Below are 57,671 nucleotides of genomic sequence, written 5' to 3' on the forward strand. Positions count from 1 at the left end.
TATTTACAAGCCGCCTAAAAACATTTTTTGGCAGTTTATGAGTCTTAGAATACACAAAGAAAGTGCACTTTGACTAAATGCAAATTCGTAAAGCGCAAAGGAAACGAAGAGGTCAGCAATAAATATCTTCGTTTTCTTTGCGCATAGCTTTGAGGCCTTTGCGGTTAAAAACTTCTTAGTGCAACTTAGTGTACTTAGTGCCTTAGTGGTAAGTATTTGAGTGTTTAAATTTTGAACAAAAAAGTTAGAAATGAGATTGTTGATACGTGCCTTTGTATTTGGATCGCTGGTGTTGAACATGTCAATGCTTTCACAAGCACAAAAGGTTGCGGTGAAAAGCGGTGTGGCACAGGCAAACATTACACCACCGGTCGGTTGCAGGCTGGCAGGGCATTTTTATGAAATCATTTCTACGGGCATTCACGATTCATTGTGGGCCAAGGCGATTGTGTTGCAACAGGGAAATGAAAAATACGCTTTTGTGTTTTGCGATCTTATTGGCATTACTACAGATATTTCGTCAAAGGCCCGTACCATGGCTAGTGAGCGGACACGCATCCCGATAAGTCACATTATAGTGGCTGCCACGCATAGCCATACGGGTCCTCTTTTTTACGGATTTCAACGAAATTATTTTCATGATAAGGCGCTCCAAAAAGGCGGGGACCCACACGAGAAAAACGACTACCCAGCATTTCTCGAAGAGCAAATTGCGAGTGCAGTTACAAACGCAAACGCAAGCATGACAACAGTGAAGCTGGAAGTGCTCATCGGTACAGAAAACTTTTCTCACAACAGGCGCTACCACATGAAAGATGGCACCGTGATGTTCAACCCCGGCCCTTTGAATCCCAATATTGTATCTCCCGCAGGCCCCGTTGATCCTGACGTTGAGATGCTCATGGTTCGCGATGCGAAATCTAACAATGCCTTGTCGGGCCTTACTGTTTTTGGCATGCATGCCGATTGTGTTGGCGGCACCGATATTGGCGCAGATTATCCTTACTACCTGGAACAATCATTGAAAGCATATTTTGGTAAAAACTATTTTTCGGCCTTCGGGCTTGGTCCTTGTGGCGATGTTAATCATATTGATGTAACGAAGGACCTGCCGATCTATGATTCTGTTTATCCTCAACAATTTGGCAAAGCCCTTGCCTCCACAGTGATTGGGAATGTTTCCAAAATGAAAACGGTAAAAGCTCCTGCATTGGCGATGTTGTCGCAAAAGGTTTTACTGCCCTTGCAAGTGCCGACGCAGCAACAGGTAGACTCTGCAAGAATCATCATCAATGGATTGTATGAAGCAAAAGAAACAGGTGCGTATGTAAAGAATGCAGGTGGTGAAGCAGGCGATTTTCTGAAACGTGTGGAAATGAGTAAATACCTCAATTTGGCCCAGCGCAGGCAAACGATAGAAGAAGAGGTACAAGTATTGCGCATTGACAATGAGACCGCCATCGTTGGCCTGCCCGGAGAAATATTTGCAGAGCTTGGGCTTTCCATTAAACGGGCATCTCCGTTCAAAAATACCATCGTTATTACTGTGTGTAACAACAGAACAAGCTATATTCCCACACGCAAGGCATTTGCAGAAGGCAGTTACGAAGTAACCAACTCTATTGTAATGCCAGGTTCCGGCGAAATGCTTGTAGATACTGCGATTGCGCTACTGCGTAAATTGAAGCCGGCGCATTAGGGAGCAAGTCAAAAGTAAAAAGTAAAAATTCAAAATGGACGCTGCAAGATTATTAACCTTATCGGTCGATTTGAAGATTTTTGACTTTTGACTTTTTACTTAAATCGCCAGTGTCTTTCTGTACTCACTCGGCGTCATGTTTTTTATCTTCTTGAATTGGCGGTTGAAATTTGCCAGCGAGTTGTAACCGCAATCATAAGCTATTGAAACCACGTTGTTATCTTTTTCTCCGAGCAATTTGCAGGCATGGCCAACTCTTACAACATTCAGGTATTCGGTGAAAGTCATTTTGTGATGCTGCTTAAAAAAATTGCAGAAAGCAGTAATGCTCATGTTGCCAACTGCAGCAATTTCATGCAATGCAATATCGCTGCTAAAGTTGCGCATGATGTGATCAGTAATTTTACTGAACCTGTCGGAGCAATTTGCTGCCTGTACCTGTTGTTCGTAATTAGGATTTGCCAGCAGTTCATATTCCCTGCAACTTGAAAGAATATCGAAGATGGCGAAGAGTGACGATAATCTTTGCAAACCGTTTTGGTGCAGCATTTTTTTCATCAGGCTGTTTATCTGGTCGCGTGCTTTTCCATTGATTGCCATGCCGCGTTTGGATCGTTGCAGCATTTTTTTAAGCGGTTCCAGTTCCGGAATATTCAGAAAGAAGTCGCCAAGAAATCCTTCTACAAATTGTATCACAATCGCTTCTGCTTCTGTTTCACCGTTGCCGCTCGCATATTTTTCATCGCTCACCCACACGTGCGGTAGAGCAGGTCCCATGAAAACAAGATCTTCTTCATCAAAATAACCAATGTGGTCGCCCACCATTCTTCTGCCCGTACTTTTGGTAATAAGCACCAGCTCATATTCGGGATGGTAATGCCAGGGATAAGGAAAGTAAGTTCCTCGTTCCTGGAATACAATAAATGATTTGTCAATTTCCTGCGGTAAGCGACATTCAATAGCTTTCATGGCACAACAATCTTATTAAGTGGAAAATACTGGATATACGTGGAATTTCAGCGTTTTTTTTGTTGAAAGGCGGAATATTTGTGTGGCCGTTTTTTTACATACATGGTAATGATCGATCTTGCTAGTCGGAGTTTTAAAAATCAAGATTGTTTTCTAGAATATTTTTTGCAAATTGAATATTGAAGTGCGTTTTATTTGTTGCTGTTATGGGCTCCTGAATTAAGCGAAAAATGAATAGTTGCTAGAAATGCAAAATGAGACGACATCAAAAGATTAATTATGCTTGGATTATACTTTGCCATTTGGAACGACCTAATTACCAGACTAAAAATGGTTCGTCCCGAAGCAAATTGGAAAGTTTCGGGTACTGTGTTTATGACACTGTCAATGTCGGCAAATTTAGCCGTGTTAATAGTTTCACTGACTAGATATTTTCCGATAGTAAGGACCTATGAATTAAAACTTCCTTTTCTTGATGGCTATTTTAAAGAAGTCGTCAGTTTTTTGATAACGATTGTTTTACCTTGTTTTTTACTGAATTATTTTTTAGTGTTAAAAAATCCAAGGTTCAATAAAATCCAAGAAAAAATTAGATTCTATGGCGGCAAACTTTTTGCGGCGTATTTCGCTTTTTCAATTTTGTTTCCGTTTGTTCTAGCTGTAATCTATGGAATAAGAAATGGTTTTAAATAGAATAGTCTAACGGGCAGAAAATTGCGTGCCGTTGTTGGTATGTAGCGAAGGTATCGAGCGCGCAGGTTACCGACAGCTAAGCTGGATTTTTTAGTATATTTTTTGCAAATTGATTATTAGATTTCAGTTGTTGGCATTTGTTGTAGACACTAAAAATTGAAAAGTATCATATGCATTTTCAAAAATGGTTTTTATTCCTCGTGTGTATAATTTCTTCGTTATTTGTTCGTTCTCAGGAGTTGCCATCTCTTGATAGTGTTGTTTCTTATTCGTCAAACTTGGGACGTGTATATTATACGCCTGCTGTCTTGGTTGACAACATAAGTTTTTCAGCCATAAAATTTAGAAACGGGCAGCCGGGAATTTGGTTGAGACTGATGGTGGAAAAAGTAGTAACGGAAAAGGGAAGAAGAAATATAGACGTGAATCCGGATAGCATCAGTTTGAAATTAAACAATGAAGTGATTGCTTTTGGAAAAAGTTATAGAGACAGTATTTATTTTTCCAATAAGGGAGATCTATTGGTTAATACGTTCTATCTTTTAAACCCAACTGAAATTGAATTTTTAAAAGAAAAGAATGTAACCGACATTATAGTTACAGTTAACAATAAACCGGTAGTCCTGCATATTTCAAAGCGATCGCAAAAGATGATTAAAGAAATGGCTAATAATAGTTATTGAAATTGTAAGCATTTCGTAGGGGCGAATTGCATTCCCCTTCGTCCCTGTTTTGCCAGATCAAGCAGTTTTTACGTCTTTTTTAAAATCTCTTTAAAGTTTTTTACTTTAGAGAGGTTTTTTGCAATGAAAACAAATCACCCAAAACTTGAAAAACAAGCAGAAAGTAGCGGTATTACTGGATGTAGCTAGAGCTTATGACAGGGATATACTTGCTGGAATTACCACCTTCAACAAAATTCACGATAAGTTCATTTTCTTTTTCTTTTCGCCAAAATACGTACATAGTGGCTCGCAAGCGAACGCAATCAACCGGGTAATTGACTGGAAGCCGGACGGCATTTTAACCCGGGAGATCGATGAGTTTGAATTGCTGCTGGATTTGGATATTCCACTTATTATATTTCCCCACACAAATTTGTACAAAGACAAAATAAACTCATGGGGCAATAACAAAGGAGTAGGCAAAACAGCGGCGGATTATTTTATTGCAAAAGGGTACAAGCACTATGCCTTCCTGGGGTTTAAAGATTTTCAATGGTCCATCGAAAGGCAGGAGGGGTACATTGAAGAAGTGGGCAACGCTGGTTATACAGTCAGTACATTCATTTTTGACAATACGCAACTGTTATGGGAGCGTCTTCCTGCAAGGTTAACGGAGTGGGTGGAGACGCTGCAAAGACCGTGTGCAATTTTCGCCGTTACAGATGAGTTGAATATGCACTTGTTGAACGCAATAAATCAAACCGAATCAAGGGTGCCCGACGATTTTTCGATTTTGGGAGTTGATAACGACGAGATGCTTTGCGATATGGCAAGCCCTACGCTATCAAGCATTGACCAAAATGCAAAAGAGACCGGCTTTGAAGCAGCCTCAGCTTTGAGCAGATGGATAGAACATGGTGAAAAACCTGTAGGCGATATTGTTTCGGAGCCGGGAACTGTTATTACCCGTGGCTCCACAAGTGCATTGGCTATTGATGACGAACAGGTGCGTGCTGCGTTGCATTATATTACCAATGCTGCTCCTTCAAAGGATATTTCTGTTGATGATGTTGTGAATGTCACCACATTGTCTCGCCGCATTCTCGAAAAAAGATTTCAATCGCTCATTAAAAGTTCTGTGCTTGAAGAAATAAAGAAAGTAAGGATTCAGAGAATTAAGTTCCTGCTAGAAAATTCTGAACTTACTATTCAACAAATTGCTGATGAATTAAACTTCAGAAATTTCGACAATATCACCCGGTATTTTAAACAGTACGCCGGAATGAATCCTAAAGATTATCGTAATAAATTTAAATAGCCGGAGACGATCAGGAATTAGGAGTTAGAAATTAGGAATTAGGAGTTAGGGATTCTTTAGGGGCAATACAACACCAGACCCGGAACCTTCAACGGGTGGCCCATCTCTCTTCGCAAAATGACTGTTTTTTGTCGTAAACTGACATAACTTAAGGCCCTGACCTATGTTAACTTGCTCTTGAGGTCAGAAAAATGACCTGGATCAATAAAAAAACTATTAAAAAAAGAAGGAACTTACCGAAACGATTGACTTGAGTCAGTTCACTTTTTAACACTTGCTATATGGAGAATTCTACAACAGGAATAAATGCCGCTGCTGAGATATTGGAATTTACGGCGGAAGAAAGCGCTGCTGCCTTTATCAATAAAAAATTCATCATTCTTGTCAGCGGAGTGGCTGCATTGGGCGGCTTGCTATTTGGTTTTGACACCGCAATTATTTCGGGAGCCATTCCCTACATTACCTCCTATTTTTCACTTAACGAATATTGGATCGGATGGGCCGTTGGCTCTATACTGATCGGTTGTGGAGTAGGCGCAATGCTGGCCGGTAAGCTTGCCGACAAGTACGGCCGACGCTACATGTTGATCATCTGTGCAATTTTGTTTGCCGCATCAGGAATTGGTGCAGGACTCTCAACCAATCTTACAGAGTTCATCATTTTTCGTTTGATTGGCGGATTGGGCGTTGGTGCCGCTGCAATGGTATCGCCGATGTACATTGCAGAAATAGCACCCGCAAAATGGCGCGGAAGGCTGGTAGCCTGTTATCAGCTTGCCATTGTATCCGGAATTCTGATCGCTTATTTTGCCAATTTTATTTTTGATGGAACCGGTGTAAATAACTGGCGATGGATGTTTGCCTCCCAGGCCGCGCCTTCCTTGTTATTCTTTTTATTGTTACTCCTCGTTCCCGAAACGCCCCGTTGGCTCATCATGAAGCAAAGAAATGCAGAAGCAGAAAAAATTCTGAAGAAAGTTTTAGGCAATTCGCCAGTTGAAGCAGAGATGAGGATAATAAAGGACAGCTTTCATAATGCGAAAAGCGTTTCATTAAAACAATTATTCAGCAAGACTTATAGACCCGTTTTGTATCTCGGTATCACAGTCGCGATATTCCAGCAGGTAACCGGCATCAACTCGATCATTTATTACGCACCGGAGATCTTCAGAGAAACAGGGCTCGACAGCTCCTCCTCACTTATGCAAACCATTGGCATTGGGGTTATCAATATTCTATCCACTATTGGGGCAATTGCACTGGTAGACAGGATAGGCCGCAAAAAACTTTTGTTGATCGGAACCGTAATGATGGGTATTTCACTTGTAGCAGTGGGCCTTTGTTTTGAGTACCATTATTACGACCATTATCTTGTACTCATTTTCATGTTGCTGTACGTGGCATCTTTTGGTTGCACACTCGGCGCCGTAGTGTGGGTGTATCTTGCAGAAATTTTTCCTAACCTTATCCGCAGTCTCGCACTTTCTGTTGCCACGCTTGCCTTGTGGTTGGCCGATTTCGCAGTTACCTTAACCTTCCCTGTGATGAGAACGCATTTAGGCACATCCTATACAATGTTTTGCTATGCAGCATTGTGTGTTGTGGCGTTTGTGTATATGCTGTTTAAAGTAAAAGAAACAAAGGGACAGTCGCTGGAGGATATTGAAACATTGTTTATTCATTAAGTAATTAGGAATTAAAAATTCTCTATGTGTTGCATAGGTTAAACACTTTTGACTTTTTAATTTTTCCTTTTGACTTCATAATAAAAGTGTCGGCGAAACATTGAAAAGCCGACCGGCAATTTAAGTTGAAAATTTTCAGAAGATATGAACAGTCATGTGGTGATAGGTGCAGATGTTGGCGGCTCGCATATAACGGCTGCGGCAGTGGAACTCCAATCAGGGAAAATAATAGCAGGCTCTACTTACAAACAAAAAGTGAATGCGGCAGCGGCACCAGAAGAGATTATTACTTGCTGGGCCAAAGCAATTAAAGCATCAATGAATGCAAGCGAAGAAGTAATTGAAGCCATTGGTATTGCTATGCCGGGGCCGTTTGACTACGCCAATGGAATTTCGTACATACGCGGATTGGCAAAATATGAGTCCCTATATGGTCTCAACGTTAAAGAACTGCTCAAAGAAGAACTAAAATTTCCGGGCGAAATATATTTTGAAAACGATGCCTCCTGCTTTGGTATTGGTGAAAGTTGGCTTGGAGAAGGCGCGGGCTGTAAACGCGTTGTAGCAGTTACTTTAGGCACAGGACTTGGCAGCGCATTTGTTAGCGACTGCGAAGTGCAAAAAACCGGAAACGAGATTCCTGAAGACGGCTACCTATATAAACTGCCATACAAACAGGGTATCGCAGAAGATTATATTTCTTCCCGCTGGCTCATCAAAACATTCAATGATGAAACAGGAAGTAAAATAACAGAAGTAAAAGAAATCAATGAACTCGCTTTAAGTGGAAATATATCTGCACAACAATTATTCTGTCAAATGGGAACGATGCTCGGAGAGGTACTCACACCGTGGCTCACCAGGTTCAATGCTCAACGCTTGGTTATTGGAGGCAATGTCAGGAACGCGCATTCATTTTTTTTACCCTCATTGAAAAAAGTGCTTGAAACAAATCAAGTAAACACCGGCGTTTACATTTCAACCAAAGGTGAAGAATCTGCCATTGCCGGCGCTGCTTATTTATGCAGCCAATTTTTTGTTTCGAAAACATCAACCGCTAAATAACTATTCTAAAAACATCGACAAGAGGCAACAGATGTGGAAACGCTTGATAAAACCAGTTAATCAGCGTCGCCTTGGGTGCCACCAAATAAAAAGATATGATGACTTGCAGAAAAACAACACAGTCTTTAATGCCGGCAGTTACAAAAGATGTGAAACAACTAAATGCCGGCAAGTATGACATTTATCCATTTGCCAGCCTTGGCGAGGGCAAAATCAACAATGGCTATAGAAGTCTTGCTCAATGGATAAAGAACCAAAGCGCTGTCGCAATCGACGGATACATTGGAAATGACTGGAATGGAGTTCGCAGCGAACTCGATGAAATATTATCTAAGGAGGGCCTGGCAATTAACTGGATCAGGACTACTGATTTGCTAAAAACAGAAAGCGAAATAGAGCAGCTTGTAAAACCATTCATTGGAGAAAAAGGAGAAGTGTGGGGAAGAAGAGCGAGTATATCACTGGAGGATTTTTTTGACAGCGAAAAATTGTCAAAGAATCACTTGAAGCAAAATGCCATCAACATTTCAATAGGAGTAGGAGCATCACTGGTTAACAAGGATGTGCCTGTTATTTACATTGATTTGCCGAAAAATGAATTGCAATATCGCATGCGTGCAGAGAAGGCAAATAATTTAGGTAAACAACATCGTGATGATAACCAGGAAACCTACAAGCGATTTTATTTTGTGGATTGGGTGGTATTGAATGAATATAAAAGTAAAATTCTTCCATCAATTGACATTATTGTTGATGGGCAATGGACCGAAAATATTTCATGGGCATTCTTTAGAAACATTCGGGAAGGCTTGCATTACCTTTCACAAAATGCTTTTCGCGTAAGGCCATGGTTTGAAGCCGGTGCATGGGGTGGGCAATGGATGAAAGAAAATATAAACGGCCTCAATAAAGACGAAATCAACTACGCATGGTCATTTGAAATGATAGTACCCGAGAATGGCCTGGTGTTTGAAAGCAGCGGCAACTTACTCGAAATTGCATTTGACTGGTTAATGATGCTGCAGGCCAAAGAAGTTCTTGGCGCCGATGAAAGCCGTTTTGGCATTGAATTTCCCATTCGCTTTGATTTCCTTGACACCTTCGAGGGCGGTAATCTTTCCATACAATGTCATCCGCGATTGAAATACATACAGGACAATTTCGGTGAAACGATCACGCAGGATGAAACCTATTACATACTTGATTGCAAAAGCGATGCGAAAGTATATCTCGGCTTTCAGGAAACGATTGATCCCGCAACTTTTAGAAAAGCATTGGAGGAAAGTGTAGAAAAAAATGAAGCGATTGACATTGAAAAATACGTGCAAAAACATGATGCACACAAACATGATCTTTTCCTGATTCCAAATGGCACCATACATAGTTCAGGAAAAAATAACCTCGTACTGGAGATCAGTGCAACGCCGTATATTTTCACTTTTAAAATGTACGATTGGGTGCGGCTGGATCTGAATGGCAAGCCCCGTCCGATCAACATCGAACATGCATTCAAGAATCTTGACTTTTCCCGCAAAGGAAAAAAGGTACAGGAAGAATTGATTTCAAAAGAAGCGGTAATTGAAAAAGGAGATGACTGGCAAATCGTACATCAGCCTACACACTCAGAACATTTTTACGATGTACACAGATTAGAATTTTCCGGTAGCATGGAAGTGGAAACAAATGATAAATGTCACATATTGATGCTGGTAGAAGGAAGCTCAATAATTGTAGAGACAAAGAATGGTTTTAAAACCCGTTACAACTACGCCGAAACATTTGCTGTACCTGCGGCGGCGGGTTCTTATAAAATAACGAATGAAAGCGGTGATAAAGCAAAAGTTGTAAAGGCTTTTGTAAAGTAGATGTTAGGAAGAAAAGAGATAAATTTTGCATTTTTCAAATACTTCCGTCCAAATTTAAAGCCCGTACAATTGCGGGCTTTTTTTCAGATGAATCGTTCTGGATTTTTGGTTTCAATTGTTTTTATTTTGAATGAACAATAATTTCAAAGTAGTTTTTGTTACGACCTGATGAGTGCTCCCTTGTCATGAAAACAGTTTGTTTATTTTCAAAAACGACATAACTTTTATCCTCAATAACTTCTATGCCTTTAAGCCTGTATTTACTTTTCTTCAAATTTGAGATGAATTCTTTATAGTTGAATGGATTATAAAGAAAGAAAACCGTCTTTGCCTGTTTATTGCTGTCGATAGATTTAATTACACATGAACTTACTTCTTCGCCAGAATAAGTGAAAGGCTGGAAATACCATCTTGACTCCGTTTGGCCCGTTGAGTATTGTTTAAATCCCTTTTCCAAAAGGTTTCGGGTTATCGCTGCGAAGTCTGGGTTGTTGTGTATCTGCTTAAGCTCTTTTGGGGTTAAATTCTGTCCTGTCGCAAGAGCTTCAAAAACAAAAACGAAAGAAATAAATAAAATTAGTCGGGAGAGATGTTTGCTCATAGAAATAGTTTCATATGAGATGCTTCAGTTGTGAAATTTCATACGGAGTAACAAAATTTTTCTTCTCTCGCCGTTAACTATTCAATCATTCTTTTTCAGAATTCCTTTCTCGACACTTTCATTGATCAGGTTCTCTGCATACTCCCAAATGGAAGTTGACCCTTCTTTAATGGCTTTTTTCTTCTCATATACTTTTTCATACGGCACATTGAATTCTGCCCACGTGCCACCGTTGTTGGAAGTATTTTGAAGCAATGGTTCCAGTCTGTCCATTGACTTTGCAAATTTTGCGTCATCTGTAACACCATCTTCAAACTCCTGCCAGATTGCAATAAAGTCGTCAGCTTGTTCTTTTGGCAACAATCCAAAAATGCGCCTTGCTGCAATCAGTTCCTGCTCGGTGTTGGTGTGGCTTTTTGTTGTTTCATATAAAAATGTATCGCCAGCATCAATTTCAACAATATCGTGGATCAATACCATTTTCAAAACTTTCAGAATGTTTATCGGCTTGTTGGAATGTTCTGCCAGTATAATCGTCATCATTGCTAAATGCCAACTGTGTTCCGCGTCATTTTCATTACGGTCGCTGTTAAACAATTTAGTTTTACGCAGAATGTATTTTAGTTTATCAATTTCCTTTATGAAGCTTATTTGTTTTAGTAAATTATCAGTCTGCATGGTTAATTAAATTTTTTACATGATCGAGATGAGATCATAATTGTTTAAGAGTGAATAAAATTACAAAGTTTTTTCGCCTTTCACAGGGCAGATAGACTTTGTAAAACTCGTAACACACAACTATCTGCAACGTATCATACTATAGTTAAATAAGATTTTCTTAATTGTCCTTTTTCGTAATAATCAAGCCTTTATTCGAATGTCAAATATGAAGATATACACATGTTATGTAATATTTGCGCATTCGGCTATACCTTCGTATTCGATTACATACCTGATAATATAGATCTCAAGAAATCTTCTTAATAATTCCTGTCTACTGGAAATATTTACAATTAGAATTAACAATTCTTATTGGTTTATCAACAGCAGTCAATCATGCTTGTTCATGATTGCTATTAAATCCATTATACAATGAAAACGTATGTAATTCTTCTTACCCTGTTGCTGCACGTTCTTGCAGTAAACGCAACCCAACTCTACTGGGTTGGAACTTCTTCAAGTGATTGGAACGATAAAAACAACTGGTCATCAGTTTCCGGTGGCGCAGGTGGGACTGGCGTTCCTGGCGTTTCAGATAACGCGTATTTTGATAGAGCCAGCACCTCTTACAATTGTGTGTTGAACAATGCGGCGGTTATTAATTCGATTTCGATTTCCGGCGGTGCAGTTTCGCTTGGCTCTTCAGGCGATTTAACGGTTCAGGGGACTTTTACCATTGCGTCGGGGAGTTTCAATGCAGGAACAGGTAAGCTCAGTATAATTTCTGATCAGTCAAGCACAATAAGCGGAGGTATTTTTAATGCCAACCAGGGTTCAATATTTTTGAATGCAAACTTAAGTGTGACAAGCCTTTCCACGTTTCAGCCGGGTACCAGCACTGTTACTATGAACAGCGGTTCTTACACAATTACAATCAATGATAATGCCGGTGGCTCTTTTAGATTTTATAACCTCGTTATCAATAAGCAACAAGACTATGAGACAGCAAGTTTTAACGCGAATGTTGCAACAGACTCTTTCCAGGTAGACAACCTCTTAACGCTTACGAACGGAAAGCTCGTTGGCGATGGCTTCATGAAAATAGAAAAGGATTTAAATGAAGCGTCAACTTTTGATGGAACTTCGGTTTCCATTGGCTGTACAGGCGCTAACGCAAGTAACCTTACACTTAATGGCCCTTTGGCGGCTGGCGGCCATAATTCATTTGTGGGTATTGTGAAGAGTACCAGTGCATCGGTGGTGAATGTTTATAGAGGACACGAAGCGGGCATTGATGATACCATAAGGATAGGCAATGGGGGCAACTTTACTGTTCGTCGTGGCATTATACAATTTCCCGACAATTCACCAATTATCAGTTTTTTTGACAAGCTGGTTATAGAGCCGGGTGGAACATTTAAGTCCACATCAAATTATTTTTATAACAAGGGGGGACACGTAAACTACGGCGGTCAGTTTTTACACAATAACGGCACATATGTGTTTGTAAATGCCAATGCCAATTACACCGAGTTTACGAACCATGTTGAGAATTTTTACAACCTTAATTTGGCTAACAGTAGCATAAAGCCCCAGTCGAAAGATACGCTCGTTATTAATGGCAACTTGACACTGGTTACAGGCGTTATTGCTCCTGCCGCCACAGATGCAACTGTTGTTTTAAAAGGCGATCTTAATGCGACTGCAGCGGTGCCTGCGCAATATTTGCAAAGCATAAATATTCTGATTAATGGCACAGCTGATCAGCACTTCTTCAATGCACATCCGAGTAATATTGACTTTTTCAATTGCCCCATAACGATCGATAAGCCATCTGGACAGATCATACTGGACGCGCCTTTTATCGTATCTGGCTGGGGATCTCAGGCCCTTAACTTTAAAAACGGAATTATTAAGTCTGCAACTGATGCTAACTATCTTCAAATGGACAACGGCAAGATTACAGGTGCAAATAATAAGAGTTATTTAGACGGCCCGTTTAGATATCAAAGCGGTTGGGATCCTGTAGAATATCCGGTAGGTAACGGTGGATATTATGCGCCCGTACGCATTACGGAACAATGGAACAATGCAGCTCCAGATGCATATTTCACTGTAAGATATTTCAGGAAAAGCCCGGCACCGCTGTATGATATTTCAAAGACAGATGATCCGCTTAACCTGAAAAGTGTAAGCAACTGCGAGTATTGGACAATAGACAGGGAAGTGGGAAAAACTACTTCTGCTTATATCTGGCTTTCTTACGACAGTAAGAGGAGCTGTGGTATTACGGATCCAAGCAGGCTTCGCGTGGCAAGATGGGATGGTAGTCTATGGACAAATGGAGGTGGTTCTACGTCTGGGCAGTATGTTATGTCTGGAACTTATTACAGTGGCTTTGGTCCCTACACGCTTGCAAGTGCTGACTTGGCATTGCAGGGAGGCGGCGCACTGCCGGTTACCTTCCTTAGCTTTAAAGTAACTGATGATAATGGCAAGGCATACGTGCAGTGGAGTACTACCAATGAAATACAAAATGATCACTTTGAAGTTGAAAGTTGCAGTAATGGTCGCGAGTTTCAAACAATAGCTAAGATTTATCCGAAAGAGGGCAATGCGGCAGCGATGAAAAATTACAGTTTTGTTGATCAAAAGGTGAGCAATGCAACAACATATTATCGCATTAAGCAGGTTGACATAGACGGGAAGTTCGTTTATTCATCTGTTGCAACATATAGGGGGAATGATGATAGATCTGACTGGAACGTTTCTTACAACAAAAGTTCAAAAATGTGCACAGTGTTTTTTGATCTTCCTTCGGGCCAGTGCGCTGACGCAAGTATTTACAGCATTAACGGACAGTTGATCCTCAAACGTTCATTTGTTACGGATGGTGCCGACCGCAGGCAGTATGTGATAAACGTTGCGCCGGGTGTTTATTTTGTAAAAATTGCTACTCAAAATAATGTTTGGGTGAAGCAGTTTATGGTTCAGTAATTACTGAGAACTCATAAATATAAAAGGACAGACTTGTTGTAGTTTGTCCTTTTTGCGTTTAATGAGATGTTGCCGGGCAAATAAACATTGCTGCAATATGGCGCAAAAAAGAAGCGAGTCACGTAGTAACTCGCTCTTTGTATACGGCTTGTTCTTCATAGAAAGTGGATTCCTTTCTTCGCTGTTGAAACAACGTACATGCCGTGGTCTTTCATAGCGCTATTGAACGCTGGTTTTTCTTTTGCTTAGTTATTCATTAGTTCTGAAAACATCGCATTTGAAATAATTGGATGAAGCAAAGGTATTGCCGGTAAACCACTGGAGCTTACAAAAAACGGCAATTGCTTTACATGATCCGGCAGTATTGAAAAAAGGTTGGGCCGAGGAAGATGGGGCTTGTAAAGTGTTGTAGCAGAGATGTTTTGAAGGGAAGTGATGAAAGAGCGGACAAGTATTTGTTAACGTTATTTTCGCCGATTTTTGAAAGCCTATTGCCAGAATCAGAAAGAGAAAAAATGATTGGCGTCGTAATATTGCATTATCAATTACGACAGCAATAAACGTTTTATCAGTATAGGGTTATTATCATAGTTTTCTTAGTAAGGTATGTATCCGGTTATGTCTATAACCGGATTTTTTTTGTTCCTGCCTGGCAGGAAACGTGTGCGCTTTTAAACAGAACTTTTTGCTTTATTGCTTGTTAATCAAGCCAACACTTTTTCTATGAGAGAATTTCGCGTCAATCTGAGTGTTGATAAATCTAACTTCGTAAAATTGTATGAACAGCTTTCAAAGTCATACCAAACCGGTGTAGCAATGGTTGGTGATTCGATTTCTCTCGACAATGAAAAGGCAAAAGGCAAAATTGAGTTTTTCTCCATTACGCCACACATTTCTTTACTCAGGCTTAATGTTTTGTTTGGGGAGGAAGTGATCATCAGAAGAATTGCGGTAAGAAAGCCTGTTTTTTATTCCTGCCTTTTCTCACTGAAGGAAAGCATCGACCTGCACGCATTCAACAACGTGGATGAGGAAATGAATCGTATAGGTCTTGCGGCAAAGCATTCCGCCATTTTTTTCTCCGCAGATGTACAAACGCTGTTTAAGGTAATTCCCAATGAAACCTCTAAAGCGATTATCCTTATTTTTTCGAAGAACGCACTAGCTGGTTTGTGGGACAAAACTGACGGTGAAACCTTTAATGTATTTAACGGTGATACGGTAAAAGGATATGCAGCCATGACTTCCCTAATGATAGACGAGGTAAACAAGGTCTTTGATTATACCTGGGCGGAAGATGCGCAGAAACTTTTCTTCCTGGCATCAGTGTACAATCTGCTGGCATCTTTGATACAAGAAATACATGTTGAAAGCAATAAGCTGCAGGAAGAAACGGGCATATTGGAAGCCTCGAGGATGATTCAAATAAGGAACGTGCTGGTGAGTGACCTTTCGGGCAATTGTCCCAGCATTGAAGAAATGGCCCACAAAGTACACATGAGCCTTACGAAGTTTAAAGTATTATTCAAACGCATGTTCAAATTATCTTACTATCAATATTATCAGCATTATCGTTTGCTTGCGGCAAAACATAACCTGGTCATAGGAAAATCTCCAACGGAAACAGCATACGAATTTGGTTTTTCAAATCCGGCGCATTTCAGTTACACTTTTAAAAAGAAATTCAACGTTTCTCCAACGGAAATTTGATAAGTGTTTTATTGGTGAATAATGAAATTATCACTATCACTTACGACTAAACGAATTTCCTTTCCCCCAATCCTCCCCAAAAGCAAAAAAAGCATCTCCTGATTTAACCGTTAAATGTCAAAAACACAGGAAAATCACGCTTTTACGAGGTAACTTGTATGTGTCCTGCGAACCGTTTTTACAATACAGTTGTTTTGTAAAATACCAGGGGATATTTTTTCGGCTAACCCCCTCATACGCTTATGAAATTAGCCTCGCCTGCCGATGGCGTGTGGGGCGAATTCCCCGTCCGACCGGTCATCCGGGCGGGCATCTGGACAAAATAAAATAAAAAATAGACAGATGAAAAAGCTTGGTATTTTCCTGACTCTGATAACCACTTTACTTTCAATCTCGTTTACCTATGGACAATACACAACCGATAAAGTGGTGGGAAAGAAGAAGACTGATTTAAAAGATAGTCTCATTCGGTCCGAATATCCGTATATGCTACCGATCTGGGGTAAAAAGGTGGTGGCGAAAGGTTATAATCTTCCATATTCCGCGGGGCTGAGTATGCAATACCTCTGGCAACAGTCGGACATTCTTATCAACAATTTACAAGTGGGATTCAATAACGGACCTAAATATAATCTTGACCAGATAGTTCGGTTCGACAAGGCAACATCGACCTCCAATGGAATTAATATCAGACCAGATTTTTGGTTGTTCCCTTTCTTAAATGTGTATGCAATTTTTGCCAAATCGCATTTATCCACTGCTATAAATGCAGGCGTATATATTCCGGACAGCAGCGGCACATGGAACAAAATATTGCCTATTAACACAAAGGCAGATTTCGATGCCACCACATACGGATTTGGCCTTACACCCACATTTGGTATCGGCGGGGCATTTTTGGCGCTGGATATGAACTTTACATGGACAGATATACCGGAACTTGAAAAGCCTGCATATGCATTTGTATTCGGCCCAAGGCTGGGTAAGAACTTTACTTTGCCGAATAAAAAAAGCAACATCGCTGTGTGGGTCGGAGGCTTTCGTGTGAAACTGAATAGCGGAACAAGCGGTTCCTTAAATGCAACGGATCTTTTTCCAATAGACCAATGGCAAAGCAAACTTGATACAGGGTACATGAAAGTAAACAATGCTCAACAAAATGTGGACGCATGGTGGAACGGGCTAACAGATGCGGAGCAAAGAAATCCGGTGAATAAGGCAAAATATAACACCGCCAATAACGCACTCGAAAGAGCGGGAGGTTTTCTTGATCAGGCGTCGCAAGTGGTTGAGGGCGCAGGAAATGCAAGCGTGCAATATTCACTTGATAAAAGGCCAAAGAACATGTGGAACTTTATTGTGGGAACGCAATATCAAATTAATAAAAGTTGGATGATACGTGCAGAATATGGTTTTCTTGGATCGCGGCAACAATTCATTGGAGGGTTGCAGTATAGGTTTGGATTGTAAAATCGGTTATACATGGTGTTAGAAGAGTTGAGATAGATGTTGGTTGCTGGTTGTTAGGAGTAGTCGTGTGTGAAGACTAACAACTATCAACCTGCGCAAAGATAATTTTAGGAAAAAGTAAACATTTCCTGTTTACAACATGTTGTACCATTGTGTTCCTGTACTAGCCCCAACACAAGCTGTTTAATCACAACATTATATAAAGACTCTGGTTCATTGTAAATAGACATTTATGAAGCCCTGTCAAGCAATACCGTTCCTTTTTCTTTTCTTCGCCTTTGCAGCGTGCAAAGACAAGAATGAGCAAGCCAAGCAACCCGTACCGGAAGTGCAGGTTGTAAAAGTTGGTCAGCGAGATTTGCCAGTATATATGGAATATGTTGGACAGACCTTTGGTCAATCCGATGTAGAAATTCAGCCACGTGTAAATGGTTGGGTGCAAAACATTGCGTTCAAGGAAGGTTCATCAGTTAAAAAAGGACAGCTCCTGTACATTATTCAGGATGATGAACTGAAAGATCGTGAGCAGGCTGCAAGTGCAGAACTTTCTCAGGCGAACATCATGCTTGTAAAAGCAAAATCTGATCTCGACAGAGTAAAACCACTCGCAGACATGAACGCCTTGAGTAAACGTGATCTTGATGCTGCGCAGGCTACGTACGACGCACAAAAAGAAGCAGTACGTTCCGCACAAGCTTCGCTAAGCAATGCCCGTTTGCAATTAAGCTATTCAAGAATTACTTCTCCCATAAATGGCGTCATCGGCATATCGAAAGTGCAGGTAGGTGACTACGTGAAAAACATTGGCCAGACACCAATAAACACAGTGTCAACATTAGGTGCGCTTCGTGTGCGCTTCCCCATTACTGAAAAAGACTACCTGATGTTTAAACAGAAATTAACTCCGGACCAACTTAGAAGTCTTGATGTAGAATTCGTTTTAAATGACGGCACCATTTTTCCCGAAAAAGGAAGGCTTGATTTCGCTAACCGTGAAGTGGATCCCACTACAGGGTCATTGCTGGTACAAGCGGTTGTTGAAAATAAATCAAATCTGCTGCGTCCCGGTCAATATGTGAAAGTTAGATTCAAAGCATACGAATTTCCTAACGCTATAATGGTTCCGCAAGAGGCGATCAATCAAATGCAGAATGTGTACATGGCATACCTGGTGAATGATAGTAATAGAATCAATCCACGTCCGGTAAAAGTAGGAGAAAGATCGGGTAGCAACTGGGTTGTGACAGATGGCCTGAAGCCAGGCGATAATGTAGCGCTTGTAGGAAATGCCTTTATCAAGGCAGGCATGGAAATAAAGCCTGTGCCCAAAGCCTATTCCTACGACTCAACATCAACAAAGCAATAAGTCCGGTTACTTATTTATAAAACTTTATTACACCGTCCATGAGCGAGTTTTTTATCAGGCGCCCGATATTTGCGATGGTACTGTCCATTCTGATGGTAGTACTTGGAATATTGGTTTTAAAAGGTATTCCCATATCGCAATACCCAGAGATCACACCACCAATGGTACAGGTGAACGCTACATACAATGGCGCCAACTCTGTAAACATGGAGCAAACTGTAGCAACGCCTATCGAGCAGCAGGTAAACGGTGTGGAAAGAATGTTGTACATGCGTTCCGTAAATGCGAACGATGGTACAATGAGATTGGAAGTATCTTTCGAAGTAGGAACCAATCTCGATAACGCCAACATGCTTACGCAAAATCGTGTGGCATTGGCAAATCCTTTCCTGCCTCCGGAAGTTACCTCAATGGGTGTATCAGTAAAGAAGTCACTTACGTTCCCTCTCATGCTGGTATCACTCTCTTCTCCCAAAAATACTTACGATTCAAAATTCTTAAACAACTATGGGTTTATCAACGTCGTTGATGAATTAAAACGTATCAACGGAGTAGGTGACGTATCTGTATTTGGCGGATCGGAATATGCGATGCGTATATGGATAAGACCAGACGATCTTTCCCGATACAAACTCACAGTGCAGGATGTAATCAACAAACTCAAAGAACAAAACCTTATCAAACCCGGTGGTAGTTTTGGTGCAGAGCCTGCGCCAAAAGGTGTGCAAAACACCTACACCGCCATGTTGCAATCACGTCTTGTAACAGAAGACGAGTTTGGCAAAATCATTTTAAAATCAAATGAGAACGGCGCACTGGTACGCATGTCAGATGTAGCAAGAATAGAACTGGGAACAGAGAACTACACCATGACGAGCCGTATTAACAGCAGCTCCGCTTCTACAATCGCTGTATATCAAATTCCAGGTTCAAACGCGCTGGCTGTTGCAGAGGCAGTGAAAAAAAGAATGCACGAACTGGAAGACAGATTTCCGGTTGACATGAAGATGGATGTTTCTCTTGATACAACGCTCGCTGTAACAGAAGGTATTAATGAGATCATGCATACTTTGTTTGAAGCTGTTGTACTGGTAATCCTTGTGGTGTTCATCTTCCTGCAGGACTGGCGAGCAACATTGATTCCGTTGCTTACGGTGCCTGTATCGTTGATCGGTACGTTCATCGTTTTCCCGCTACTTGGTTTTTCTATCAATACACTTTCGTTGTTAGGTTTGGTGCTTGCCATCGGCCTTGTGGTGGATGATGCCATTGTGGTAGTGGAGGCGGTAATGCACCATATAGAACATGGTAAGTCACCCAAGGAAGCAACGAGTATAGCCATGAAAGAAGTGGGCGGGCCCGTTATCGCCATTGCCGTTATTCTTGCTGCAGTGTTTGTGCCGGTTGCGTTTACCGGAGGTATTACGGGAAGATTGTATCAACAGTTTGCGATCACCATTGCGATATCGGTTTTGTTCTCGGCCTTCAACGCGTTGACCCTGAGCCCGGCGCTTGCAGCATTGTTGTTAAAACCTCAAACGCAAAAGAAAGGGTTGCTGGCAAAATTCTTTGCTGCGTTCAACCGCTTCTTTGATAAGTTCACCAACGGATATGTGGGCGTTGCAAAATTCTTTGCGAGAAAACTGGTTATCACCATGATCGTTCTCATAGGCATCGTAGTAGGTACAGTGGCACTAGGTAAAGCCATACCCACAGGATTTGTGCCGGAAGAAGATCAGGGCTGGTTCCTGATAAGTACTATGCTGCCCGATGCAGCTTCACTGCAACGTACCGATGAGGTAACGAAAAAAGTAGAATCTATTTTAAAGCAGATACCTGAAATAGAGTTGTACACTACTGTAAATGGTAACAACCTTTTGAACAATACGGTGTCGCCGAATTCTGCGACATTCTTTATAACGTTGAAGCCGTGGCACGACCGTCATAAAACTGCGCTTGACCTGGTACAGGAAATTAATGCCATTTGCATGAAAGAAGTGTCTCAGGCAACAGTGCTGGCTGTTGGACCGCCACCGATCATTGGTTTGGGTAACGGTAATGGATTCTCAATGATGTTGCAGGACCGTGCAGGTAACTCTCCACAATACCTCGCTGCAAACGCACAGCGCTTTATTGCAGAAGCCAGCAAGCGTAAAGAAATAGGAAAAGTGTATACACTCTTCCGTGCGAACGTTCCTCAAAAAAATATTGCAGTAGACAAAGAAAAAGTCGACAAGCTCGGTTTACAGTTAAATGATGTTAATACCACAATATCATCCATGATGGGAGGTACGTTTGTAAACAACTTCAACCAGTTTGGACGGCAGTACAAAACTTACGTAATGGCGGATCAGAGCTACCGCATGACGCCACAAGATCTGCAACAGTTCTACGTAAAGAATATGACCGGAGAAATGGTTCCCGTGGGAACAGTGGCCACGGTGCGTGATACGACTGGTCCTCAATACACCAATCACTTCAACATTTATCGTGCAGCAGAAATAGGTGGTGTGCCGGCACGCGGATATAGTTCGGCACAGGCATTGACAGCCCTGGAAGAAGTAGCCAAACAGGTATTGCCGCAGGATATGGGTTATCAGTGGAGCAACATTTCATACCAGGAAAAACAAGCAGAAGGTTCATCCGGCTCTGCATTCCTGATGGCGCTTGGCTTCGTGTTCCTCATCCTTGCCGCCCAATACGAGAGCTGGAAACTCCCTGTGAGCGTGCTTTTGGGAACACCGTGGGCAGTGCTGGGTGCGTTCCTTGGATTGTTCATTGCAGGTATAACATCATTGAGTTATGTAAACAACATATTTGCACAAATTGGCTTAGTAATGCTGATCGGTTTGAATGCAAAGAATGCGATCCTGATCGTTGAGTTTGCGAAAATGAAACATGAAGCGGGCGATCACGTGATGGATGCAGCGATTGATGGAGCCAAGCTTCGCTTCCGCCCAATCCTCATGACATCACTTGCGTTCATACTCGGCGTAATTCCGCTGCTGACAGCAAGTGGCGCGGGCGCTGAAGGAAGAAAGGTAATGGGTATGGCCGTGTTCTCAGGAATGATTGCGGCTACCGTGATGAGCGTACTGCTGGTGCCTGCATTCTTTGTATTGATTGAAAGAAAGAAGAAAAAGGCTGCGGCAGCTTCGGGCACTGGTGAATCGAATCCACCTGATCAATCGCATCCACCGAGCCATTGATTAATTTGAGAATTTGAAGATTTGAAAATTTGAAAATGGGATGGAATTGAAAATTGAAAGTTGAAAATTGAAAATGATGTAGGGGCGAATCGCATTCGCCCGATAAATATCGCGTCAAATGAATTCTTAATTCCTAATTCCTAATTCTTAATTGTCAAACGACGATTTTGTAATAGACCATGAAAATAAAACATGCATATCTTTTTCTCGCCGTCATACTGCTCTCCGTGAGTTGTATGGTGGGTAAGAAATATCAAAAGCCGACAGCGCCTGCTAACATTTCTTATAGAGATTCATTAGCAACGGACACAATGCCGTTGGCGAAATGGTTTGATGTTTATAAGGACTCTGCTCTTGCGGCGATGATCAAAACTACGCTCGACAGCAACCGCGATCTGCTTACAGCCGCAGCGCGGGTTGAAGAAGCACGTACACAAACTGCTGTTGTAAAAGCAAACGCCTTGCCTCAGTTTGGCTACTCTGCACAAGCCGGTGGCGGTCATGCAGGTTCCTCGGCGAAAGAAATTGCCGCGGGTATTGAAGGCGGCCTGATCAATGCTTTTGGTGTCCTGAACTGGGAGCTTGACATATGGGGCAAACTAAGGCACAACACGAGATCATTCCAGGCACAGTTTCTAGCATCTGTAAACAATAGAAATGCGTTGCAGGTGAGTCTTGTATCCGAAGTAGCAACAGATTATTTTTTACTCCGCGATCTTGATAACAGATTGTACATAGCGCAGCAAACACTTGAAAATAGAAAAGAGCGCACAAACATTATATCACAGAGATTTGATAAAGGCTATGTGCCCGAGCTTGATAAATTGCAGGCACAGCAGCAGGAAGCAATTGCTGCAGCAACCATTCCCAGCATTCAGCGTGCAATTGTGCAAACGGAAAATGCCATCCGTCTTTTAATGGGGCAAGGGCCGGGCAGAGTTTCAAGAGGCTACAGCAATTTTGATCAAACACTTTCCCCGGATATTCCCGTAGGGTTACCTTCTCAATTGCTGGAAAGAAGGCCGGATATTATTGCCGCAGAAAAAAATCTGGAGGCGCAGTTTGAACAAATTGGCGTGGCACAGGCAAACCGTTTTCCAACAATTAGTTTAACAGGGATATTGGGATTTGCGAGCCCGCAGCTAAGTTCATTCATTGATGCAAAAGGTTTTGTAGCGAATGGCTTTGGAAATATTACAGGCCCCATTTTTCAATTCAATCAAAGGAAAAATTTAGTGGAAGTTGAAAAGAGACGTGCGGAGCAAGCTTCTTATCAATATCAACAAACGGTGCTTGCTGCCTTCGGTGATGTTGACAATGCGCTTAATAATTATAAAACTTTTAGTGAGGAATACGAACAAAGAAGATTCCAGGTTGAAGTGGCGAGCAAGGCGCTGACTTTGTCTAAGGCAAGATATGACTTCGGTTATACCTCCTATGTTGAAGTAATACTGATGGAGAATAATCTTTTCGACGCGCAACTGGATGCGTCACAAGCATTGCAAGGCAAACTTAATTCGATCGTGCTGTTGTATAAGTCACTTGGTGGCGGATGGTAGGAGTATAATATTTGAAAGGAGTTTACAAAGACAATAACAAATAACACAAAATAGTAGAGACGCATAACAATGCGTCTCTTTTAATTTTGCAGGTTTGTGGAAATGCAACTACCATGATAATGTAAAAAGAGACGCATTGTTATGCGCCTCTACAGGCCACCTCAAAACGCTTCTGCAAAATTGATATAGAACCCGCTGATCCCTCCCGGACCAAAGCCCATATCAAAACGCATATTGGTATCGTGTTTTGAATCTACCCTGATGCGAACACCACCACCATAAGAAAGTTTAAACCCGTTAATAGCAAGGTTGCTGTATTTATCTGCCACGCGGCCCGTGCCTATCCAGGTGGTTATACCAAAGATGTTCCATATAGGCAAACGATATTCAACCTGTGCATCCACCAATATCTTGTCGCGGAACGCACCTTGATAGTAGCCACGCATTTGATTATCGCCACCAAGCAGTGCCAATTCATAAAACGGCACATCGCCCGAACAGTACGTGGTAGTAGCCTGCACTGCTATTACATGTCTTAACCACGGTGTAAAATATTTCCTGGCATCTAACGTGAATTTGCCAAATTGATATGCGCTCATAAAATCAGGATGATAAAGATAGACCGCCAAAATGTATGCGCCTTTGCGTGGATTATAACGATTGTCCCTGCTGTCATACGCCGCATCTAAACCAAGTCCTGCACAAAATCCGCCCTGGACGCCTGTTACACTGTCTTTGATCAAAAAACTGGCACTATCCGGACGTATATTAAAGTAGCTTGCTACATTGAATGGGATGCCGACATAAAAATCTTTAGCAATCCTCCTAAGGGTCGTCGCAGAAAATTTAAATCTTTCATACTGCACCTGCTCCATCGTTTCTTTTGTGACGTCGTTGCCGATGCCGAAAATATACTCAGGCTGTTTCTTGTAGTTTACGTACGCTATAATGATGTATTTGTTTTCCTTAAACACAAGTTCAGTAGCAACAGATATATTGATCCTTCCTTTTGTGGAGAATGTCATTACCTCCGACAATTTTGAAGGCTTTGAAATAGTGTCTTTCTTCGATAGATTTAATACATTGAATTTTGCCAGACCGAAAACATTGCCGGCATCACTGGAGTAAGAAAAGATGGGCACAGGAATAATCTTGAAAAGTTTTTCTGCTTTCGCATTGAACTTGTCAAATTTGCTGCTGTCCTTTTTTACTATGGAGCTATCCTTTTTTACGAGAGTGCTATCCTGTGCAAACAAATTAAAGACGCCCAATAGTAATGAAGCGCTTACTATAAATCGAATATAGTTCCTGGATTTATTCATACGGTGGAACTTTTTTTATTTAAACACTTTCTTTGGCTATATGTTTATTTGTCGTTTTTCGAATAGCTGGCAATCCATGTAGATTAGTTACCTGTTCGAATGAAATAAAGAATGCGTGCGATCCGAAGGAAGGAGTCGCATATTATACGAGATTTTAAACTTTAGCCTGAACGCTCGACTTTCAATTCTCAACTCCTGAACTTGTTGTCGATATTGGCGCTGTAACCGTACTATCATTCTGATGAGCTTTTTCCCAGGCTCGTACCGATACACGGGCAGCATCAAACAAACGAGCGTAGTTTCCCTTTAATAATTTGTATTTAGCCCCGGCGCTTAATTGTGCAAACAATGGCTGGTAGCTGCGGTACACTGCCTGGTATTTTTCAGCATCAGGCGGGGCCACTTCATCTGTGCCAAACAAAAAGCGATCAGGATATTTATTAATAAGAGTAGCAGTTGCTTTAATGGTTTCAGGAGTTCTTACAATATACTTTGCCACTTCGCTCCAGGAAATATCAAAACAAACATGACTGAGTGTTGGGTCCGCCAAAAAATTATCCAGGAAAGAAATCTGTTCTTCAACAGGGCGTACAATCCTTCCCAATCCACAATGCGCCCAAATGATCTTTGTGTTTTTGTGCCTGCGAAACAGCTCTACAATCTGTTTGATGAGGTAGGGATCCTGGCCGGATTTTGGGAAAGGCATGTCAATATCATTGTGAAGAATGGAGAGTAAACCAGATTCTGCACAAAAGTCGAGAATGCGATCCAATGCCGGATTAGTGAGCGATGCCACTTCGCCCGCAATTTTTGATGAAACAAATTCTTTGTGAATGGAGAATTCTCCAATGCCGCTGAATACGCCGGGAAACAATAGCAACACACGTTTGATGTGATCAGCTGCATACATGTCTGCAGGATTGAACCCTGTAATCATTGGGTCAAAACGTTTTTGATCATTGGCAGATAATGAGCGATAGGTCATGGCAATGTATGCATCAGTAAACGAATAGTAATACAGTGGTGCATCGCTGGCGAGATAGTATGTTGGAGCAAAATCGCCGGTGTTTGAATACGACCATTGTTGTTGCAATGGAATGCCAAAGAGTGTGGACCTGCCCGTAGTTGTTCCCATGATTGAAAGGAACTTTTTTATGCTGATGCCTTCCTGCACATAATTCGTTAAATGAAAGTGTGAATCAAAAAACAAAGCAGTGTCAGCCGCATTTTGTTTTTTCGACTGTGAATAGATGTTTGTAGTAGTCAACGAAAACAACAAAAACATCGCGCAGAAGTGTATGTTTTTTAGATAGAAGGAGTGTGCAAATTTCATAAAGTAGTTTTGAGTGAAATGGGTTCTTAATTTTCATCAACTTGTCACCGCCGTCATTGCGAGGCCTGCGGAGCTGGTTGTATGAACTATCTGGAAACTGCTTGAAATTCTAAAGCGGCCGAAGCAGTCTGCCTGGCGCTTGAGATTGCTTCGGCCAATTGTTTTCTGTTCGTCTTTCTATAATCGGTTCAGTTATTCAATTCTCCGCAGGCCTCGCAATGACGATGCAAGTCACAACTGTACTTATCAGCCTGTGGTTGTTCATTACAAAAGAATATCACTGCCAAACGTAATGGTGGTGCCCGTTTGCCCTGCTGTATACAAGCCAAACGTGCCACCAGCAGCGGTTTTATATACATGCATCACTTGCCCGTTGAGACGCCAGCTGCGGTTTTTCAGTGGATAAAGATTTATGCCGCCACCCACTTCCCATGGATGTCTTTTGAATTCATCAAAGAAATATGAATGAACTCCGTACAGAATCAATTTCTTTGGGAGGATCATTTTATTTACCTGCAAACTGTAGCCAAAGTCATTGAGCTCACTAACCGGGAGAGGGCCGTCCGCAGCGAATTTCGAAAGCTTTCTTCCGTAAAATTCTGCCTGCAGGTTGAAGCCTCGAATTTTAAAACCTGCGTCAATAGAAAACATGTTGTAGGTCGCGTTGTCAATGGTTACATTGTCGGCCAAAGCTCCCGTTTCGAAAAATAGCACACCGTCAGTCATCCTTATTTGTGTGTTGTCTGGAGATGGAGTACCTATATTATTAAACCTGTCTTCGCGACTATTCACATAAGAAAAGCCGAAACGCGTGGCGAGCTTGTCATGATTTTCAAGATCGCCGATTCCTCCACGTGGGCCGAACTCTCCTGTTGTAGGCATCCACCAGATTGATGCGCTTTTCGCAATATTTCTTGTAAGCTTGGAAGCCTGAATGCCAAGCGTGCTTAGGTTGTTGCCAAACATTACGTTGTAATAAAGTTTCGGAACAACTTCTCCCGTGATCCAGAATCCGTGCGTAAAACCTCCGCGTAATGCGTCTTCGCCCATCGTTCTATCCGTGGATGAATAGAATGGGAAACTTCCCTGCATGGAGCGGACAGAAAGGTTAGGGCCCACACCTAAACCGAACCGAAGATGCTTGTTAACCTTGTACTGCATGTTTCCATAGATCAGCGTTTGCTGCGTAGTAAATACCGTCCACACCGTGGCTGTATAAGTAAACTTGGGTGTGCCTAACCAGCCCGAAAACCAGATCATGCTTCTGTGCCAGTAGAAGTCGTTTCGGCCTGTGAGATCATGTGGTCTTCCCAAATGATCCTCCCATGTTTGTGTACCTGGCATTTGATTGAGGTAACGGGCCATCGCATAAATGCTAATGTTCAACGTGCCGAATTTTGTTCGTACCAAATCAAATCCCCGTCCGGGTGTGAATTCGCCGCTTGCATAGTTTGTATAAGCGCTGTCATTATTAATTAATCCACGCTTAATCATTACCGTTCCATTCACTTGCGTATCAAGTACGGGTGTGTCATTTTGTGCAAACAAATGGTTTAACAAACTCAGTAAGGATATTGTGAGAATGAAAATGGTTTTTATGTGAATATGCTTTATAATCATTTCGTGCATAGATTAAGGTTCAATTAATAATTAATAATTAAGAATTAATAGGTGGGGCATTCGATGTTTTTTAATTAGCTTATATGTTGGCGAATGCAGGAGTGATACTCCCTTAATTATTAATTATTAATTATTAATTTCTTCTTACTTCTTGGGTTCGATCAAGAACGGATCAACCTTTAATTGCTCTACAACATACTTGATCACTTTTTGCGCCTTCACGCTATTGCCTGCGGCATCCAAAGGAGGAGACACAACGGCGATGCCGAATTTGCCAGGGCATACGGCCAGCAGTCCTCCGCCTACGCCGCTTTTTGCAGGCAAGCCTGAGTTGTAGTACCAAATGCCGGAATCATCATATAATCCGGCAGTTGCCATAACAGGCAGTGTGTATTGTACAGTTTGTGGAGAAACAATTTTTTTCTTTGTAACAGGATTAACACCGCCGTTTGCAAGTGTCGCAGCCATAGTTGCGAGGTCCTTTGCATTTACATTGATAGCACATTGTTTTGTATAAATGTCTGTTGCCTGAACGGGGTCGAAATACATGCGTCCATACGCCAGCAACAAATGGGCTATGGCCTGGTTGCGAAGATTGTCTCCTGCCTCGCTTACATAAACAGGTTGGTTCACTGTTAGTTGCCGACCTGCAAAATCGCTTTGTTTTTGAAGAATGCTTTTCCATTTCGCCGCAGAGTCGGCGCCTGCTACAAGGCTTGTTGCTGCAATAGCTCCCGGGTTTACCATCGGGTTAATTTCTTTTCCTTTTTGCAGTTCTACAGCAACAATAGAATTGAAACGGACACCTGTTGCATCTACCCCTATTTTATCCTGAATGGCCTGTGGACCAAGTTCTTCGAGTATCTGCGCCATTACAAATACTTTTGAGACACTTTGTATAGAAACCATCGAGCCGATGTCTCCTTTTGTATATACAGTGCCATCGGTAGTGACTAATGCAATGCCGAAAATATTTGGATCAACGTTTGCCAGTTCTTTAATGTAGTCCGCATTCTTACCTTCCTTTACATCTTTAAATTTGGTGTATGCTTCATTCAGCAATTTTTCAATGTTTGCTTTTGAAAGATCTGTTTTTGTTTGTGCAAAGCTGTTTGTATTGCCCATCAATGTCACCAACAAAAAGAAGGCGACCGCTTTGCAAATTGAATAGTATGATTTTTTCATTGTAATATATTTGATTGAGAGGTTTAGAATTTAAAAGTCAAAACGCACACTCATAACTCAATACCCACAACTCACTATTGCTTCCTGTAAAACGCTTGCGCAAAATTGTATTTAAAAGAAAATTGCAATTTGGTTATATCTGTTTTCCAGCCATCATTGTAATTCTCTCTGTGACCCCACTGCAGCTCCACGCCGGCCATTACATTTTTCACAGGATACCAAAGAAGGTTGCCCACCGCATATTGTCCTCTGTGAAATTCATTGGCGTTTTGTGCATCCGAATTGGTAATGTCTTCAGAAGAATAGCCAAGAGAAGAACTGAACTTTTCGTTCCAGTTGTGATCAACGAAAGCACTGATACCTAATACAGGAAGAGTCTTTCCTAAAAGAGGAGTTACAGTATTGCCGGGATTGCTTTTAGCGCCAATATCTACCGGTGCATCGTTCATGTAGTTTTCAATCCCCTCACCGTAAACCACTCCAAGGCGAAAAGTAGTATTCTTGCCGGCTTTAATGTTTGAGGTAAGATTCAATCCCCAACCTAAAGCATCGCCACTGAAATCGTATTGGTCATTGTTTTGATCCTCCCACTTAATGTAGCGCAAAATACCAGCGAGTTCAACATAGCCCCATTTAAACGCCTTTCTATATTCTGCAGAAAAATCCGGTACGGGAAATCTTGGGTTAACGCCTTGCAATTCTACACGACCGGCATACTTGCCCTGGTCAGCACTCGCGCCTGGTCTTTCAAGCGCAAAGGTGAGTTTGTCGTCTCCTTGTATCGGCATGTAACGTATTTGTATGTTTCTGAATAGCGCCATGCCCACAGGCCCCCAGTATTCAAGCGTATTAGGAAAGATATCGATATCCATAAATGGGCTCCAGTATTGACCAACACCAAATTTCCCTAATTCTGCGTATGCGTGGCGCAGCCTCATAGTTGTTTGCCCCGCATCATCGCCGGTACCAAACATTTCAAACTCAAATGTTGTTTTCAGTTCACCCAACGCAGTTGGAAAATAGTTTTTAAAACCAAGCCTTGTTTGTCTTACTGAAAAATAGACGTTGCCGTTTGTGCCATATTGATTTTTGTAAGAAGGAAGTTTCGTTGTGCGAATTACATCATACCAGTCGGGATCTATCTGGTTAAAATTATAACCGACATCCGTCATGATGGCTCCATAGATCTCCATGCTTTTTTGTTTTTCATCCTGCGCCATCAATTTGCCGGAGATAATCAGCAGAGTAATAGACAACAGAAGGATGCTGGATTTTTTTTGTAAGCGGTTCATAAAATTGCAATTTGAATTGGGAAATAGGTCTTCAATTGTGATACACTACTAAGCGAGTTATCGAGGAGTTTACAAAAAGGATAATTGAATCAACCAAAAGTAGAGGCTGACTGTTGAATTAGATAGGTGCTTTTTACTTTACGGTTACATCTCATTGCTGTTTACGGTAAACTGTCACTACCTTTTTATTTGAGTTTATTTTCATAATCAAAATGCATAGACAAGCATCTCTGTGATCTCCATGAGAAGGTTAGCAATCTTTATATGCCTATTGTTAATGACTTGCGGTGAGCTCTATGCACAGCGCGATACGGTGTATTTTTTAAACGGCAGTTTGGTAGTGGGGGAGGTGAAGAAAATAAAGCTGGGCGTATTGACCTTTGATCCTGATGACGCGAATGATATTAGTATTCAACTCCGTAAAATAAGAACCATTTCTGCACGCACACGTGTATTTAGAATCGAGGCAATTAAAGGTGAGGTTTATTTTGGAAGAATTTTGTCGGACACTGCAGCCACCAAAATATTTATTAATCGTGGCTATGACACAACCGAGTTGCCGCTTGAACATATCTCTGTTTTATATCCGTTCGAAAACAAAGTGCTGGAGCGGTTTTCAGGAAATGTGAGCCTCGGATATAGCTTCACCAGGTCGAGTGATCTTGGCCGGTTAAATTTTGATACAAGGCTTTCATATACCTCCAAGCGGGATGAGCAAACGTTTTCTGCGTCTGGCATTTATACCATTTCTGACTCATCGTTTAGCCGCGATCGCGAGGACATCTCTATGAAGAATAATTACTATTTCAGTACTACATGGTTTGGTACAATCTTTCTTGCTTATCAGAGAAATTTAGAGCTTGGTCTTAGCAGACGTTATCAGGAAGGTATTGGCGCCGGAAATAAATTTCTTACAAGAAAGAGCGTGTATGCATGGGGAAGAGTGGGGATGGTATTTAACCAGGAAAAAAGTACAGAAGACGTAACTACCGGTACGCAATCCGAGTTGTTTGGACAAATTGAATTTAATTTCTTCAGATTCAGTAAACCTGAAATCAATTTGCTTACAAGCCAAACGTTTTACTACAGCCTTACACAGAAGGACCGCTTTCGTTATGATGGCTCAACTGATCTGACCTGGGAAATTTTTAACGACTTTAAACTTAGCCTGAGTTTCTATAACAGCTACGACTCCAAACCTCCGGTAGAGGGCAGCAGGACGCTCGACTTTGGTATTGTGTTTGGGATAGCGTACTCTTTTTAGTTGAGAATTGAGAGTTAGATGAACGCGTCACTCTCAACTCTCAATTATTAAACCGCTTCCAGTTTCGCCACCATTCCTTTTCCTTTAAAATGCAAAAGAGCCTGGCTTATAGAAGGGAGTATTCTTTTTATCAGTTCATCCTGAATTTGTAAAACATTCGTTTTCGTCATTACCCTTTCGTACATCTCGGACCACACTTGTTGTCCGGATTTTGCAAGGAAAAGCTGAAGCGTTACTCTTACATGATGATTTACCATTTGTACACAGCCGGACACAATGTAGCTGCATCCCACGGTATGGTGCAGGTCACGCAGATCCTTATCTGTATCTACCATGCCTTTTATCGTTTGGTAGGATATAACATAAAAGTCCTTCAATTCCATGAGGCTGTTGCTTAGCTGAAGGCAGAATCCATTCATGAAAAGTCTTGTGAGAGGATTTTCTTCATCACACAACAAAGGGACAACTGCAATAGCGGAGTCGATTTCTGGTTCTGCAGATGCATCGTCAAGAATTGTATGCAGTACTTTATCGGGAGCAAGCGCATCCCTCATGGCAAAATCAGCAACATATTTTCCTTTAGGGATGGAAATGATCAGCTGGTCATTTGCACCGGCGTTTTCATAATAATGGCCAAGCGCCCTTCGCAGTCTACCTGCATGTATACGCACAATGCCATTTTCCTGGGGCTTGAAGTCCAGAGGCTTGCCAAGCACATTGGTGGCGATTGTGTATTCTTTAAGGCAATTGGAACGGCCATGCAGCGTCTCCAGTACAATATACTTAAGAAATTTTTTCAGTATGCCCGCCTCCGCAAAGAGTGGATCATTGGAAATTCTTTCCAGCTGTTGTTCAAATAAATCAATACCTGGAACAGCCGACGTTGCAGTTAGGGATTGCATATGTAATGATTTGTTTCAAAAAAAGATCGATGAACGGGTACACGATTTTTGTGCTTCCACATCGGATACATTTAGCACGGGCACAGTTACGGTAGTACAGGACGCTACGTCAGGAGCCAGGAAAACAGTGACTTTTAACAGTCAGTATCACTTAAAACAACAGGAATTGGGAATTGTTCGCCGGCAGTAAAAATTGTGCCACAGGCCGCTGGCCGAAGGCCAAACGGCAATTTGAAAATTTGCGGATTTGAAAATTTGAAAATGCCTCTTGTGAAACACGTTACTTTATTTGAAGCAGTAGTATTTGACAATTTAACCGATGCAAATAGCTCATGTTGTTCGCTCAATAATTTTCAAATTTTCAAATTTCCACATTTTCAAATTCTGTATTTTACCGTAAACCCTTGCAAACACTAGCGTGTAGCGCGTGAATGATTTAATTTAGAAATAGATAATTAAATTTTCATTAATGCTGGAGTCTAGCGATTACTTTATGAATGTTGTTAAAAAAGATTTTCCAATGCATTCTCAAAGCATTGAAAAGCTTTATATTCAAGACAGTATGTTCAGATCATTGTGTGAAGAATATACCTCCTGCCTTCAACATCTTGCGAAATATAAAAAAGAAGCATCACAAAAAAATAATGACCTAGCTGAGTTTGAGGCCCTGCTCGCAGACCTCAGCAAAGAGCTGACGAGTTTTATTGAAGAACATAAGCGGTGAGGGAGGAATTAGGAATTAGGAGTTAGAAGTTAGGAATTAGAAATTGCAGGTCATTTAGTTAAGAATTGGTTCGCAATCATAGTTCTCTGTTTAACAAGGCTTCGACAGGCTCAGCCTGGCACTTCGCTTTGATGTCGGGCTGAGCTTGTCGAAGCCTTCTTGATAACCGTACCAAATTCACCACTAAGGGACTAAGGATGCTAAGCCTCACTAAGAATTGTTTTCCGTGCAGCTTAACTCTCCACTCTCCACTCTCAATTCTCAATTCTCCATTCTCCACTCATTGAAAACCAGCAACAAACAACACTCCCCGCCACAAAAAACAGTTTTAATTTGTAAATCACTTTAAATACGGCAGTTAGTGTTTATTTTTGAGCGCTCATAGGTTGAGCCGGAAAGCCAGATATGCTCTTGCAGGCAATATTATATGAGAGTGGTAATGAGAAAATAAATACAAAATATTTAGCCGGCCTAATGGAATCCAGATCAGAGACCGAACAACTGCGACAATGGTGGACCGATACACTGGCGGGAAATACCGATGCCTTCAACGACATTCATAAAGCACTTTTTGATGGATTGTATTATTATGCATCCAAGTTGTTGAATGATAATGGCCTCGCAGATGACGCCGTGCAGGAACTCTTTGTAAAGATCTGGACCAAACGCAATTCTATAGGCAACCTGGAAAAAGTTAAACCCTACTTCTTTACTGTACTTCGTCGCCAGATACTCAATCAGTTACGCTCATTAAAGCTGCGTGAACTGAAAATCAAGATGTCGGTAGAGCCTGACATTTGTTTTTCGATAGAAGAGATTATTGTAGAAAAGGAAACAGAAGAATCGTTGCACACAAAGCTGACGGCACTTCTGAACGAACTGCCCGCCCGCCAAAAGGAAGCCATTTACCTGCGCTATTATGAAGATATGGAGTACAAGCAGATTGCTGAGATAATGAACGTTAACTATCAATCAGTTTTGAACCTCATTCAAAAAGCACTCAATAAGCTGCGTTCAGAGCAACTACTCGCCGTTTTTTTGGCTGCAGTCTTTATTTGCGAATAACTGAATAACTGAGTAACTGAAGGATTGCGGTTCAGTTTTACTCTATAACTATCAGACATTCAGTTATTCAGTTACTCAGTTATTCAGTCATCGCCAGTCCACCTGCCACCTTATCCAAAAAAAAGTTAAAAATTTTTTGCTCCCAAAGAGTATGACATGGAGAGTTCCGTGTCTTTATTATTAAATACAATAAAAACACAAGAATGCCGGGGTTTTTTAAGATAGGAAATAATAAGGTCGAGTTCAAAAAAGAGCCCGTTGCCCCTGAAATACAAGCCGAAAACTGGTTGAAGGTGGAAGCTGCTATTCAAAAAGAAAAGTCACGAATAGTATGGCTAAGACCTATGCTGGTAGCCGCGTCATTCTTGCTGGTGGCCGCAACGTCCATCTGGTTGTTCCTGAAACATGAAAATCAGAATGTCTATTTAACAGAGGTAAAGACTGTATCCGGCGAAATAAAACGCATTACCCTGCCCGATGGCTCTACCGTGGTGCTGAATGCAAACTCCATTTTGAAGGTGCCCAAGGTTTGGAAAGACAACGGAAAAAGAAATGTGTGGATAGAAGGGGAGGCATACTTCACGGTGGCTAAAAAGAAAGTTTCGGCAGACATATTTATTGTACATACAAAGGATGTGGACATCGAAGTGCTCGGAACCAGGTTCAATGTAAATACAAGAAATGACCAGTCGACTGTTGCCCTCGAAGAAGGTAAAGTGCAGTTGGCGGTAAAAGATGTCGCTTCATCTAAAGCCAGCAAGAAGGAATTGCCTGTGGTAATGAAACCGGGTGAAGTAGCAGTAGTTAATAAAAATGACGTAGTGAAACTGGATGCGGACTCTACAATCAACATGTATTCAGGCTGGGCGCGCAATGAATTCCACTTCAATTATACGTCAATGACTGAAGTTGCCCGCCTAATACAGGATACCTATGGTTACCGCGTTGTAATTTCGGACTCAACTTTATGGCAGGCCAAAATATCCGGAGAACTGCGGGCAGGTAATATAGAGGATATGGCGAAGGTGCTTGAAGTGATTCTTAAAAGGAAAATAACAATCAAGAATAAAACGCTCGTAATAGAGCAGTAACAACAACAGAAAAAACCAAAACAACCGGGCGCTCCCAGCGCACCGAAAAAATCGAAACGAAACCAAAACTGATTAATTAACGATCGCAAAAAAGAAGTATGAAAAAGAGCCTCTACCCCAGGAAAGTGTTTTTCCTGCTCGGCATCGTCATGTCTGTGGTCAACGTCATGAGTGCACACTCGCAAACAGCATTGAATGCGATAGCATACAGCCAGCAAAAACACTCTTCTCCTACAAATGCGGAATCGAAAACAATTTCCCAACTTTTACTGGAAGCAAGAAAAGTGTTTGATGTAGACTTTGTCTACGAATCAAACGTCTTGCCAGACGCTGCGCTTGCCATGAACGTAACGAAGTACAAAACCGTTACTGCCTTTCTTGACGAACTTCTTAAGCCTTACGGACTTAAGTACAAAAAGGTTCTTAAGAAAGCCTATGTAATCTATGCAAACAATGAAGAGCTTAAAAGCCTGATGCTCTCGTTGAACATAAAAAACAACGAAGAGGTAGTGCAGGTGAAAGCACCTGTTGATACTACCCTGACTGTATCCGGTAAAATCACCTCAACAGCCAAAGGCGAAATACTCGATGGCGTAAGCGTAACCGTAAAGGGAGCGACAAAAGGTGCCATGACCGATAAAAACGGTATTTTCAAATTAGCCGTTCCAGGGCCAAACGCTGTTATCGTTGTATCTATGATCGGTTACCTGCCACAGGAGTTTGTGGTTGGAAACAGAAGAGATTTTCAAGTAGCGTTGATACCGCAAAACCTGGCAATGGAAGAAGTTGTGGTAGTGGGTTACGGCCAGCAGAAAAAGGCGTCCGTAACTGCGTCTATCAGTACAATATCTTCTAAAGAAATCGTTCAGTCACCTGTTGCCAACATCAGTAATGCGCTTGCCGGAAGATTACCGGGTTTGATCTCGGTTCAGTCTTCAGGTAAACCGGGCGAGGATGCTGCAAACCTGTACATCAGGGGTGTTAGTACTTACAGTGCAAGCACCGCACCTTTGATTATGGTGGACGGTGTGGTGAGAGATACTTATAATGATATCGATCCTAACGAAATTGAAACCATCAGCATTCTTAAAGACGCTTCTGCCACTGCCGTATTTGGTGTACGTGGTGCAAATGGTGTTATCCTTATTACCACCAAACGCGGTAAGGAAGGTACTCCTAAAGTAAGCGCTACAGCTCAAACAGCTGCTGTTAGTTTCTTAAACATGCCGAAGTATGTTAATTCGCCACAATATGCTACGCTGAGAAATGAACAAATATTCGAAACATATTGGCAGAGACATGCCAACGATCCGGATGTAGCCAACAATCCCAATGGTTGGGCCGCTTTTGTTGCAAAAAGAAGCAATCCTGACCCTAATATTGGTTACAAACCGCAGTACACCGACGAGGATATGAAGTATTATCAAAATGCTCATACACCAACATTGGCCGATGGATCAAAAAATCCTTATTACGATCCGTACTTCCATCCTGACCAGGATTGGCAAAGCCAGATCTATAAAAAGTATGCACCACAGTCGCAGGCAAATATCAACATCACCGGAGGAACTAAGGGTGTGAAATATTTTCTTTCTGGTGGTTACCTGACACAATCCGGTTTGTTCAAGACAGATTATATGCCTTTCTCTAAAGAGATGGACTACAAAAAGGACAGATACAATCTGCGAGGCAACTTTGATTTTGACGTAAACGAAAATTTAAAAGTTTCGGTGGATTTGGGAACCCAGTTTGTTCAGGTTTCTGGTATGGACAATGACCAGTATAACTATGAGAAGAATCTGATGTGGACAAATCCTATGGGTTCTCCCGGTTACATTGATGGCAAGTATGTATTTCAGTGGCAGCGTGACGCAGAACAGTTTAACCCGTTATACAGTTTGTCATTGCGTAACCAGTATGCACTTACCAATAGTAGCACGCTCAATTCCGCTGTTCGCATAACGCACAAGCTGGATTTTATTACGAAGGGGCTTTCTGTAAGCGCAAGAGCTGCGTATGACAGTTATTTTGCCAGTACAGCAAAAGGGCAATCTAATCCTGTAAAATGGGCCGTGCGCCAAAATCCTAACGGCGACGTTTTGGATCCAATCTGGGTGCAATTGAATAATGAATCACCTTCATTAAGAAATTCAAATGCATATAAAGAGAAATGGCGCAAGTGGTACGCAGAGTTTGCCGTAAACTATAGCCGCACTTTCGGCGATCACTCTGTTACAGGATTGGTGATGGGTAACCTGGAAAAGAAATTTGATCCCAAATTGCCTTACGATCTTCCTCACGCTTACGAAGGTATTGTGGGTAGGATTGCTTATGGCTACAAAGGCAAATACCTGGCAGAGTACAACATGGGTTACAATGGATCTGAAAACTTTCCTGAAGGACAAAGGTTTGGATTCTTCCCTGCGTACTCACTCGGATGGGTAGCAAGTAATGAATCTTTCTGGCCGGTGAACCAATATTTCACTTACCTGAAGGTAAGAGGATCGCTTGGTTATGTTGGTAATGACGGAATTTATATTCCCGGCACAACCACATATGCACGCTACCTGTATTTACCCGATGTGTGGGGTTATGGCGGCGGTGATATGGGCGGTTATTACTTTGGTGTAAACGGATCGAACCGTAATAAAGTAAAGGGAGCTTATGAAAGTACACTTGGTAACCCCAACGTATCATGGGAAGTTTCGCAAAAAATGAATATAGGCTTTGAAGCCAAATTCTTTAAAGATAAACTGGGCATAACCTACGATCACTATGACGAACATAGAAAAGATATCCTTTCATACAGAGGAACTGTTCCGGGGATAGTTGCTGCAAGTTTACCTCCTTACAATTTAGGAGAAACAAGAAACTGGGGTAATGAACTGGAAGTTACCTACAACGATAAAGTTGGCCGTAAATTCAATTACTGGGTAAAAGCGAATATTTCCAACAACCAGAATAAAATTGTTTTCCGCGATGAACCAATTGTAAAGGGTCTTGAGTACCAGGCACAGACAGGTAAACCAATCAACCAGGGATCTTACCTGCAGGCCAATGGTTTATATACTTCATGGTCACAATTGTATGCAGTAGATGCAAACAACAATCCAATTCTTTCTCAACCGGTTGCTGCAAAAGATGCAAATGGCAAACCATATACAAACGCCGGCGGACAGACCGTTCTTGAAAGAGATCTTTCTCTTGGTGCAGTGCCTTTGCAACCTGGCGATATTAGAATGAATGACTATAATTACGATGGTGTGATCGATAACAAGGATTATGTAAGATCCGGTTATACTTCAATCCCTCGCTTCACTTATGGCGTTTCATTTGGATTTAATTATAAAGGATGGGACTTCTCTGTATTGTTTCAAGGCGCGGGTGGTGTAGCGGCAGATCCAATGCCAGCAACCAACAAGCACTTCAACGGTACAACAGAAGCGCTCTTTGCAGTGGACTGGAACCGCTTTACTCCTGAGCGTTATGCAGCAGGTGAAAAAATTGATTTCCCTATTGCAGCGTATAACCCTTCGGCTTATGCGAATACCTATTTCCATCTTAATACTGCTTATGTGCGATTAAAGAACATGGAAGTTGGTTACACTTTCCAACACGGAATTCTGTCGAAAGCGGGAATTGGCTCGGTTCGCGTATATGCGAATGGATTCAATATGTACACATGGAGCAAGAATTCTATTTGGGGTGATCCTGAAAATCTGGGTTACATGGGTTATCCACTTACCCGCACATACAACGCAGGTTTTAAAGTGAGTTTCTAATTTCTAATCCAAAAAGACAAAACAGATGAAATGAGCAGGACAACAATTTTACCACGTAAAGACCTGGTTATTTCATGCGAATTCCATCTGGCCAAAATAAAATAAACGATAAACAGATGAAAAAAATATATTTACCTCTTCTGCTTTTTGCCGGTGCGATTTCGGCAGGCATGATGAGTGGTTGTTCAAAAGATTTCCTGGAAAAGCCAAAAGGTGGCGCAGTAACTGTTGACACCATTTTCCATACGCAAATGCAGGCGCAATACGCTGTAGCTGAAATGTACAAATGGTGTATTCCTTCAGGCTTTGTATTAACAGAGTCTGCAGATTGCCGTGAGGACGCTCTTACAGACAATGTGTACTTAACACTTCCGGGTGCTGCCTGGGTTGCCGGTAATTACAATTATCAATTTTATATTTTCGGCAACATGACTCCTGCAAGTGGTATTGACAGGGGCCCTACTGCTGCCGGTCGTGGTGATGCACCTCCTTTCAACGGATGGTACAAAGCGATCAGAAAGGCCAACCTTGTTATTAAAAATATCAATGCCGTTGCAGATGCAAGTCCTGAGTGGATCAGTGATGTAAAGGGACAGGCAATTTTTTGCCGCGCAATGGCCCACTATAGTGCATTCCGCATGTTTGGTGGTATTCCGATTGTAACCAGCGTACTGGCAGGTGACGGAAAGATTTCTATTCCTCGTTCTTCTGTTCAGTCTGTTGTAGACAGTATTGTAACCTGGTGCGACCAGGCTGCAACTTTACTTCCGGCCACACGCGGTTCAGTTGATTACGGTAAAGTAACAAGCCTTGCTGCTTTGGCTTTGAAAGCAAGGATTTTATTATATGCTGCGAGCCCGCTTTACAATACGCCGAGCGAGATGAAGTCTATCATTGCAGGAGCAAGATATGGCAACGAGAAAGACTCTGTTCTGTGCTATGCTTCATATGATAAAGAGCGTTGGAAAAAAGCAGCAGATGCTTCTAAAGCCGTTATCGACGCAGCTGGTGGTGCAGGAGTTTCTTTGTATGTGTCATCTCCAACACCGAAGCCAACTACAACAGTTAACACAGATACTTATGCAGGTCTTGGCGATTACGAAGCAGTGTGCAATAACGTTTATGGAACTGCCGGTGCTTATGGCAACCCTGAAATGATTTTGGTAAACACATTTAACCAAAAAGATCCTGATAAGAGCCAGTGGAACGAGTGGGGTTTTTATAATACTTCTAAGATTCGCATGAATCAATGGGGTGCTAAAAACAATGTGCCAATCGAGTTCCTGCAGATGTATGAAAAAACAGATGGCACTAAATGGACCGCTACGCCTACAGGAAAAGATTTCAAAGCTTATTTCGAAGGATTGAGTCTTGACCCTCGTGCATACCAAAGTCTTGCATATGCGGGACAAAGATGGAACAGTGCAAGAACATTTGTTACTTATTACAAAGCTTCAGCAGATGGGACTTATTCAAAGGGCGCACTTTGCGATGATACCAACGCAGGCGATGCTACAGGAAGCGCAGTTGAGACTACAAAATTTGTTGCTCGTGTAGACAATATGAATGATAACCACTTTGCATGGCCCGTTTTCCGTTTGGCTGAATTTTATTTAAGCTATGCAGAAGCATTAAATGAATATGCAGGACCTACTGCTGAGGCCACGACTTACCTGAACCTGATCAGGGCAAGAGCCGGCATGCCAGCTAAAGCACCTGCATCTACAAGTGACTTCCGTACTGCTATTCAAAATGAGCGTTCAGTAGAACTGGCTTTTGAGAATCACAGATACAACGATTTGCACCGCTGGTTGACAGCTCACATCGTATTAAGTCAAACTTTTCACGGTTTTGCGGTTACTGCGTCAACAAATGGCGTTACACCGAAACCAACCAATCCTTTCCTCAACTGGGAAACTATTAATTACGGAGCAAGGGTGTTTCCTATGAAATACTACTATGTGCCGTTCCCGCTGGATCAAATAAGCATGATGTATTTGGGAGGAAAAGACTGGGATGGTCAAAACCCGGGATGGTAATTAAGGTTTGAAAATCGACAATCATAAACTACATGAAAAATATAAATATAAAACTCTTTATAGGGCTGCTCTTTCTAGCTGGGCTGGATGTGACCCAGGCACAAACAAAGAAGCCTGCCCAGTTAGATTCTGCAATATTGCTGACTACAAAAGGCAATACTGAAAAACTTATAGACGGAGGTATCAGAAACGAGCAGAGCTGGAGAAATACAGGAGCAACTTTTACCCTTTCAGGTGAAGAGCTTGCAAAAACGAATGCAGGTAATTTGTTGAATACATTGCAGGGAAGAATTCCGGGATTGACCGTGTCTACAGGTTCCGGTGAGCCTGGTTATGACGCACCAACGCTTTACGTACGTGGCCTGAGCAGCTGGAACATAGCAGGTAACAGAGTAACTATTTACCTGGATGGCTTTCAGGTTGACATGAACTCTCTTGCCGCTTTATCGCCTAATGAAATAGAGTCAGTAACCTTATTAAAAGATGCAGCGGCCACTGCTGTGTACGGTCTTGATGGTGGTGCCGGCGTATTGAGTGTTCGCACTAAAGAAGGAACAAAATCTGGCAAAACCAAAATTGAAGCAAATGCAAGATACGGTGCCATGCGCCCAATCGCATTACCACAGGTAATGGATGCTTACGGTTATGTAACTGCTTACAACCAGGCTTTGCAAAATGATGGATTGCCGGTTAAATACTACAATCCTGAATTGTACAAGGCTTCCGATGATCCTTTTCACCCCAATGTGAATTGGTACGACAAAATGTTAACCAATAAATCTGCCACACAGAACTACGACATCTCGTTCCGTGGCGGTAATGACAAAGCAAGATTTTTTGTATTGGGCGGCTACACAAGCTTCACAGGTATTTACAAGGATGCAGATGTGATCGACAAGGATTTTGGTACCAATGCAAAATATAACAGGCTTAGTTTGAGAGCCAATCTTGATTTGAACCTGAATAAAAATCTTTCTGTAAAAGCCACTGTTTCGGGTATTACAGAAGACCGCAACACACCAGCAGGCTTTACAGCAAGCAGCGTTTTTGCAGCTTTGTTGAGGACCCCGGCAGCAGCGTTTCCTGTCAAAAACCTGGATGGTACATGGGGAAACAATGCTGTGTATAGTTTCAATCCTGTTCAAAACCTCAGACAAAATGGTATCTATAGCTCGCATACAAGATACTTGCAAACGAACGTGAGCTTCAAGGAAAAGTTGGATATATTAACCAAGGGATTGGCGCTTAGCGGTGGTGTTTCATTCGCCAACGTATATACAGGTGTTTATCAAAAAACATTTACAGTGCCATCTTATGAAATTACCAAAGACGCTTATGACAACCCTGTTATAGATGCAAAAGGTAACGTGGTTTATAAAACAATAGGCGCTACAAGCCAGGGCGGCAGCGATGCTGGTAATGATCACTGGAACCGCACGTCATCCATCTTCGGTTTTGACTATGACAGAAGTTTTGGCAAACATTCTTTTACAGGCATGGTAAAATACACCCGTTCAAGTTATGTACATGATGGCCAGGTGTATGCAGTAGTAGAGCAAGGTTTACGTGGTAATGTTACTTATGACTACAGTAAAAAATATATTGCCGATCTGTCCTTCTCTTATCTTGGTTCTGCTGATTTTCAATCAGGACATCGTTATGGATTCTTTCCTGCAATAGGCCTGGGTTGGGTAGCAAGCAACGAAGACTTTTTGAAAAATAATAAAGTAATCAATTTCCTAAAGGTTAGAGGATCTTATGGTAAAACTGCCAATACCAACGAGAACTATCGTTTCTTATATGAGCAGTGGGCAAACTATACAGGGGGTGTTTACATACTTGGAACAGCTGATGGTGGAAGAAATGGAAGAACAGAAGGAGCGGTTCCGAACTCCAACTTTACGTGGGAAGCTAAACAAAGTGCGAACCTGGGAGTTGACCTGACAATTTTGAATAAGTTGAACGCTACATTGGATGTGTTTAAAGAAAAACGTACAGGTATTTTGGAAGCGCCTGTTGGTGTGCCTGATTATACAGGTTTCAATTTTCAAAACATGAACACAGGCGAAGTGGTGAACCAGGGCTTTGAACTATCGCTTCAATATCGCGACAAAACCAAAAGCGGCTTTGAATATTACGGCGGAGCTTCTATGGCATACGCCCACAATAAAGAAACAAAAGTTGCAGAAGATCCGCAGCCCTATGATTATCTATACAATAAAGGATATCGCGTCGGTCAGATGAGAGGATTTAAAGATGCCGGCTTTTACCAAGTATCAGATTTTGATGCTAATGGTAACCTGAATGCAGGCGTTGTAAAATCTACTTATGGAACGGTACATCCGGGCGACCTGAAGTATGTTGATGTAAATGGTGATGGGTTGATCAATAACTACGACCTCGTGCCAATGAAGTACACTAGGCTTCCTGAAATTACTTTAGGATTTAATTTGGGCTTCAAATACAAAGGCTTTGATTTTGATGCTTACGTACAAGGTGTAATGAACAGAACAGTAAGCTTGCTCGATGATGCTTACGATTATACGCACCCGTTAGCGAATAATACCAACATCACTGCTTTTTCAAACAATCCATGGACACCGGCAACTGCAGCTACTGCTACTTCGCCAAGATTGTCTACGCTGGTAAACAACAACAATAGCATACCTGCAGAGTTTTGGCTTCGCAATGGTAACTTCTGGAAACTACGCAGCGTGGAAGTAGGATATACTTTGCCTCGCACAGGGTTCCTGAAAAAAACAGAGATTCTAAGAGTTTTCCTGAATGGCAACAATTTGTTGGGTAACAAAATCGATGGATTGGAGCCAGAAAGACTTTCAATGGGATATCCTTTGATGAAGACAGTTACAATTGGATTGAAAGCAAAATTTTAAGCACGAACACTTTAAGACACAAAAAATGAAAAAGTACTATTATATCATCATTATAGTGTTGGCTACATTCTCCTTTGTCTCTTGTAAAAAAGACTTCCTGGATGTAAAAAACGTACCAGCCGACATGCCCATAAGCATGATGTACAAAACATATGACTACGCACAGGATGTTGTGTGGAAAGCGTATAGTTTTTTGCCGGACAGCTACAATTCGGTGGATCTGGAAGCTGCATCAGATGACGCTTACCATACCAACGTTAACAACCGCTCTCATATTTTCAATAATGGCACATGGACCCAGTTCTATAACCCAGACGGCGTTTGGTCCAATTGCTTTGATGGTATTTACCAGGCAAATCTGCACCTGGCACACAGGAAAGAAATAAGCCTCGACTATCTTTCAAACGGTATTGTTAACAACGACTCCACCACATACAAAAGAGCCGTATTGAACGTGGCTTATATGCAGGGTGAATGTTATTTCCTTAAAGCATTCTTCTATCTTGAATTGGTAAAACGCTATGGCGCAGTGCCGATCATTGATACGGCTGTTGACTACAATAACACTGCTTCATGGAAAGGTCTTCCAAGAAATTCAGTGGATGATGTTTTCAAGTATATCGTTAATCTATGCGATAAGGCTGCTGTAATTATTCCTGACAGTGTGCGTACCAGCGCAGCTACTACCTGGTACGAATCAGGCAGAGCTACTTACGCTGCGATCAAAGCACTCAAAGCAAAAGCGTTGTTGTTTGCTGCAAGTCCGCTGTTCAAAGATGCAGGCTCAACCTACACTTGGGCCGACGCTGCTGCTGCCGCGAACGACGTGATCAAGATGAATGTTTTCAGCCTTGATGCTTCTTACGCCAATTTGTTTGGAGCAACCAACGCGACATCTACTGAGGCAATTTTCTTCAAAAGATATAGCGACCAGAACGGCTTCGAGTACAATAACTTTCCCATTATGTTTGAAAAAAGTAATGGCAACAGCGTAACCCCAAGTCAAAACTTCGTGGATGAGTTTGAAGTAAAAAGTGGCTCCACATCTGCTCCTTTCGACTGGAACAACCCAACGCATGCAGCCAATCCATACGCAAACAGGGACCCTCGCCTGGCGGCAACTGTAGTGTACAACGGAGCTACATTTAGCGCTAGTACAATTCAAACATATGTTGGTGGAAATAGTGGTCAGCCAAAATTGAACTCTACAAAAACAGGATACTATTTGTCAAAATATGTTAACCAGACTGTTAGTTTGACCAATGCCACGAAAACAAAACACCAGTGGTTGTATTTCAGATATGGTGGTTTGCTGCTCGATTATGCAGAAGCTATGTACAACGCATATGGTGCAAGCGGCAACCCGCAAGGTTTTAGCATGACTGCGCTGCAGGCTCTCAATAAAGTAAGAACACGTACAGGTGTTGCCATGCCGGCTCTTGCAGACTTATCGCAAGATGCTATTATGCACGAGCGCAGAGTAGAGCTTGGGTTTGAAGGTCAACGCTACTGGGATGTACGCAGATGGAAAAAAGGAGGCACTTATTTCAATGCACCTTTAAACAGAATAGAGATCACTTTGAACGGAAGTTCGTATACCTATGCTGTGAAGAAATTGGAAGACAGAGTGTATGATGATAAAAAAATGAACTGGTATCCTATCCCTCAAAATGAAATTGTAAAAACCGGCTGGACACAAAACACCGGTTGGTAATAAAACTTAATTCAGGAATTCATAAACGCTAATACAATTATGATTATGAAGTCGTCAATAAATTCAAAGATTTTCAACACAATATTTCCTTTGGTTGCTGTAGCCGCATTACTAGCGGCTTGCAGCAAGCAGGAAGCAAACAGCAGCTACGAGTCTTACGGCCCTGTGGATAGCCTTACTGCTACTTTTACCGTAACCCCTGTACAGGGTAGTGACACAAAATTTGTTGTAAAAAATACAACAGCCGGTAATTGCGTAGGAACATATTGGAACCTGGACCAGGGCGCCGGATATGCAGGAGGTAAAACAACAGATACTGTTTTTTTCCCGCTGGCAGGAACATACAACATCCGGATGCAGGCCGCAGATAAGCGAGGTCGTTTATATACCTCTGCTCCGATCAGTGTTACAACCACTGCAAATGATCCAAGATATTTATTAAAAGGAGGCCAAATGAGAACCGGTGATGACGCGTTCTGGAGCCGTTTTGATCAGGGAGCACCTAATGGAGTTTGGGCATTAGCCGGAGGCAATTTTACAGTAACAGGGAACCCTAAAAACAGTGGTATCTATCAGGCTGTACAATTAGTTGCAGGTAAGAAATACAATATTTCAATTACTTCTGCTGCTACTACATATAACAGTACCTGGGGTGAAATATGGATAGGCAAGTTTCAACCTGCTAACGGTTCCGATTATGGAGCGGCTGCACCATCTGCAGGAAATGCAAGTGCTTCAACTCCTACGTTTGTTAGCTGGGCAAGCAGCACCACTGCATTTACATCGAGCACCAAAACAAGTACGTTTACTCCTGGTACTTCAGGAACTTATTATTTCACAATTAAAGTGGGTACCGGAAGTTCTTTTAGCTCGATCGCCATTTCCAATGTAAGTCTATATAGCGATAACTAACAGGGAGAAATTTGAGAATTTGAAAATTTGGAAGTTTGAAAATGCATTCCGCGCAACTGGTAAAACTGATATTCAACAACCCAATTTTCAAATTTTCAAATTCCCACATTTTCAAATTGCCTAAACCTTAAAGCAGTCATAATAGTTGCCGTGTAAAGACACGGCAACTTTCTTTCAGCTCTTTCCGATTTTTTCTTTAAGCACATGATGTAATAATTCGGTGCTATTTATTCATGTCTCTGCTATTGTCATTAACTTAAGGCGGGCCAAAACTTTTCGCTTCGCGAGGTTTAATATGTCGCCCCTACAGGGCCGGTATTTTGGTACGACGTGATCTATTAATGCTACTAACGTTTCGCCCCGCTGGGGGCTGTTGAACCGCAGCCTCGGGCTTGCACCAGTTCATTTTCAAATTTTCAAACTACCACATTTTTAAATTAATTAACTATCATAAAATGAAAACCACGATGTTTTGGTCCTTACCATTATTCATGGGCCTTGGATTGGCCTGCGGAAAAAAATCTTCCGGCAACAATAATCCGACCGGCGGCAATAATTCAAACAACCCTCCGGTAGTAGTAACTCCTAAATCTGACGTTGAATTTTGGCTCACACAGTCAGACAAGACGGTGCTGTTTAAAAAGCAAACAACGAGTTTGGTATTTTCAACCACCAGCAATTCGTATCCAAGCATCGACGTGGATGATACTCAAACTTACCAGCAAATTGACGGCTTTGGCTATTGCCTCACAGGCGGTAGCGCTACGTTGCTGAACTCGCTGACGTCTGTTAACAAGGATAATGTTTTAAAAGAGTTGTTTGCATTTGACAGCACATTCATTGGTATAAGTTATTTGCGCATAAGCATTGGTGCTTCAGATCTCAGTGCAAATACATTTACTTATGATGATATGCCAAGCGGACAAACAGATGTTCCGCTCGACCACTTTAGTATCAATGCAGAGAAAACAGATCTGATACCGATTCTGAAAAAAATATTGGCCATCAATCCCAACATAAAAATATTGGGCTCGCCGTGGTCGCCACCCATATGGATGAAAAGCAACAATTCTTTTAAAGGCGGCAGTTTGAAACCGGAATATTATGCGGCCTATGCACAATACTTCGTAAAATATATACAGGCAATGAAAGCAGAAGGCATTCCCATAGATGCCGTTACAGTACAAAACGAGCCGTTGAATGGGAACAACAATCCAAGTCTTGTAATGCAAGCCAGCGAACAGGCAAACTTTGTGAAGAATAATTTGGGGCCAGCATTTCAGGCTGCAGGCATCAACACAAAAATTATTGTGTGGGATCACAATGCGGATGTAGCCACTTATCCTTTAGCAATCCTCGGCGATGCTGATGCAAAAAAATATGTTGATGGTTCCGCCTTTCATTTGTACAGCGGCTCCATCTCTGCATTGTCGCAAGTGCATGACGCGCACCCTGACAAAAGCGTTTACTTTACAGAGCAATGGGTAGGCGGCCCCGGCAACTTTAGCGGCGATCTTCAATGGCACGTACAAAACCTGATCATTGGTGCTACCCGCAACTGGAGCAAAAATGTTCTCGAGTGGAACCTGGCCTCTGATCCAGGCTACAACCCGCATACAAATGGAGGTTGTAGCACTTGCCAGGGCGCGCTGACAATTTCTGGTGATGCTGTGGCACGTAATGTCTCTTACTACATTGTTGCCCATGCATCAAAATTTGTAAGACCAGGATCCGTGCGCATTTCATCTGCACAAACATCAAACCTTTTAACCGTTGCATTTAAAAACCCAGACGGCAAGAAAGTGTTGATCGTTCTTAACAAAGGAGCTGCACAGGAAGTTTTCAATATAAAAGTTGGAAGCAGAATTGTTACAACTGCGTTGTCCAGCGGAGCAGTAGGAACGTACGTGTGGTAAATAGAACTGTGACGAATGTTACAAGACCTGACAGGTTTCCGAAGAACCTGTCAGGTCTTTTGATTTAGGAAAGATGTTTATATAATGTATTCTCAGGCATTTTTTAGTGCTCTCGTCAAGACCTCAAGATATCCAACGTATTCCTTAGCATGACTCCAGCCATCTGTAAGACCTGCCCAAATTATTTGCCTGTCTATAGCCAACTGAATGATCGGTTTATTTTGAGGTTCAATTACGCCTTCATCAACCAGCTGTGCAAATCCTGTGGCTATCACAGAAATGTCAAGTGTGTAAATATATTGCTGGTCATCAAATTCACCATCTTTCAATTGGGATTTTATCAGGTTCTTCTCTAACAAGCTCTGATTATAATCTTCAATCGACATTTCGCCTACGCCCTCAATGACCCACTTTAGACATTCTATTGTGGGAGTCTGAGGAAAAGATTGCCGCCATCTTCGGTATTCTGCCAAAGCTGTATCGCCTTCGTCGGAACCAAAAGGAGCCAATTCGTCAATGCAGCTCCAAAAGAATTCTTCAGGAATTAATTCAATTGCTCTTGGATGGGAGTTTTCTTGATCTATGCCATATTTTTCTTCTTCCATAAGGTAAAATTATTTTGATTGAAGATAGTGAAAACTCATTTTAATTGTTAGAGAAGGGTGCTGTAGTCTGTTAGGAAACTTACATTTTCACAAAGGATCATACTTGTTTTCACAAAGAATTGTTAGTACTGTTTCTTACCAAATTGTTTTTAATTTTACAGCGATTGAGTTTTTATTTAAAGTGCAAATAATCGAAACCATTATTCATGGAAAAAAGAGAGAGAGAGAGAGAGTTAGAACAGAGACTATAAAGGCCGTCAAATTGAGCCTTTCAGAAAAGGATATAGAAATGCTCGTCAAAACCTTTATAAATCCGCCAAGACCAAACCGAGCACTGATAAAAGCTTTCGAGGATTATAAAAAACGTCTGAATTAAACAGTCTGTGATCAGACTTTTGAAATAATTCAATCAACCTCATCCATCACCCTTCCCCAGTACTTGTCATTCACCACAACCCAAGTCACTTCATATTTATTTGCTTCCGCTCCACCAATCAAAAAATATAAAGCCGTTTCTTATCACTCGAATAAAACGCTTTGTAATAATCAGAATAAAATTTTTCCTTTTTACCTCCGCTAAAATTACATGAAGCAGACGCTGCTAATCCCTTGTATGCATTCTTCGGAAACTTCACCCAAAAATGAGAATGTGTAACAACAAATATGGAATCAATTTTTCTTACTGAAGAGTCTGGCAGAAAGTAAACATGAATGAATGTGCTGATGGAACTAAAGAAACTACTTGCTGACCAGTTTATCGATTTTTCAGAACAATTGGAAATAGGTATTTCAACAAGGTTTGATAGTGACGTGTCAGAATGTAAAAGCTTTCCTGCCTTTGTAAAAGAAGAAATCTCTTTCTTTATTACGCTGTCCGAAATGTTTAACAAACTTTCAGACGACACATTTGTTTGTGCAAGTGCGGTTGTTGTTGCACAGTATGAAATCACCAGGCAAAGAAAAGTAATGAAAGCGTTTTTTTTGAGGTTCTTTTTCATTGGTTGGGTGCTAGAGGTCTGGCTATCGTATTAGTCATACAAGTTAACGAAAAGACGCGGGATTGTTATCACACAAAAAAAGCCTTTTGTTGCCTGTTTGATACTTATTTCAAAAAAAAACGCCAATTATGTCGCCAATAATTTTCTATAAACATCGGCATATCTTCGAGCCTTGGGATATGCTTTTTGAGAGGTAATCTTTTTACTAGGACTTTGTCTTCTCCTTTAGAATTTCCGACTTTATAGATTTCTATCTTCTGATTTTCTTTAAGATCAAAATCACATCCCTGTCCATGCATGTAGCCAATAGGGATCAGTTTGTAATTTTCTATTTTGCTTAAATCGCTTTCCCAGTTGCGGTCAGCGCAGCCAGCGCGGTTATATGAATAGTAGTAAGGGCTGCCTTTAACTAAGCGTATGTCAAGGTTGCAATTTTCTACAAGTATGAATTTTTTGGTCCTTTTGTCAAACAGGTAATTATCACATTCGTTTGGTGTGTTACTTACAATGTGTACGCGAATGTCTTTATAACCGTCTTCATTAATATCGGGAAATTCAATTGTGGCATAATAATTATGCAGTTTTACAATAGTGTCACCGGCAAAGGTTAGCATGCTTTCAAACTTTGCCTCTTTGTTTATTCGGATTAGCTTTTGATGGTTGATGATGATCGTGTCTCTTTTATAGGTAATGGCTTTATTTTGCTGAGATAAGCAGGTAAGGCAGGAAAGTAGAAAGGCTATAAAAATGAGCATCTTCATTGGGAGGTTATTGTCAGGGCTTTGGTTCCCTGAACCTACTATTTTTTTTCGATTTGGAAAAATTGCAAACGTCTCTTGATTAAATTATGGAAAAATATTAACTTCTCTACTCTTCGAAATTTCTTTAGATAAATTAACTCATCATGGAACTTCCTGTAAAAGCCACTGTTACGCATTCATTTGCGGCTCCTGCGGAAAAGGTTTTTGATGCATGGTTCGATCCTGCGATGATCAGCAGGTTTATGTTTGGCCCGCAGCTGCGCGATGAGCAAATTATAAGTATTCATCCCGGAAGAAAAGTAGGCGATTCGTTTTCCTTTGTTGTGCGCCGACAGGGCAACGACTATGACCATATTGGCGAATACGTTGAAATTGACAAGCCCAAAAGACTCGTGTTCACCTGGGCGGTACGGCAAGATCTTCCTGCGAAATCCCAGATCGTGATTGACATTGAACCGCGTGGCACAGGCTGCTTCATGACACTCACACACGAGATGGCCAAAGAGGCCGAAAACTTTACCGAACAAGCGAAAGCCGCATGGAGCAAAATGCTAAACGCCTTGGATGGCGCGGCGAGCTGACTAACTTGGTTGAATGCAAAATCATTGACCTCTAAAGTTTACCACTAAGACGGGAAGCACACTAAGTTTCACTAAGGGGAAGCTAAACATAAAACAACCCTTAGTGTAGCTAAGTGCCCTCAGTGCCTTAGTGGTAAATTGTTCACTGGCATTTGAGGTAGTGTTAACTAAAAATCCTTCGCTTTCACTTCATCATGATGCTTCAAATATAATGGCAGCGCTGCTGAGCCGTACCATTCATAAACTTCAGCATCCAGCAGTTTTGCGTTAACAGCCGGGTCTGTTTCAAGCAGTGCTTTTGCTTCTGGAATAGTTTTCACATTCAGAATAAAAATGCCACGATAATTTTTGTCATTCTTTTTCATCGGTCCTGCAACAACAAGCTTGCCTTCACTTGCGAGCCGACCAATGTTTTGCATGTGCCCGCCGAACAAACTATCGATTTTTGGTTTGTCGGTTATTGTACTATTGCCTGTTTTTAGAATAACCAACACATACATTTTCATTCCATATTCATCAGCACCTAGTGAGTCGGCAAGGGCTTTGTTGAATTTTGCATTGTTGCTTTGTGCGCTTACACATAGCGAAGCAATGCAAAGAATCAAGGCAGTTAAAATCTTACGCATGGTAGTGAGTTTGTGGTTGAAGCAATGTACAAAGGTTAATTCTTTTCGTCAACCTGAAGCTTGAGATTGCTTCGCCCGGTCCCTGTTTTACGGGGTGTTTTTTAATCTTCAACCAATCGATCTCCGCCGGTCTCGCAATGACGTGCCGCTTTTAGATTAACACAGGCAACCTGTCTGGCAAAACATTGGAAGCGGCACGTCATTGCGAGGCCGGCGGAGAATGCAGCTGGAAAAAAACGTTTGATCAAATATTGTTAACGGTCGAAGCAATCTCCATCGCGAAATTTGCAGTATGAAGGGAATGTGTCAACCAAAGCCTACCAACCAACAACTATCAGCTAACAACCAATTCCGCTTCAACATCAATCTGTTTTAAAAAATATTCATCATGCGAAACAACAAGCAATGTGCCCTTGTATTCATTGATCGCCCGGGTGAGTATTTCAATGTTTTGGATGTCCAGATTATTCGTTGGCTCATCCAGCACAATAATATCTGGCGCCTGATCGCTCATGGTAAGACAGCAAAGCATTAAACGCATTTTTTCTCCACCACTCAGTGCGGCACATGATTTATCCCAATGCGCTTTGGTAAATAAAAATCTGTTCAAACGGTTTTTTACTTCATGTTCCTGCAAGTGATCGTAGTTGAATTTCTGCGCCTGCTCATATATGGTAAGCCGATCGTCGATCAGCGAATAATCCTGATCGATATAAATGGCTTTGTTTGCTGCACAGTCAATTTTTCCCATTGCAGGTTCAAATTCGCCTAACATTATTTTGATCAATGTTGTTTTTCCCGAACCGTTCAAACCTTTGATGGCAATGCGTTCGCCGCTCGTAATAAGAAATGTCAAACTGTTTTCCCAAAGCTGTTCCTCACCATACTTATAATTGATATCCTTCGCATCGATCAGGATTTTTCCTTTGTGCAAACCAGAATTATTCAATCCGATTTTTATTTTATCGATGTCTGGTAATTGCTTGCGCATTTTGTCTACCGCATCAGAGAGCGAATCGATTTTTTCGGCATGCACATCTTTCATTTGTGCAGTGCTTTTTTCTGCCCGGTTTCTAAATGTGTTCATGGAAATGGTGGGCAGGCCAGCCTTCTCTTGCTTTTTCTTTCCGCGTGCATCGAGTTTCTGCTTTCGCTCCATCGCTTCACGCTCTGTTTCTTTTGCTTTGCGCAGCGCTTTTTCTTTGCTCTTCAAATCTTGTTCAAAAGCATTTTCTTCGATCTGTTTTTGTTCTGCATAGAATTCATAGTTGCCGCCGTAAACGGTAATTCCTTTCCCGCTTAATTCATATACTGTGTCGAGAAGATTCAAAAGCATCCTGTCGTGGCTCACCACAATAAGCGTGTCTGTTGTAGATTGTATGTAGTCATACAAAATCGCCCTTGCTGCAATGTCCAGGTGATTGCTTGGTTCATCCAGCAACACGATCTCCGGTTGATGAATAATAATGCCTGCTAAAAATATTTTCGTTTTCTGCCCGCCACTAAGCGATTCCATTTTTTGATGCAGGTCAATATCTTTTAAATGCCAGTGTGCCAGAGCTTCAGCACATCTTTCCTCGATTGTCCAGTCATCGTTTAAGACAGCCAGGTTATTATCGGTCATATTGCCGTCGAGAATGTCTTTCAGCGCATGCAGTTTGTCTTCAATTTGCAATGCCTGCGCAACCGTTACATCATTATATTGTCCAAAGATTTGTGGGACATAATACGGCCTGGAATCTGTTTTTACAGCGCCTTTTGCCGGCAGAATTTCTCCCGCTATTATTTTTAAAAGCGTAGATTTTCCCGTGCCATTATTGCCTATCAGGGCAATCTTATCTTGTTGATTTATAGTAAAACTTAGATTGTCGAACAACAAATCCCTGTTCGGATGGGTATAGGTTATACCTTGAAGAATAAGCATAATTTCTTTCGTTAAAAAGTGAGCAACTGATTGTCATTTTTATTTTTTGAAAGAAATTATTTTACATCGATTTGTTTTTAGTGAGGGTGCAAAAGTAAGAAAAAATTGAATAATTGAATGACTGAATAACTGAGAGGTTGATAGTCGAAGTGAAAAAATGAAATTGAACCACTCAGTTATTCAGTCATTCAGTTATTCAGTTATTGCAACTCCTCTGAACCTTAACGAGTTAAAATTGTTACTCAACATTCGGGGCTCTTTTAACCCTTTTTTTAACAAATACTACGCTATTAATGGTCTTTCTGATTAGGATGCAAATATGCCTGCTTTTGATCTGTGTTTGCTTTATGGCAAAGGCTCAGCAAAAGGATTCCCTTTCTGCAAACGATACGGTTAAAAGGAAATCTCATTTTGTAAAAATGCTTCAGGACGTTGCTGAAAGGGAAGAGGGGCTCAGTATTGCAAAGTTCAAAGATGCACAGGTAGCGAGCCGACGAAGAAAAACGCTCGATGAGACGGTAAGGTTAATTCGCGCTGCAAAAATTCTACTTAAAAAAGGAGTAGATACTGTTGCACTTGCTCGCGAACTTGATCTCGCTGGTAAGGATCTAAAAATTGTAAGGGACGGTGTTTTTACCAATAACGAGGCGGGACAAACGCAACGTAATCTTACAGAATCGTCTGCAATATTATCAGAGTTGATTGTAAGCCTCCAAGGCAGAAAAAGAATTGTTGACAAATACGAAGCAGCATTGTTTAAGTTAAGGAGCGAAATTGATTCGCTTGCTACAGATACAACTTTGTACCAGTTCCCTTCAGATTCGGCAGTGCTGATGAAATACATGCAGCAGCTGGTTGTAGTGGCGAAGGAGGTTTCCCCGGTGGATAGTGCCATTGATAAATCACTGGAGAGTACGCAGAAGTTGCAGAACGGGATCAATTATTCCATTTACCAAATAAGGTCAACGCAAGAAGATGTAGAAAATTTTATGCTGCAGTTGCATGGGCGCTCACTGAGCCGTGAGTTGCCCGGTATACTTACGCCGTTTAATACAACGCAGTCTTTTGAGCAGGTGATGAGTCTGTCAAAACGCAAAGGGTTGCTGGCGCTCAACTTCTACGTGAAGGACAATGTCGCGAAGATCATAATACTTGTTATCCTTATAATTCTCTCCGCTGTTTTTATTTACTCGCTCAGAAGAATCGTGTATAGCAGAGATGAGTCGCCTATTGATCTTGGGGGCAAATTATCGCTACGGTTTCCGGTAGTTTCAGCGATCTTCATAATGGTAAACCTCGGTCAGTTCATGTTTATAGGGACGCCGTTTATTTTCAGCGCGTTGTTGTGGCTTATCTCACTCGTATGCCTGAGTATTATTTTTTACAAATTCATCAGCACATTCTGGATGGTGTTTTGGCTGTCATTTGCTGCCATGTTTATGCTGGCGAGTATCGACAATCTTATTTTACAGGCTTCCATGCAGGAAAGATGGGTGATGTTGCTGTTGTCGATTTTGGGTGCTCTGTACGGCAGCTTTGTTGTAATGAGTAGCCATCGCAAAGAACTAAGGGAAAGAGGCATTCGTTATTTTATTGTATTTATGATTGCGTTTGAAACGATCTCTTTTTTTCTGAACCTTTTTGGCAGGTTCAATTTATCTAAAACATTTTTTACCGGAGGATTCATGGGCCTTGTGATTGCCATCTCTTTCTTGTGGACGGTAAGGCTTTTGAATGAAGTGCTTGGGTATGCATCCAGCGTTTACAAAGAACCGGGAAAGGGGTCGTTCTACATTAATTTTAATAAGGTGGGAAATAAGGTGCCCGCCATTTTGTATGTGTTGCTGGTAACGGGTTGGATAATTTTAGTGGGTAGAAATTTTTATTCGTTTAAAGCATTTGCTGATCCATTTAATGATTTTCTGAATACGGAAAGAACACTTGGCAGTTACAACTTCTCCATCAAGGGACTGTTTGTCTTCATATTGATTCTCGTTTGTTCCTTATTTATTTCACGTATCATTTCTTTTTTTGCATCTGAGCCGGAATACATGAATGCTGCGGATAAGAAGTCCCGGAGAGCCGACTTCAGCAGCTGGATATTGCTGATGCGGATTTTTGTGATATGCCTGGGACTTTATCTCGCTTTTGCTGCTGCAGGCATTCCGCTGGACAGGTTAACGATCATACTCGGAGCATTGGGTGTGGGTATTGGTCTTGGGTTGCAGGGCCTCGTGCACAACCTTGTGAGCGGACTCATTATTGCATTTGAGAAGCCGGTAAATGTGGGCGACATTATTGAAATAGACAACAAATTGGGCACCATGAAATCAATCGGTTTCCGAAGCAGTGTGATCATTATGCCCGATGGCTCCAACATTGTGGTGCCTAACGGGGACCTGCTTAGTATGCGACTTGTAAACTGGACGATGGGCAAGAACCTGCGCAGGCTTAACATTGCCGTGGGAGTGGCTTATGGCACAGATATTGAAAAGGTAAAAAAGATACTGCTGGATATTGTGGAAAACGATAACCAGGTGCTAAAAAATCCTGCGCCTGTTGTGATTGTCAAAGATTTTGGAGATAGCTCCATTCAATTCGAGTTGCTGGTGTGGGCGCCGCATATTCGATATTCGCTTACATTGAAAAGTGAGATTATTTCTAAGATTGACCAGGCTTTTAAAGAAGCGGGAGTTGTTATTCCGTTTCCACAGCAGGATGTTTATATTCATAATTTACCAGGTAAAAAAAGTGACGACACAGATGCTAAATAAAATATTCATACAAAGAAAAATGCTCGCTTTCACTACTGCAACCGGCATTCTTTTATGCGCTTGCGGGTCGGAAAATCACAGAGCTGCCTCAGTAGATTCATTGGTGGAAGTGCAGAATATGGACACGGCTAAAAAAATTAATCAGCGGTTGAACGATCCTGCGGATCCTGACCCTACGGATTCGTTTCCTGTTGCTGCATATAAGCCCGATTCTTACCGGAAAGAAGCTGTGGAAATAGTTGCCAGCAAATTAAGAGAAAGGTATAAAGACGATGTCGCCAAGGGTGTTATAGATTCTGCCAGCAGAAGATTCAGGATTTACGAGTATGATTTAAACGGCGATGGAAACAAAGAAATATTCGTTGGACTGAGTGGCCCTTACTTCTGCGGTTCAGGTGGCTGTAGCGTAATGTTGCTGACAGGCAAAGGAGATGCGATCACTTATTTTTCAGTAACGAATTATCCGGTAGTGATCAGCAATACAAAAACCAATAACTGGAACGATTTGATATTAATGAGTTCCGGAAAATATCATTTGCTGAAGTTCGATGGAAAAACATATCCGGCAAATCCGAGCGTGGCCCCTGCGTTTAAAACCATTCCGGGGAATGATTTTCCTAAACTACTCGACTTTCAAAATGAACCGTATCCCGCATTTTATTTTTAAAGATGTCAATTCATCCTTTTAAAAGTTGTGCAAATAAGCAATCAATAACCCTGCTGAAAAATATTTAGCACTGGTGTGACCCGTTGTTCCGTTTAAGAAATTTTCTTCTTTAGGATCATCAAAATTTTCCTGCTGCGGATAGCTGCCCG

41 protein-coding genes (1 of these 41 running past the window's edge) are annotated in these 57,671 nt (G+C 41.6%); 27 read left to right on the forward strand and 14 right to left on the reverse strand.

Annotated features, from left to right (window positions below; genetic code table 11):
* Window positions 1-250 precede the first annotated feature (250 nt).
* On the forward strand, window positions 251-1,699 hold the full coding sequence (locus KTO63_RS21135) for a hypothetical protein (protein WP_217793956.1): 1,449 nt from the start codon (window positions 251-253) through the stop codon (window positions 1,697-1,699).
* A 99-nt stretch (window positions 1,700-1,798) separates the two neighbouring features.
* On the opposite strand, the gene KTO63_RS21140 is transcribed toward KTO63_RS21135, so the two are convergent.
* A complete protein-coding gene (locus KTO63_RS21140; RefSeq protein WP_217793957.1) occupies window positions 1,799-2,668 on the reverse strand; it encodes an AraC family transcriptional regulator in 870 nt (289 codons plus the stop codon).
* Between the two features lie 279 nt (window positions 2,669-2,947).
* Here KTO63_RS21140 and KTO63_RS21145 point away from each other — a divergent pair, with 279 nt between their 5' ends.
* From KTO63_RS21145 to KTO63_RS21170, 6 genes are all read left to right on the forward strand, one after another.
* The gene (locus KTO63_RS21145; protein ID WP_217793958.1) at window positions 2,948-3,361 is read left to right on the forward strand and encodes a hypothetical protein; all 414 of its coding nucleotides are present in this window, start codon (window positions 2,948-2,950) and stop codon (window positions 3,359-3,361) included.
* A gap of 170 nt (window positions 3,362-3,531) precedes the next feature.
* Window positions 3,532-4,044 (forward strand): hypothetical protein, encoded by a 513-nt coding sequence (locus KTO63_RS21150; RefSeq protein WP_217793959.1) that lies wholly within the window; start codon window positions 3,532-3,534, stop codon window positions 4,042-4,044.
* 145 nt (window positions 4,045-4,189) lie between these two features.
* A complete protein-coding gene (locus tag KTO63_RS21155; protein WP_217793960.1) occupies window positions 4,190-5,344 on the forward strand; it encodes a XylR family transcriptional regulator in 1,155 nt (384 codons plus the stop codon).
* Between the two features lie 281 nt (window positions 5,345-5,625).
* Entirely contained in the window at window positions 5,626-7,029 is a 1,404-nt protein-coding gene (locus tag KTO63_RS21160) for a sugar porter family MFS transporter (protein WP_217793961.1), read from the forward strand.
* Window positions 7,030-7,173: 144 nt separating this feature from the next.
* The gene (locus KTO63_RS21165) at window positions 7,174-8,094 is read left to right on the forward strand and encodes an ROK family protein (protein WP_217793962.1); all 921 of its coding nucleotides are present in this window, start codon (window positions 7,174-7,176) and stop codon (window positions 8,092-8,094) included.
* Window positions 8,095-8,189: 95 nt separating this feature from the next.
* Window positions 8,190-9,959 (forward strand): class I mannose-6-phosphate isomerase, encoded by a 1,770-nt coding sequence (locus KTO63_RS21170; protein WP_217793963.1) that lies wholly within the window; start codon window positions 8,190-8,192, stop codon window positions 9,957-9,959.
* Window positions 9,960-10,080: 121 nt separating this feature from the next.
* On the opposite strand, the gene KTO63_RS21175 is transcribed toward KTO63_RS21170, so the two are convergent.
* A complete protein-coding gene (locus KTO63_RS21175; protein ID WP_217793964.1) occupies window positions 10,081-10,560 on the reverse strand; it encodes a hypothetical protein in 480 nt (159 codons plus the stop codon).
* A gap of 81 nt (window positions 10,561-10,641) precedes the next feature.
* Complete coding sequence (locus KTO63_RS21180) at window positions 10,642-11,238, reverse strand: HD domain-containing protein (RefSeq protein WP_217793965.1); 597 nt, start codon at window positions 11,236-11,238, stop codon at window positions 10,642-10,644.
* 414 nt (window positions 11,239-11,652) lie between these two features.
* Between KTO63_RS21180 and KTO63_RS21185 the strand changes: the two genes are divergently transcribed.
* From KTO63_RS21185 to KTO63_RS21210, 6 genes are all read left to right on the forward strand, one after another.
* Entirely contained in the window at window positions 11,653-14,217 is a 2,565-nt protein-coding gene (locus KTO63_RS21185) for a T9SS type A sorting domain-containing protein (RefSeq protein WP_217793966.1), read from the forward strand.
* Window positions 14,218-14,940: 723 nt separating this feature from the next.
* A complete protein-coding gene (locus tag KTO63_RS21190; RefSeq protein ID WP_217793967.1) occupies window positions 14,941-15,927 on the forward strand; it encodes a helix-turn-helix domain-containing protein in 987 nt (328 codons plus the stop codon).
* A 342-nt stretch (window positions 15,928-16,269) separates the two neighbouring features.
* Window positions 16,270-17,397: a hypothetical protein gene (locus tag KTO63_RS21195; RefSeq protein WP_217793968.1), complete on the forward strand. Its 1,128-nt coding sequence runs from the start codon at window positions 16,270-16,272 to the stop codon at window positions 17,395-17,397.
* Window positions 17,398-17,629: 232 nt separating this feature from the next.
* A complete protein-coding gene (locus KTO63_RS21200; RefSeq protein WP_217793969.1) occupies window positions 17,630-18,763 on the forward strand; it encodes an efflux RND transporter periplasmic adaptor subunit in 1,134 nt (377 codons plus the stop codon).
* A 38-nt stretch (window positions 18,764-18,801) separates the two neighbouring features.
* Window positions 18,802-21,972, forward strand: coding sequence for an efflux RND transporter permease subunit (locus KTO63_RS21205; RefSeq protein WP_217793970.1), 3,171 nt, complete (start codon window positions 18,802-18,804; stop codon window positions 21,970-21,972).
* Window positions 21,973-22,151: 179 nt separating this feature from the next.
* The gene (locus tag KTO63_RS21210; protein WP_217793971.1) at window positions 22,152-23,531 is read left to right on the forward strand and encodes an efflux transporter outer membrane subunit; all 1,380 of its coding nucleotides are present in this window, start codon (window positions 22,152-22,154) and stop codon (window positions 23,529-23,531) included.
* Window positions 23,532-23,692: 161 nt separating this feature from the next.
* Here KTO63_RS21210 and KTO63_RS21215 read toward each other — a convergent pair whose 3' ends face one another.
* From KTO63_RS21215 to KTO63_RS21235, 5 genes are all read right to left on the reverse strand, one after another.
* Window positions 23,693-24,853: a BamA/TamA family outer membrane protein gene (locus tag KTO63_RS21215; RefSeq protein WP_217793972.1), complete on the reverse strand. Its 1,161-nt coding sequence runs from the start codon at window positions 24,851-24,853 to the stop codon at window positions 23,693-23,695.
* A gap of 181 nt (window positions 24,854-25,034) precedes the next feature.
* Window positions 25,035-26,186: an amidohydrolase family protein gene (locus KTO63_RS21220; protein ID WP_232373280.1), complete on the reverse strand. Its 1,152-nt coding sequence runs from the start codon at window positions 26,184-26,186 to the stop codon at window positions 25,035-25,037.
* A 264-nt stretch (window positions 26,187-26,450) separates the two neighbouring features.
* Window positions 26,451-27,815, reverse strand: a complete 1,365-nt coding sequence (locus KTO63_RS21225; RefSeq protein WP_217793973.1) for a hypothetical protein — start codon at window positions 27,813-27,815, stop codon at window positions 26,451-26,453.
* A gap of 135 nt (window positions 27,816-27,950) precedes the next feature.
* On the reverse strand, window positions 27,951-28,991 hold the full coding sequence (gene glsA, locus KTO63_RS21230) for a glutaminase A (protein WP_232373281.1): 1,041 nt from the start codon (window positions 28,989-28,991) through the stop codon (window positions 27,951-27,953).
* A gap of 74 nt (window positions 28,992-29,065) precedes the next feature.
* Window positions 29,066-30,283, reverse strand: coding sequence for a DcaP family trimeric outer membrane transporter (locus KTO63_RS21235; RefSeq protein ID WP_217793974.1), 1,218 nt, complete (start codon window positions 30,281-30,283; stop codon window positions 29,066-29,068).
* Between the two features lie 241 nt (window positions 30,284-30,524).
* Here KTO63_RS21235 and KTO63_RS21240 point away from each other — a divergent pair, with 241 nt between their 5' ends.
* Window positions 30,525-31,547 carry a DUF481 domain-containing protein gene (locus tag KTO63_RS21240; RefSeq protein ID WP_217793975.1) on the forward strand — a complete coding sequence of 341 codons (1,023 nt, stop codon included), beginning with the start codon at window positions 30,525-30,527 and terminating at the stop codon, window positions 31,545-31,547.
* 47 nt (window positions 31,548-31,594) lie between these two features.
* Here the strand turns inward: KTO63_RS21240 and KTO63_RS21245 are convergent, their stop codons facing one another.
* Window positions 31,595-32,449: a hypothetical protein gene (locus KTO63_RS21245; RefSeq protein ID WP_217793976.1), complete on the reverse strand. Its 855-nt coding sequence runs from the start codon at window positions 32,447-32,449 to the stop codon at window positions 31,595-31,597.
* 469 nt (window positions 32,450-32,918) lie between these two features.
* On the opposite strand from KTO63_RS21245, the gene KTO63_RS21250 reads away from it, so the two are divergent.
* The 9 genes from KTO63_RS21250 (at window position 32,919) to KTO63_RS21290 (ending at window position 48,586) form a co-directional block, all read left to right on the forward strand.
* On the forward strand, window positions 32,919-33,173 hold the full coding sequence (locus tag KTO63_RS21250; RefSeq protein ID WP_217793977.1) for a hypothetical protein: 255 nt from the start codon (window positions 32,919-32,921) through the stop codon (window positions 33,171-33,173).
* A gap of 474 nt (window positions 33,174-33,647) precedes the next feature.
* Complete coding sequence (locus tag KTO63_RS21255) at window positions 33,648-34,238, forward strand: RNA polymerase sigma factor (protein WP_217793978.1); 591 nt, start codon at window positions 33,648-33,650, stop codon at window positions 34,236-34,238.
* A gap of 203 nt (window positions 34,239-34,441) precedes the next feature.
* Entirely contained in the window at window positions 34,442-35,329 is an 888-nt protein-coding gene (locus KTO63_RS21260; protein WP_217793979.1) for a FecR family protein, read from the forward strand.
* 98 nt (window positions 35,330-35,427) lie between these two features.
* Entirely contained in the window at window positions 35,428-39,111 is a 3,684-nt protein-coding gene (locus tag KTO63_RS21265) for a SusC/RagA family TonB-linked outer membrane protein (RefSeq protein WP_232373282.1), read from the forward strand.
* A gap of 116 nt (window positions 39,112-39,227) precedes the next feature.
* Window positions 39,228-41,150, forward strand: a complete 1,923-nt coding sequence (locus KTO63_RS21270; protein ID WP_217793980.1) for a RagB/SusD family nutrient uptake outer membrane protein — start codon at window positions 39,228-39,230, stop codon at window positions 41,148-41,150.
* Window positions 41,151-41,182: 32 nt separating this feature from the next.
* The gene (locus KTO63_RS21275) at window positions 41,183-44,044 is read left to right on the forward strand and encodes a SusC/RagA family TonB-linked outer membrane protein (protein WP_217793981.1); all 2,862 of its coding nucleotides are present in this window, start codon (window positions 41,183-41,185) and stop codon (window positions 44,042-44,044) included.
* Between the two features lie 25 nt (window positions 44,045-44,069).
* A complete protein-coding gene (locus KTO63_RS21280; protein WP_217793982.1) occupies window positions 44,070-45,758 on the forward strand; it encodes a RagB/SusD family nutrient uptake outer membrane protein in 1,689 nt (562 codons plus the stop codon).
* A 45-nt stretch (window positions 45,759-45,803) separates the two neighbouring features.
* On the forward strand, window positions 45,804-46,670 hold the full coding sequence (locus KTO63_RS21285) for a hypothetical protein (RefSeq protein WP_217793983.1): 867 nt from the start codon (window positions 45,804-45,806) through the stop codon (window positions 46,668-46,670).
* 455 nt (window positions 46,671-47,125) lie between these two features.
* Window positions 47,126-48,586, forward strand: a complete 1,461-nt coding sequence (locus tag KTO63_RS21290) for a glycoside hydrolase family 30 protein (protein WP_232373283.1) — start codon at window positions 47,126-47,128, stop codon at window positions 48,584-48,586.
* Between the two features lie 92 nt (window positions 48,587-48,678).
* Here KTO63_RS21290 and KTO63_RS21295 read toward each other — a convergent pair whose 3' ends face one another.
* Window positions 48,679-49,191, reverse strand: a complete 513-nt coding sequence (locus KTO63_RS21295) for a hypothetical protein (protein WP_217793984.1) — start codon at window positions 49,189-49,191, stop codon at window positions 48,679-48,681.
* Window positions 49,192-49,914: 723 nt separating this feature from the next.
* On the opposite strand from KTO63_RS21295, the gene KTO63_RS21300 reads away from it, so the two are divergent.
* Complete coding sequence (locus KTO63_RS21300; RefSeq protein ID WP_217793985.1) at window positions 49,915-50,223, forward strand: hypothetical protein; 309 nt, start codon at window positions 49,915-49,917, stop codon at window positions 50,221-50,223.
* Window positions 50,224-50,293: 70 nt separating this feature from the next.
* Here the strand turns inward: KTO63_RS21300 and KTO63_RS21305 are convergent, their stop codons facing one another.
* Window positions 50,294-50,950 (reverse strand): hypothetical protein, encoded by a 657-nt coding sequence (locus KTO63_RS21305; protein ID WP_217793986.1) that lies wholly within the window; start codon window positions 50,948-50,950, stop codon window positions 50,294-50,296.
* Window positions 50,951-51,093: 143 nt separating this feature from the next.
* Between KTO63_RS21305 and KTO63_RS21310 the strand changes: the two genes are divergently transcribed.
* On the forward strand, window positions 51,094-51,531 hold the full coding sequence (locus KTO63_RS21310; protein WP_217793987.1) for an SRPBCC family protein: 438 nt from the start codon (window positions 51,094-51,096) through the stop codon (window positions 51,529-51,531).
* Window positions 51,532-51,698: 167 nt separating this feature from the next.
* Here the strand turns inward: KTO63_RS21310 and KTO63_RS21315 are convergent, their stop codons facing one another.
* Window positions 51,699-52,157: a YciI family protein gene (locus KTO63_RS21315; protein WP_217793988.1), complete on the reverse strand. Its 459-nt coding sequence runs from the start codon at window positions 52,155-52,157 to the stop codon at window positions 51,699-51,701.
* Window positions 52,158-52,491: 334 nt separating this feature from the next.
* Window positions 52,492-54,081 carry a ribosomal protection-like ABC-F family protein gene (gene abc-f / locus KTO63_RS21320; protein ID WP_217793989.1) on the reverse strand — a complete coding sequence of 530 codons (1,590 nt, stop codon included), beginning with the start codon at window positions 54,079-54,081 and terminating at the stop codon, window positions 52,492-52,494.
* Window positions 54,082-54,428: 347 nt separating this feature from the next.
* Here abc-f and KTO63_RS21325 point away from each other — a divergent pair, with 347 nt between their 5' ends.
* A complete protein-coding gene (locus KTO63_RS21325) occupies window positions 54,429-56,855 on the forward strand; it encodes a mechanosensitive ion channel family protein (RefSeq protein WP_217793990.1) in 2,427 nt (808 codons plus the stop codon).
* Complete coding sequence (locus tag KTO63_RS21330; RefSeq protein ID WP_217793991.1) at window positions 56,845-57,522, forward strand: hypothetical protein; 678 nt, start codon at window positions 56,845-56,847, stop codon at window positions 57,520-57,522. The genes KTO63_RS21325 and KTO63_RS21330 overlap by 11 nt, the downstream gene beginning before the upstream one ends.
* Before the next feature lie 18 nt (window positions 57,523-57,540).
* Here the strand turns inward: KTO63_RS21330 and KTO63_RS21335 are convergent, their stop codons facing one another.
* On the reverse strand, window positions 57,541-57,671 hold the final stretch of the coding sequence (locus tag KTO63_RS21335) for a hypothetical protein (protein ID WP_217793992.1). The gene runs 1,306 nt beyond the window's last position; the window shows 131 of its 1,437 coding nt (coding positions 1,307-1,437); its start codon lies off the right edge, out of view — the gene reads right to left on this strand; its stop codon occupies window positions 57,541-57,543.

Source organism: Pinibacter aurantiacus (assembly GCF_019130065.1).
GTDB classification, from domain to species: Bacteria; Bacteroidota; Bacteroidia; order Chitinophagales; family Chitinophagaceae; genus Pinibacter; species Pinibacter aurantiacus.

Coding starts and splice junctions, on each gene's coding strand:
- KTO63_RS21245 (WP_217793976.1), bottom strand. CDS start 32,449: ATGCAATCCCTAACTGCAACGTCGGCTGTTCCAGGTATTGATTTATTT.
- KTO63_RS21325 (WP_217793990.1), top strand. CDS start 54,429: ATGGCAAAGGCTCAGCAAAAGGATTCCCTTTCTGCAAACGATACGGTT.
- KTO63_RS21195 (WP_217793968.1), top strand. CDS start 16,270: ATGAAAAAGCTTGGTATTTTCCTGACTCTGATAACCACTTTACTTTCA.
- KTO63_RS21260 (WP_217793979.1), top strand. CDS start 34,442: ATGCCGGGGTTTTTTAAGATAGGAAATAATAAGGTCGAGTTCAAAAAA.
- KTO63_RS21215 (WP_217793972.1), bottom strand. CDS start 24,853: ATGAATAAATCCAGGAACTATATTCGATTTATAGTAAGCGCTTCATTA.
- KTO63_RS21300 (WP_217793985.1), top strand. CDS start 49,915: ATGGAACTAAAGAAACTACTTGCTGACCAGTTTATCGATTTTTCAGAA.
- KTO63_RS21210 (WP_217793971.1), top strand. CDS start 22,152: ATGAAAATAAAACATGCATATCTTTTTCTCGCCGTCATACTGCTCTCC.
- KTO63_RS21205 (WP_217793970.1), top strand. CDS start 18,802: ATGAGCGAGTTTTTTATCAGGCGCCCGATATTTGCGATGGTACTGTCC.
- glsA (WP_232373281.1), bottom strand. CDS start 28,991: ATGAAAAAATCATACTATTCAATTTGCAAAGCGGTCGCCTTCTTTTTG.
- KTO63_RS21265 (WP_232373282.1), top strand. CDS start 35,428: ATGAAAAAGAGCCTCTACCCCAGGAAAGTGTTTTTCCTGCTCGGCATC.
- KTO63_RS21145 (WP_217793958.1), top strand. CDS start 2,948: ATGCTTGGATTATACTTTGCCATTTGGAACGACCTAATTACCAGACTA.
- KTO63_RS21160 (WP_217793961.1), top strand. CDS start 5,626: ATGGAGAATTCTACAACAGGAATAAATGCCGCTGCTGAGATATTGGAA.
- KTO63_RS21255 (WP_217793978.1), top strand. CDS start 33,648: ATGGAATCCAGATCAGAGACCGAACAACTGCGACAATGGTGGACCGAT.
- KTO63_RS21200 (WP_217793969.1), top strand. CDS start 17,630: ATGAAGCCCTGTCAAGCAATACCGTTCCTTTTTCTTTTCTTCGCCTTT.
- KTO63_RS21165 (WP_217793962.1), top strand. CDS start 7,174: ATGAACAGTCATGTGGTGATAGGTGCAGATGTTGGCGGCTCGCATATA.
- KTO63_RS21235 (WP_217793974.1), bottom strand. CDS start 30,283: ATGAACCGCTTACAAAAAAAATCCAGCATCCTTCTGTTGTCTATTACT.
- KTO63_RS21275 (WP_217793981.1), top strand. CDS start 41,183: ATGAAAAATATAAATATAAAACTCTTTATAGGGCTGCTCTTTCTAGCT.
- KTO63_RS21180 (WP_217793965.1), bottom strand. CDS start 11,238: ATGCAGACTGATAATTTACTAAAACAAATAAGCTTCATAAAGGAAATT.
- KTO63_RS21220 (WP_232373280.1), bottom strand. CDS start 26,186: ATGAAATTTGCACACTCCTTCTATCTAAAAAACATACACTTCTGCGCG.
- KTO63_RS21250 (WP_217793977.1), top strand. CDS start 32,919: ATGCTGGAGTCTAGCGATTACTTTATGAATGTTGTTAAAAAAGATTTT.
- KTO63_RS21225 (WP_217793973.1), bottom strand. CDS start 27,815: ATGCACGAAATGATTATAAAGCATATTCACATAAAAACCATTTTCATT.
- KTO63_RS21240 (WP_217793975.1), top strand. CDS start 30,525: ATGAGAAGGTTAGCAATCTTTATATGCCTATTGTTAATGACTTGCGGT.
- KTO63_RS21185 (WP_217793966.1), top strand. CDS start 11,653: ATGAAAACGTATGTAATTCTTCTTACCCTGTTGCTGCACGTTCTTGCA.
- KTO63_RS21150 (WP_217793959.1), top strand. CDS start 3,532: ATGCATTTTCAAAAATGGTTTTTATTCCTCGTGTGTATAATTTCTTCG.
- KTO63_RS21315 (WP_217793988.1), bottom strand. CDS start 52,157: ATGCGTAAGATTTTAACTGCCTTGATTCTTTGCATTGCTTCGCTATGT.
- KTO63_RS21140 (WP_217793957.1), bottom strand. CDS start 2,668: ATGAAAGCTATTGAATGTCGCTTACCGCAGGAAATTGACAAATCATTT.
- KTO63_RS21285 (WP_217793983.1), top strand. CDS start 45,804: ATGAAGTCGTCAATAAATTCAAAGATTTTCAACACAATATTTCCTTTG.
- KTO63_RS21270 (WP_217793980.1), top strand. CDS start 39,228: ATGAAAAAAATATATTTACCTCTTCTGCTTTTTGCCGGTGCGATTTCG.
- KTO63_RS21170 (WP_217793963.1), top strand. CDS start 8,190: ATGATGACTTGCAGAAAAACAACACAGTCTTTAATGCCGGCAGTTACA.
- KTO63_RS21175 (WP_217793964.1), bottom strand. CDS start 10,560: ATGAGCAAACATCTCTCCCGACTAATTTTATTTATTTCTTTCGTTTTT.
- KTO63_RS21290 (WP_232373283.1), top strand. CDS start 47,126: ATGAAAACCACGATGTTTTGGTCCTTACCATTATTCATGGGCCTTGGA.
- KTO63_RS21135 (WP_217793956.1), top strand. CDS start 251: ATGAGATTGTTGATACGTGCCTTTGTATTTGGATCGCTGGTGTTGAAC.
- KTO63_RS21330 (WP_217793991.1), top strand. CDS start 56,845: ATGCTAAATAAAATATTCATACAAAGAAAAATGCTCGCTTTCACTACT.
- KTO63_RS21310 (WP_217793987.1), top strand. CDS start 51,094: ATGGAACTTCCTGTAAAAGCCACTGTTACGCATTCATTTGCGGCTCCT.
- KTO63_RS21295 (WP_217793984.1), bottom strand. CDS start 49,191: ATGGAAGAAGAAAAATATGGCATAGATCAAGAAAACTCCCATCCAAGA.
- abc-f (WP_217793989.1), bottom strand. CDS start 54,081: ATGCTTATTCTTCAAGGTATAACCTATACCCATCCGAACAGGGATTTG.
- KTO63_RS21280 (WP_217793982.1), top strand. CDS start 44,070: ATGAAAAAGTACTATTATATCATCATTATAGTGTTGGCTACATTCTCC.
- KTO63_RS21190 (WP_217793967.1), top strand. CDS start 14,941: ATGAGAGAATTTCGCGTCAATCTGAGTGTTGATAAATCTAACTTCGTA.
- KTO63_RS21305 (WP_217793986.1), bottom strand. CDS start 50,950: ATGAAGATGCTCATTTTTATAGCCTTTCTACTTTCCTGCCTTACCTGC.